A 57671-nucleotide genomic window follows, 5' to 3' on the forward strand; every position below is an offset into this window, starting at 1 on the left:
AATATATTAGATCAAATTTTCTGATTCATTTTGGTTTGCAAATAGTGCCTAATCAAGTGATAGCAAAAACAGCAGCAATTACTAAAAGAGAAGCTTTAGAGAGAAATATTAATGCTGGGATGGGTAAATTCTTTCCTAACTTAGCTAGTGAAGCACAAGATTTAGCAGGAGCAGTAGCGTGCTTGCAAAGTGGCGATAGAGTAGTAAATATCCACTTAAATGTCATTATGTGGGATAAGAAGAACAAAGCCAAAGGGGCAGCATCACAGTTTTGCTCACAGCTTCGTCGAAGTGGTTGGTATTTTGTCCCTTGTAAATATGATCATTTAGCGGTGGTACTTGCTAGTTTACCGATGCAGTTAGTTGAAGCAGCACCTAATTCTTTAGTGGGTAAATTTAATAGATTCAATAACATATTTAATAAAAAGACTCGGGGAGTTGGCATAGCATTATCAAATCTTGGTAGAGGCATAAAAACTATTGCTTCAGAAAGTAAGGTGTTACTTCCTATTATTGGTGAATGGAAAGGGGATTTAAGCTCTCCTGGAATGCTGCTTACTGGTAGAAGAGGACAGATAATGTATTGGTCTCCCTTTGGCTCAGCATTAATTGGCTCAAATTTATATAGCACAGCTGCAACTCCAAATGAAAATTTTAATCTTTGTATAGCAGGAGTGCCAGGCTCTGGTAAGTCAGTGTTTATGCAAGAACTAATGCTATCGGTCTTAGGCACTGGCGGCAAAGTGTTTGTTCTTGATTATGGTAGATCATTTAAAAGAACCTGTTTGCTACTGGGCGGTAATTATATTGAATTTGATGTAAAAAATCCTATTTCTATTAATCCATTTTCAGAAATTCCAGCAGACGGCAGCGAAGGCTCAATTGAAGCACAGGCAGATTTTTTAGCAAGTTTTCCATCGATTCTAGCTACTATGGCAGCTCCGCAATATGGAACTAATGATTTGCAACAACCAATGCTGCAAAAGGCGTTAATAGCTGTGTGGCAAGAAAAAGGCAATAAAGTTGAGATAACTGACATAGCAGATTGGTTGCTTAAAAGAGAAGAATCTTACGCACAGGAACTTGGTAATATGTTATTTCCGTTCACCAGAGATGGACAATATGGCAAGTTTTTTAGTGGTAAGGCAAAATTATCCTTAAACGCAGATATAGTAGTAATTGAAACTGATCATCTTCGTAGTAGCCCGGCACTACTTGCAGTAATTGTACAAATCATGATTGTTCATATTAACCAGAGCATGGTTAAAGGTGATAGGAAGCGTCCTTTTCTAATCATGATTGATGAAGCATGGAAATTACTATCTGGCAAAAGATCTGGAGAATTTATTGAAGAAGCAGGAAGAATTGCAAGAAAATATAACGGCTCAATTACTCTTGCTACTCAGCAATTAACTGATTACTTTAGAGAGGAAGGATCAGCAGCTGAAAAAGCTTTTGAGAACTCATCACATAAAGTTATTTTAAAGCAAAATCCTGAGAGCTTTAAAGCAATGAGAGCAAGCCCTAAGCTTGCAGGTTTTGTCGATGAGGACTGGAAGCTAAATTTACTACAATCAATTCATTCAAACCCGCCGCATTATAGTGAAGCAGCGATTTATGGACCAAGTGTTAACGGAGTTGTAGCAAGGTTAATGTTAGACCCATTTACTCTGATGCTAACATCTACTAATGCTAGGGATTACCAAGCCATAGAAGATAGAATGATCGCAGGAATGAGCGTTACAGATGCCATCAATAATATACTGGATGAGAGAGTTTTTTTTGTCAATACCGGCTGAAAAATGATACAGATTTCTAATATTACAATGGTTGAAAATTAATACAGCACACACTATGCTATGTTGAATAATTAATTGCTTAATATTGAGATATTATTACAGTTATTCCTTATCAAAATATACTTTTATAGGGGTTAAAATCATCTTGGAGCAACATAGCATAAATTTTGAATGATAATACTGTATCAATTTTTATCCGTTGTTCTGTATCATTTTACTTCCGTTGCTAACAGCTTAAAAACGTGGCAAAATATGACAGGGTATTTAGATCTAAAAATTATTATTATAAGTTCCTTTGTTTTATTTGTTATTATGTTGAAGGTAAGTTATGTAAATGCACACAATAATAATTTGGCTATAAGCATAGATAATAATTCTAAAATAGAAATTAGAGATTATGAAGTCCAAGGTCATGTATTTCCAATTATTGAAGAGTCATTACTAGAGGTCATTATGGCTAAACTTCAAATAGCAAAACAAAATGGCGTTTTAGAGAAAATGCAGGAAGAATTTAAAAATAAGGTACAGCAAAAAATATCAAGACCAACTCCGGTATTGGCTCTAGCAAAAGCAAGCATAAACCGAAATTGGCACTATGATCCGAGCTTTATACAAAAGACAGATGTAAAAGATCAAGCAGGAAACATCATAGTAAAAGTTGGCACAAATGTAAATCCTTTGGAGAAAATAAGCTGGGGAGAAGCTTTAATATTTATTGATGGTGATGATGAGCAGCAAGTTAAGTGGGCTAAATCAAAAATAGGAAAATTAGTACTCACGAGTGGCAATCCTATTAAGCTAGCACAAAAGTTAAATAAGCCAGTGTTTTTTGATCAAGGTGGCGTGCTTACTACTCGTTTTAAAATAAAAGCAGTACCGGCTATTGCCCGGCAGGAAGGTAAATTACTTAAAATTAGCGAAATCAAGATTAATTAAAATGTTATAGTATTTAAGTAAAAATTAAGGTGTGAATAAAAACTGATAAAATCCGGAGGTAATCTATGAAGAAGTGGCAATTATCAGAAGCAAAGCAAAATTTAGAAAAGATAATAGATCATGTATTACAAGGTAAGGTGCATGCAATAGTAAAATCTAGTGGAGAAGTAGTATATCTAATCGCAGGTGAGAAAAATAATATGATAGCAGAGCAAGCAAAGGTAGGTTGTCAAGCAAATACAGATTTAATAACTTCTGAAATATACAAGTAATAATGAAGTTAATAATGTTTATTATAATTATTTTGCTTGGTAATTATAGTTATGCATCGATTGGCTGCGTAGGAAGATTTGTAAATCCAATAACTGATATTTGCTGGAAATGTTTATTTCCAATTACTATCGGAGGAGTAAAAGTAGTGCCAAGCCCTATGGCTGATACTAATAACCCAAGGCAAATAATTTGTTTTTGCCCTAAAGCCGGCATTCCTATGCCAATTCCTGGTATTCCAATTTGATTCTGGGAACCGGTAAGACTTGTTGATGTAACGAAATCTCCTATGTGTATGGTAAGCCTTGGTGGTATTAACCTTGGTACTAGCATGCAAAAAGGAGTTAAGGATGATATAGAGGGAAGTAGCTTTTATCATGTACATTGGTATATATATCCGGTTATTTACTGGCTTGAGATATTACTTGATTTTGCTTGTTTAGAGATGTCACAAGTTGACGTAGCATATTTAACTGAATTTGATCTGTTATGGGGAGATGATGCTAAATCTGCAATATTAAATCCTGAGAGTTTATTATTTGGCAATATTGCAGCTCAAAGTGCATGTATAGCTGATTGCATGAGCTCTAGTTCTGGTAGTCTTTCTAATGATGGGATGTTTTGGTGTTCAGGCTGTCAAGGTTCTCTTTATCCCTTTACCGGTACAACTAGCTCTTATAATGGCGGAGTTGGAACTTCTGCATTAATAGTAGCTAAATTTATGGCTAAGTTACATAGAGAATTATTACTCTGGGGCTATATGGGAAGAGAAGGATTATGTGGTAAATATCCAATGCCAATAATCAAAAAGTGCCAATATAGACTGCAGATGACTTATCCTATAACGGAAATTCATTCTTGTAAAAAGATTGGTGAGACTGAAACTACCTGGCAGGGTGCACGCGAATTCCCAGTTAAAGGTGAGGATTTTGGTTATTTGATTTGGCGTAAACGCAGTTGCTGTCTCTTTTGATTTTATAATGATGATGTAGAAGCTAAATTTACAAATATAGAGATATGCAATTTAACTTAAAGGCAATAATTTTAACTTGTTTACTAATATTAGGTGGAACAAGTTCTTTGGCACAACCAGAAGTATTATTACATAATATACTACAACCTAAATTAGAGCCTAACACATATAATAATATCTATATTTTTGTTTCATTTTCAATGCCTGATTCAGCATTAAAGAGTTATTATATTGAAGCAGAACAAGAAGGAGCAAGACTTGTAATGCGAGGTCTAAAAAATAATTCTTTTTTAGAAACTAAAGCAAAAGCTAATGAAATTGGTATTAGCTTTGATATTGATCCAAATCTATTTGAGAAATATCAAATTACTTCTGTACCGATAGTAGTGATAGATAATAACCAAGGCAAAGTTAAAAAACTAGCAGGTCATATAGGATTAAATGATGCATTGCAGATAATGCAAGAGGAACAAATGTGAGACAAAGTATTAATATTATTATGTTAGTTACTTTAGTGATGAATGCGATCAGTTCTTACTCTGCTACTATGGAGGATAGTTATAATAGTGCCAGACAGTATGAACACAGTATTAAGCTTGGTAATCCTGATCAAATAGGCAATAAGATAATATTTGATAAAGAGGTAAATATATCAAATTTAAGTAAAATGAATGATCAAGACTTAACAAATCAAGGTAGTGTTATGTTAAATAACTCTGCACAAGGGCAATTACTGCAACAAAGTGAGCTGAAGAAAATAAATGCAATGCAAGAATATGACCTTAATCCTAACAATCCCGTAATTAGTAATTCAGCTAAGATTGAGGCAGAGCCATTAAGGCATACAGAAGGGACTGCACTTAATGTTAGTGAAAAAGTAATTAAAACCAAAATTAATAAGAGTTGCTGTGAAGGGGTAGAATTTGAAATAGATGTTATCAGGAATCTTATACTAGATGCTGAATTAATAGATAAATGGGGTGATTGGCAAGATAAAGCAATAGCATTTTCAGGTCTTGAGATAAGTAACAGTTATCGTCACTGGCTTTATCCTGTCTTTTGGAAGAAGAAAAGACGTTTAGGTAAGCGTAAAACAATATACAGCATGCATATGCATAATAATCAGATCATAATGGAAGAAGTGAGAGCAGCAATTGCCGGTAAGTTAAATATTTCTCTTGATCATATTGATACATATATCGGCATTTCTCCTCAAGGAGAAGGAGCATTAACTGAAGCCTGGGATGGTGATATAGTAAAATGGGATAGATATGTTTTTACTTATAAATATCGTGATAAGATTAAAGTATTTAGAGAAAAAGGTGAGTACTTCCAAATAGTAAATGAGCTTTCAGAAGCTTTAGTTGAGGAAAATGAATGCCATGAAATAAATCGCATATGTCTTGAAGCTGGTAATAAGTTGTTTTTTAATCAATATAATGTTAATCGTCCATGCTGGAGCGAGCAAATTAAATATCAATGTAGTAGTGAGCCAAAATATGGGTGTGATCATTTAAAGAAGCAAGGTTGTGAACTTGCAAGGAGCAATTGCATTAGGCAAGCTGCTAGTATCTGTTTGCAATGGCACAAAGATTACATATGCTCTAATGAGAAAAAAGAGCTTAGCTCCTCTATAGCAGGATCACAAATGTTTTGTTTAGGAGGGAATCGTCATACTGCAACTATTGTGCCAAATACTGATATGGGGAGTGTTGGGTATCTTGCAATGTTAAATGAAATGAAAAAAGATATGCAGACAAATCCGATTTCAGTATTTAAAGGTCATGCCAACAGTTGCCGCAAAACAAATATTGGCAATTTTCTTAATTGTTGCTCTGGATTCAAAGGTTGGGGTAAGGATTTAGGGCTGAGCCGGTGTAATGCAGAAGAAAAAGCCTTAGCCTTAAAAAGGGCAAAAGGTCAGTGTAACTATGTTGGGACATATTGTGCTAAGAAAGATAAAATATTTAAGACATGTATTACTAAAAAATCTACTTATTGTTGTTTTAATTCAAAACTTGCAAGAGTTTTTCAAGAGCAAGGAAAAAAACAATTAGCTATTAGTTTTGGCACAGGGCAGCAGGCTAATTGTCGTGGGTTTACAGTAGAAGAGCTGCAAAGAATAGATTTTTCTAAATTTGATTTAGAGGAGCTATTTAGTGATTTACTTGATCATGCTAAAAGTAAAATAAATAAGAACTTTCCGCAGCAACTAAAAAACCAGATGCCTATAATGCAACAACAAAAATTTAATAATAATCATACTGATTCAAATTTATCCTATTAAAATGATGAAGTGGCTAGTAAACACGATAACTAAATCATCACTAGCCATTACATCACTAGTAATTATTTTATTGTTACTAATCAATGATTGGTCAAATCACGCATTTGCTGGTACTATAGACTTAAATGCTAATAGTATAAATAAAATGATAGGATTAGATTTAGCAAGCAACAATGAAGTAAAAGATAGCACTCAACCAAAAGGTTTTCTTTGGTATAATGAGGATCATGCTTACAAGCCAGAAATATTAAAATTTTCTCAAGATCAAAAAAAGCAAGAGCCAGAACTTGAGCTTTATGATCAAAGGATAGAAGCTTTAAAGAAGGAATTTAATAGAGCTAAGCGTAAAGCCTTAGATGATCCTACTCTTGAAAATGTCATTATTGCTCAAAGGTTACACAAACAAATTTTAGAAAAATCATATAAATTTGCTACCATGTGGCAGCTTGCTACCTTACTTGATTATAGTCTTACAAACGAGAATATACCTGCAAATTCATTGCATAAAAAATTATACGAGATAAGACAAGATAAAGACAGCAGCCAAAAACTAAGATTTTTAGCTAAGAATTGGGGATTAATTCTGCAAGTAAATCAAGGATGTAATTACTGCCAGGCATTTATCCCTATTGTAAGAGAATTTGCAGATAAATATGGCTTTCAATTAATTTTTGTAAGTAATAGTGAAACTAGATTTCAAGGGATACCAACCATTAAAGATACTGGTTTGTTACAAACACTAAATCCTGCAAAGCTTGTACCGGTATTATATTTAATCGATAGCAGCGGCATACAAATATATCCAGTTGCAAGAGGAATTATTAGTGAAGATAAAATTGCTGAAAATATTTTATTGGTAATTCAGCACTATAATAGACTAAAGGTTAATGATTATGATCAGTAACAATAAGTTTAGAAGAATGTTCTACATAAAGCATGTGATGCATATTCTCATGATAATTTTATTGTTACAAACAACAACAACTTATGCTTGGGATTTACAGGATGTATTTCAAGGCATGAGCGTTAATGTCACTAAACCTGGTTCATATCAATCCCAAGCTGCCGGCTATTATTATGCAGCAGGAGGGTTATCTATTAGAACTAATAAAACATCTTTTAATCCGATTTCTATTACCCCTCCCTCGTTAAACATGAGCTGTAGTGGTATAGATTCTTATCTTGGTAGTTTTTCGATTATTTCAGGTGAAGAGCTAGTTCAGCTAATGAAAAATATTGGTACGCAAGCAAAAGCTTATGCATTTTCATTGGGTCTTAAAACTTTTGCTCCACAAATAGAAAATGCCTTAAAAGATTTAAGAAATCTTGCTATGGAAATGAATCAATTTGCTAAGGGCGATTGTGAAATGACTAAAGCTATTTTCGCTTCCATTTTGCCTAAAGATTCAGCCATGAGAGAATCAGTTTGCAGAGATTTACAATCCAGCTCTGGCTTTGATTATTTTGCTGCCGGCAAAAAATGTCGTAGTGATTTAGAGCAGAAACAAGCTTTAGCGAATATCCAAAATCAAGATCCAGAATTAATGCTGACAAATTATAATATTTTTATCAAGGCAGCAGAAAAAGCAGGAATCCCTGAAAATATGAGAAGTGCCATCATGTCCATGACTGGAACTATAATAGTTCGAGATAATAATGTATATTTCCTTGAGTCACTTGCTCAAGATGAAAAGAGCTGGATTGCTCATTTAAAAGGCGGAGAATCTGCCTCAATTTATACTTGTGATAATAGTAATTGTTTAAACCCAGATCTAAGACGTAATATTACTATTGTTCTAGATCAATCATATCAAGGCAAGGCTAAAACAAAACTAGATGAATTAAAGAGCAAACTTACAAGTAATAACGAGTTTAGTAATGCAGACATATCTTTCCTATCTTCAATAGGGGAAGCATTTCCAATATATGATTATATTACTTTAGAAGCAATATCAGGAGTTACTATTTTAGATAGTTCTTCAGAATTAGTTGCTAGTTACAGTTTACTGCAGCATTTAAAGGAAGTAACCTCAGAGGTAAGAAAAGCAGTTACTATGCTCAAATCAAAGCAAGTAGCAGATCATCATTTAACCGCTTACTTAAAAGCTTTAGATAGAGTGCAACTTTTTGCTCAAGAAAAATGGAGTAATATGCTAACAAGTAGTGATCAGATTGATAGAAGAGCAAGATTAATAGAACAACATTTAATCGCTAAAGAGAGGGCTTAAGTATAAATTAAAATTAGATGAGCAAGCAGATAAGCAGGTACAAAAATAAGCAAAGAAGATAAAAATATAAAAAGAACATGACAGATTACGTAATACATACATTTGGTGGAGGAGATATATTATGGCAAGTTTTTAATGGCATAGGAAGAGTCTTTGCCTCAAATAGTGAGTATTTTACACCAGTAGGTAAATTTGCTTTGACAATTGGTGGAATTTGGGCAGCAACTCGTGCTATTTTTAGAGGTAATATTGGTATTTTTGCTATGGAATGGTTTTTTCCATCCTTATTTATTTTTATCTTTTTATTTGCTCCAAAAGCAAATGTGTGGCTTAAAGATGAAATATCAATGCAGGCTCCTGTAAAAATTGATAATATCCCAGTAGGTATTGCTTTTTTTGCTTCTATATCATCAAAAATAAGTTACTCTTTATCAGAGACGCTCGAAAAGCATTTACTTCCACCTGATGAAGGGTTATCAAGCAGGAAGAATGGGATTATGTTTGGAGCAAAAGCTATTGGTAAAATCAAGGACATTCAAATAGAGGATCCGGTAACTTTGACCAATACAAAAGAATTTTTAAGACAATGTTTTATGAAACCTTATATAATTGGTAATATTTTAGGTAAAAAAGCAGAAGCACAAAGAGCAAGTGACATCATTGCTTTTATCGAACAAAATATGCCCAATAATTTTGGTATTTATTATAAGGATCCAAGTAATTCTGCTATTTCTTTTAAAACCTGCAGGCAAGTAACTCCCTTGATTAAGGCAGCTATTAATAAAGAATTAAATGATAGGTTATTAACTAAATTTGCAAATGGTATAGGCATTAGCTCTGATAGGCAAGAGATATTATCTAGCAGATTAAAAACTATGACCTCTGATACTCTAAAATATCTTAAAAAAGAACAAACAGATATTCATCAGTGGATGAGACAAGCAATGCTACTTAATGCTAATCGTGAAGCTTATGATGATTTAAGAGAAAAATTCTCACTTTCTAGAATATATCCTCAATTAGTTAGTATGAATGCGACCCGCGGGTTATTTCAGCAATCCTTTTCTTACCTGATTGCAGGAGAGATGGCAGCAAATATCATGCCTATCTTACAATCAGTATTTTTTGCTTTGGTAATTTGTCTCATTTTCGTAGTATTTCCAATGTCAATGTTGCCCGGTGGTTATACTATCTTTAAAACTTGGATAACATTAATCATTTGGGTAACCAGCTGGCCAGTATTTTTTACTGTGATTCATTGTTTAGGGATGATTAGCCTAGCTGGTAAAGGCACAAGTCACTTTACTGGTTTAAATATCTTATCGCAAGGGAGTTTTTCAGAAATTCTGTTGCATGAGTTTGCAACATTTCAGATGTTAGCAGCTTCAGTTCCGATGTTATCCTGGGCAGTATTAAAGGCTTGTGCTCATGCAACTACTACTTTGGCCAATCAATTTTCTCCAGTACCGGTTGCAAGTAATATTGGTGCTAATATTGCTGATAATAACCTTGCTATGGATAATTATAGCATCGGTAATCGAACAATTGCCCAGCAAAATCTTACCCCAACTTTACAATTGGCAGGAGGAATTATTGATGATGGAGGAATGAGAGTAACCAGTACTGATAGTGGTAGACAAGTACTGACTCAAGCAGTAGACTCACTTGTTAATAACTACCGCTCTTCTAAATTATTACAGGATAGTTATCAATCTCAGTTTATGAGCTCACAAAGTTATCTTGACTCATTAAATGATAGATATAGTAATTTAACTACTACAGGTAATTCTATGGCAACTGAGATAGGAAAAAGATTAAGCTATGAAGAAGCAAAATCTATAGGTATTACTGATAGCCAGTATCTAGCCTTGCAGCAGATGAATTCAGATAGCATCGCTGCTACTGATCATACTGGTAGCAGTAATAGAAAGGGAACTAGTACTAGTGCAAATATAGGTTTAAATGTACCTAGCATAGGAGGAGTAACAGTTCGAGCAGATAATGATCAAGGAAAAGAACGAGGAAAATCAGTAAATCAACAGCAATCATATAATGAAGCATTATCTAAGATTAAAAGTGCTACTAAAGATGGCAGATTAGGTCATACAAATAGTGATCTGCAATCACTTAGTAATAATCTTAATAGTAACTTCTCTGAGCAACAATCTGTAGGGCAAGAAATAACTAGAACTAAACAAAATATCGAGCAATTAAGCTATAACATGAACTATATAGCACAAAATTCTGCCTCTATTGATCGTAATTTAAATGAATCAGTATTAAATAGCATAATTGCCAAAAATATTCCTGGAGTAAGTAGCAAAGAGCAGGCTGCTATGTGGGCAAGTACTCACCAACAAGAAGCCGAACAAATCGCTTTAGATATAGCTAAAATCAATAATATTATACCGCAAGACTTAAGTTCTGTAAGTAGCATCAATATTCCATCTAAAGAAAACTTGCGATCAAGTTTTGATAAAAATACTAAACAGTTGAATGACCAAGCTGCTATTAGTAATATTGATGATAGAAGAAATGATGTTTATGATAAAAATGTAGAACAAATGCTAATTCAGAGTATAGATAATAATGAAATAGAAAAAGTAAAGATTCTTGAGCAGTTATCTGATAAAGTAAAAGATAAGAAGGCACAAATTGAAGATGAATTTAATAAAACTCCTGAATCAACGATTGTCAGAACTGGCCAGCAAATAGCAGATAATCTTGAAATAAGTAGCAAAGCGATCAAGAAAAGAAATATTAAATTACCAGGCCATAAAAATGAAAATAATTGAGAAAAAATTTATGCAAAACATCGAAAAATTAGCATTCATATTTATCTTATCATTAATATTTTTCAGTAGTGCTTTTGCAGAAAACTTGATCAATCCTACTAATGCAAAACAACAACAAATCGAGCAACAAAGCAAAATTCAGGATTCAAATATTTTAGCTGAAGAATATTTAAATATTGGTAAATCTTTTTATAAATTAGGAAAATATCAAGAAGCAATAAAAAATTTTGATTTAGCTATTAAATATAAACCTGACTACGAAGATGCTTATAACTATAAAGGAATGGTCTTAGCTAAGTTAGGAAAATATCAAGAAGCAATACAATATTATAATTTAGCAATCAAATATGGTTCTAGTTTTACAGAAGCCTATAATAATAAAGGTAATTCTTTAAATAAATTAGGTAGATATCAAGAAGCAATAAAAAATTTTGATCTTGCACTAAAATATAATTTGCATTTTGCGGTAGCATATAATAATAAAGGTAATTCTTTAAGTAATTTAGGAAAGCATCAAGAAGCAATAGAAAATTGTGATCTTGCCTTAAAATATAACCCAAGATATCCAGAAGCATATTATAATAAAGGAATATCCTTAATGTCTTTATGGCAACATCAAGAAGCAATAAAAAATTTTGATTTAGCTATTAAATATAAATCAGATTATGCAGATGCTTATAACAACAAGGGTGCAGCTTTAATAAACTTAGGAAAATATCAAGAAGCAATTGAAACCTGTGATATAGCTATAAAATATCAGCCCCATTGTGTAGAAGCATACTATAACAAGGCTATCTCTTTAAACATATTAAAAAAATATCATGAAGCAATAGAGAATTGTGATTTAGCAATCAAATATGATCCTACTTATACAGCATCATACTTAGAAAAAGGAATAGCTCTTAGAAAATTAGGTAAATATCAAGAAGCAATTAATAGCTATGATCTAGCTATTAAGTATAAATCTGATTATGCTGAAAGTTACTTAGAAAAAGGAATTACATTGATTAGCATGGGAAAAGAAAAAGAAGCTAAAGTAAATTTTCACTTAGCTCTTAAATATAAACCTAATCTTATGACAGAATATACAGAAATAATTAAAGCTTTAAGAAAACTAGGTAATGATCTTATGGCTGACGAGTTTGAAGAAAAATTAAAGATAATGCAAGATAATTTGTAATTTGATGCAACAAAATCAAAATAATTTTACTCGTGGTTCACAGATTTTTGCTCATCAGATGAGAATGCTTGGGCAAGGCAGTATTAATGCTTTAACTATTGGATTAATATTTACTGTAGTTTGGCTAATGTGGCGTACATATCAGAAATTGTCCTTAGTAAGCTTATATTATTTTATCATAGAGCGATACGCACAATTAAAACTTGCCATAGGAGAGTATTTTTACCCTATAAGCCAAATAGGTATTAAATTCTATTATTTAGAACAAAAAGCTTGGGTTTATCGTAATGCTGAAGAATTTGTGCATAAATTTTGGCATGTTACACCGCATTCGCATAATATCAATCAATTTGGGCAATTCTTATTGCATTCAGCTTGGCCAGAAGGTATTATTGTTTTTACTATTAGCATGTTTACTGCCATCATCTTTTTTATGTATCGAGGTAAAAAAGCTGTTATACAAGATAAGATCAGGGGAGCAGATTTGGTGGAAGCAAAAACTTTAGCGAGAATGCTTCATAAAAACAAACAAGCTGCTAATATTTGTTTTTCTGGATTGCCATTAGTTAAAAATAGCGAAAGGAGGCATATTCTTATTACCGGTACTACTGGTAGTGGTAAAACTAATATGTTAAATGAGCTATTACCTCAGATTAGAAAAGAGCAAGGTAGAGCAATTATTGTTGATTTAACAGGTAGCTTTACTGATCGATTTTTTGATCCCAAATGTGATAAGCTACTTAATCCTTTGCAAGAGAATACAGAGCATTGGTTGCCTTGGAATGATTGTCATGAAATTTGGGATTATAATGATATGGCAAGTAACTTTAGTAACTATAATCCCAAATTAGATGATTTTTTTGCTAAAAGTGCTGAGTTGGTACTCGCTGAAGGATTAAGATTATATCAGGATAGTAAAGACATCAAAAAGCTAATAAATACTATTCTTTATGCAAATAATAAAGAATTTGCAAAAAGTTTTAAAAATAGTGCAGTATCTGGTATAATTAGCAGTAGTGCCCCTGAGACTTCTTCAGGTATTCAAGCAACTGTTAGTAAAAATATTGAAGTGTTGCAACATTTAAAGCCTAAAGGTGAGTTTAGTATTAGAAAGTGGTTTACTGCGGACAAAGGTTGGTTATTTATAACTAGTACTCCTAATCAAAGAGTAATGCTTCGACCACTTATTGCTGCATGGATTAGCATAGCGATAAAAGCATTAATGAATAGGAACATCAATAATACTCATAGTAATATGTGGTTTGTGATTGATGAGCTGCCAGCTTTACAAAAGATATCTTCACTCCCTATAGCTTTGGCTGAAAGCAGGAAATATGGTGGCTGCGTTGTTGCAGGTATGCAAAACATTCATCAATTAGAGGAGATATATGGTTCTGCTGGAACAGCTTCAATGCTTGATTTATTTGGTAGCAAATTTATTTTTCGGGTAAGTGATCAACAAACAGCACATAAATCAGCTTTAATGCTTGGTGAGCAAGAAATTATTGAAACTCAAGAGAATCTCTCTTATGGTGCTAACTCCATGCGTGATGGAGTAAATATGCATAGCTTAGAGAAAAGAAAATTATTAGTAATGCCATCTGAAATTATGAATCTAGAAGATCTTACCTGTTATGTAAAACTTGCGGGTAACATCCCAATTACTAAATTACAAATGAATTTACAAACTTGATTTAAATGCAAAAATATAGAAACCATTTTAATGGTATTTTTAAAAGATTTCAATTGTTTGATAGGGGATTACCTTATAAAGAAAAATCCTACTATAATGCCCCTTTAAATCGCTAATTTAGTCCGTCCGCCAAAACTCTACAGACCTTATAGATACTAGGTTTTAAGGCAAAAAGTAATAGTAAAATCCATAAGAAAATGAAAGGTTTTATATCAAAAGCTTATGGAAATACAAAAAAATGGCAACGAGAAAATTGAGTACGTTTTGGGACATAGTGTGTTTTTTGATACAAAAATTTAAAATTAGCCCTCAAAATCATAGTAATTTGCTCTAAAATTGCCCTGTTTTTGGAAATTAGTGCCACAAGTGATATTTTTTTGAGTTTTGGCGGACGGACTAATTTAGTATACGAGTTTTAGAGGTAAGCTGTGTATAAAAAACTTTTTTGTCATTTCAGAATTTTTTATAAATTATTTTTCAAACAGCAGAGTAAATTTTACAAGAAATATGTTTACTCTAAAGAACTAATAAAAGCTTCATCAAGACCGGTTACACTAGAAATTAAAGAAACATTACAACCTTGAGTTAACATTTTCTTTGCTACCTCTACTGCTTTATTATATTCCCCTTCAGCTTTACCTTCAGCTTTACCTTCAGCTTTTCCAATTTGGATACCTTTAGCTTCACCAATTTGGATACCTTTAGCCTCACCAACTTGTAAGCCTTCAAGAATACCTATTTCTTTCCCTTCTTGTTGCCAATGCTCTGCTAAACTTCTCATAAGCCTTGTTCCTATTTCTGGATTCAACTTTGTTGATAATAAATTCTCTAGCTTTATTTTATCAGCTTGCTCTATCTTTGTCAAAGTATAATATAATATCATTTCTAGATAATCATAACCTATCGTTATTTTGGTTAATTCCGGCAATATATCTGATATTTCTTGCCATCTTTTTAATAATTCCCTCTCATGTATATGCTTGAGAAAAAATTCTAATATTCCCGACCATATTCTTTGTTTAAACTCTTCATCTGGTATTTCATGGACATTCACTAATTGGTAATCATTAATCCATAATTCTCTTGCTAATTTGTTATTGGCAAATAAATCCCACAAATTCCTTGCAACATTATATTTCTCCTGACCATTGAAAAATATCATCGGGTATACCAACGGTAAAGTCTTAGCTTTAGGATTTTGTATTAAATATCGCTCACAAATATTAATCATATATTTAAAAAGCCTAAAAGCCATAAAATGATCTGCTTTTGATTGATGTTCGACAAGCAAAAATAAGTAGCCGTCTTGTTTATCAAATTTGCATGAGAATAAAACATCAGAGATAGAATCTTTTAAAGAACTTTCTACAAATGTGGTGTTCTCCATTGCTAAACTAGGAAAATCTATTAAACTTTTAATATTTGGGGGCAAATGTGCATTAAAGAACTCATGGGCAACTAGAGGATTCTCAAGTGCCTTACGAAATATCTTATCATGCTTAGCTTTCTTCTTATCCTTATCTGGATCACCCAGCAGGTTTCCTTGTTCACTCATATATTTACATTTTTTGAATTGGTAAAATATTATTACACTACACTCTAAACTCTTATTCCTTGATTTAGCTTGATCTCAGATACTTGCTTTACCGCACTTCTTATTTCTTTACCTATTTCTGAGCTTGGACTTACATATTGCATTACTTGTTTATCTCTTCCTATGGCATTTAAGTAATCTTCAGGGACTAGATGGCTTTTGCCTTGAAAATCATATACTACTATATCAGAAAATTTCTTATCACCAAGATTATAATTAGGATTAAATTTATTCTTCATAATTTGTAAATCTTTCTGTATCTTCTGCTCTATTGCTGCTATGCAAATCTTGTTACTGTAGAGCAGACAAGAATCTATACCTTTTTCTCTGTAGATTTGTATTGCGGTATTGATATTCTCTGCTGTGCCAAACTTTGCTAAAGCTTGTATTTGCTGTTGCTGCAAATTATTTAGTCCGTTATTATCGTTATTTACCATTTTTGAAAATAGTAATTCTATAGACTGAAATTGTGATTTTCTATCATCACTTGCTTTTAAGGATGATTTAAGTTCAGCTACATTGCTAGCTACTGTTAATTTTGCTATTTCAGGCTCTAGAAGATTTCTAATAGATTCTGCTCCTTGAGATTTTAGCACATCATTAAAATCTCCTGTCTCGAGTGGTCGTATTATTGCTACTGCTGCTCCTTTGCTAATTAATTCGTCCTGAGCCTTAATTATGGTACGAACTGATACTGCGTCTTTGCCGTCATTATCGGCAGCAATTATTATTCTCTCTCCTTTGATAGGCTCATAGTTCCTGATGTTATTTACACCTAAACTACAAAGAATTTTGCCTTTAATACCAGCTTCCCCAATGCTTAAAGCCGTCTCTACCCCTTCTGCTATAATCGTTATATTACTAACTGAATTATTGCCATCTTTACTGCTTTGTACATTCCTGCTTTGTACGTTCTGCTGTTCGTTATTTTTATTAATTTCAACAAAAGAACCTCTGATTCTACCAAATGAACGTTTATTAACTTCTATACTCGCTTTTGCCCCTGTTTCTTTATTTAAATAAATAGCTTGACCTCCGGTAATATTGCCATCTTTATTTCTTACAAAAGCAATTAATGCAGGATAATATTGTTTGCTATTACTGTCCCACATCATATTGGTTCTAAGATCATTACTTAGTTGGTATCTTGTTAATACTTCTTTAATTCCACGATGTTCTGATAAATATCTTTTTGCTACATTATTTGGCATAACATATTTTATAGAATCTGATTTTTCATATAATCCTATAGCTCTCTTAATTTTTGCTATTTCAGCATATTGCTCTGTTTGAGTTTTAATTTGTTGATTTTTGTCTGCTGCTAAATTTGCTGCTAGATCTTTACCTCCGTTGGTTGACATACCAACCATATCTTGTAAATATTTCTTAGCTTCTACAAAATCACAATTTTTTTCTCTTTGTACTAAGGTAAATAGATCTCCTCCCTCGCCTTTACTAAAATCATACCATCTGCCGGCTTTACTGCCATGTATCTTCATCACTATTTTGCCATCTTTCTCCCAGCGGAGTAACTGGCTATTTGATAAATGCTTATTTGGACTACCTAGTAAATTTCTTCCTATTTCTTCTGCTTTAAATGATAATCTTTGCTTTAATTCTACAGCTTCTTGTTTATTAACAGAATTATAATCTATTTTTTTCTTGACCATAATATCCTCTTGTAACTTAACACTTATTGTTGTATCTTGTTTATTACAATTCGTAAGGTTATAAGAAGAGCTTTTTTGCTCTTCTTGGGCTTTATGGCTTGTGGCAAAATTTGAGCTAGTGCTTCTTAGGATTTCTAGTACTTTAGCCGGTGGCTCTGACTTTACTTTTGGTTGGTAATAGTTATCATTACTATGTAATCTATCCTTAATATCTTCTACTATCCCTTTAAACCAATTACCTACTTTATCTATAATATTAGGACTCTTATTTTCTTGATCTTGAATCGCTACTAATTCTTCTAAAGTTTTAAAGTTAATGCTAGATAGCCTATTATCTATTTTACTAAGTTGTGATATTAAACTTGCTATATTTCTTGTATTGTCCTTATTATAGTAGAGTTTTACCTCTTCTATATGTCTAGTCATGGCTACATAAGAATTTCTGCTATTTCCTGCTAAATTATGTAATACATAGACATTTTTAATTGAGGCTCCTTGTGCTTTATACACTGTAGAAGCATAGCCATGTTTAAAGCTTACATCTTGAGGATTAAATTCTATTTCTTTCCCGCTATCTGTTTTAGCAATAAATTTATCATTACTTACTGAAGTTATCGTTGCAAATTCACCATTTTCTATTTGTAAATCTTTATTTGTACTTTTAAACAAAATACGATCTCCTGCCATATAATCTTCATGCTTTTCAGATGATAGATAACGTCTATATTCTTTACCGGTAAGTAAGCCTCTAGCTTTTAGTAACTCCCTGATGCCTTGATTAATACTATCTACTTCAGCATTACGCATGGTAATTATTAAACGCTCATTTAGAGCAAATTTGCTGTTGCTCCAATCATTAATTAATCTTGCCATTGATTCTTCTAGCGTATGATCAATCTTTAAACCATCATGTTGTGCAAGTAAACGCAAGCCACCAGTAATATCTGATCTTGCAAAGCATGAAGCCATTTCTCTTGCCCATGCTTTACTCTGTCTTCTAATTCTACTTAACTCATATGAGCCAAATTTACTAGCCAATACTGCAAACATTCCTCCTCGCTCAACGGAAGTGAGTTGTCTCTCATCTCCAGCCAGTATTAGATTACAATTGTTACTCCTTGCTACTTTTAGTAATTCTAAATAATCACTATTACCTACCATCCCTGCTTCATCTACTACTAGCAGGCTATTTCTTGGTAGATCAGCTTTGCCATTATATAATTTAAATAAAAATCCTTTTACTGTATAACATTGCCGGTAACCTTTACTTTTAAGCTCTGATGCTGCTTTATGAGTAGGACTAAGCCCTATAATATTTTGCCCATGATTAGTGGCAATTTTATAAGCCTGCACAAGTACTTGTGACTTACCGGTACCGGCTCTACCTTGTAAAATCCTAATCCCTTGATTATTAATTAAAATATGCTGTAGACTTTCTCTTTGTGCTTCATTAACACTTGCAAGATTATCGATAGCACTTTTAAGCTTAATAATATTATTAAAATGAATCTGGTTATTTACCTTATATGCTATTCTAAGTAACCTTAATTCTTCATCCCTTATGTCTTTAGTAGTATAGTATTTAGTATCCGTGCCATCTTCATTATATAGTTTTACCAGCCTATCTGAATTTAATACCTCCCTTATTAGTTTTGACTTTTCTACTTCTTCTGGAATCTCTTTTATTGCTTTTTCTATATCCAATTTAGTAAAAATAGCTTGATGACGAATAATACGATTTAACACTCCATCACTATTTTTAATAATTTCCAGATGAGCTAATTTACATATTTTATTTTGCTCAGCTATTTCATTGATAATACTTCGCATTCTAGTAGGACCAACATGCTGCTGAGGCATAAAACTTATCGGGTCTACTTGGATTTCTAAACCTAACTTAGCAAAATATTTATTGATTACTTCTTTAACTCTCTTATGTATTATTTCCTCCTCTGGGATAATGAATGCTTTGCCCTTAACTTTGGCAAATTTAGGATTTAAATCTACTGCCTTAGCTCCTAAAGATTTACCATCTTCTGTGAATCTTCTGGTAGTAACAAGCAAATGGGCATGCCAATTCTTATCTCCATCATGTGGCTGATGAATATCAATTTGAACTCCTAGACCATTCTTTACCCACCCCATCTCTTCGATTATTTCATGAGTAATGGCTATCCTATCATTTAAATCTAGCTCTTTATCATCAGGCAGTGCTATAACTATATCTTTTAATAATTGACTATTTTTTCTTGTCTCTAGACGTTCTACTTCATTCATCAAGACCCTTGGGTCTTTAAATCTTTTATCTACATAATTAGGCAATAATACTGCATGGTAAACATTATCGCCTTTTTTGCTAAAATTATAAGTAACGTTAGTTCTCTCATCTTTAATAATCAGCCTGGCATTATAGGCAGCTTTCAGGCAAGCATTTCCTCCTGAACTCCTACTCACTATTTCTATTCTTGCAAACTGTATTGCCATGATTCTTCTTATGATTATTACAATCCTGCATTACATTAGCATGAATGTTTTTCATCATCCATTGAATCAGCACAAATAAGCAAATAATAAACCTTCAGGTTTATATATTGCGTTAACCTCGCTCTAAAGAGCTTTGTTAAACCAAAACTTACGCTATGTTTGATATAATGCCCATGAATTAAGGGATATTATGAAGTGCTTCACTATAAAACATTGCTGTGTAATAAGAGTTTTTAGCATATTTGCTATAACATAGCGTAAGTTTTGAAACCTTTGTTGCTTACGTTCCTTAACTAAATATTTGTCTTTATTGATCTTAGTTTTGCTGGTTCGGTTAGGTATGGGGATTATCTTGATCTTGAATGGCTTTTTTATTCCATCACTAATCTTAGACTATGCAATCTTAGAGTTGTATCCAACATTAGTCTGTTTTAGAAAAAAATTTGTAGAATTTCTGTAGCACTTATAATTATGAAGTTGACTTCCACAATTTATTGATGATTCATGATGATTATAACAATAAAAAATGAAAACTATCTATATGGATAATGTCATAAAACGTAGATTGAAATTAGAACAAAAAAAAACTCAAATTATTACTGAAGAAGCAAGACTTAAAATTCAAGAAAGAAAAGCTCGTACTCGTCGTTTAATTGAAATCGGCGGCTTAGTTGTTAAAGCTAAACTTGATGATTTACCCACTAACAGTTTACTAGGAGCTTTTGTTTCTTTAAAAGAAAAATTAATACAAAATCCTAATATCCAAGATCACTGGACTAAAATCGGCAAAAATATTTTTGATCAAAAATTAAATAATTAACGTCCATTATCTTAATGGGACTGTTGAAAAAGTTTTAAGTAATTTAAATACATTATAGTAAAATAAATTAAAAGTTATACTATATATGCTTATTTATCAAAACTACAGTGGTTTATACAAACAAAATGACTACAAAAATACTTTTTCAACAGTTCGCTGATATTAATACACATAACACTTTCAGGAGTTTCGCATTTAGCAAAATTGCGTATCAGCTAAAAGCCATCCGATGGATAGTCCACTTTTCGCTTTTCGCATGTTCCGTTACGGCAATCCAAATGATGACAAAGATTCTCAAGTATCTGCTCATATGCAAGGAGTTGTGACATAGTCCAATTAAATCGACTCAAAATATTATAGGCATTATTGATGTTAATATTAATATAAGCTGTATTAAACCTATAATTAGAGAGTAACTTTCTTAATCTTGTTTCCTGTGTCTTTTTATATTCATCGTGGTTTGCTGTACCAAATTCTGCTATATTATGCATCTCTCTGCTACGTATTTGTATTTCTATATTACGTTTATAGATATTAATTATGACATGTAAGGAACGGTAGCCATTATCCTTAGGATTAGTAATATAGTCTTTAAACTTCTTTACATCAACAGAATAAATATTGTAAATAATATCTAATACTTTATAACAGTCTTCTTTTTTATTAACTATAATCCTAAAAGCAATTAGGTCCTTCAATTCTTTCACAGTGGTAGCTTTTTTAAATATCTTCTTTAAAACAGAACAAGGAGATTTTAATCTGTAATGTATTTCAGCAGCTATATTAGCTTTATATAGTTTAGTGCTAATAGCAGCTATGATATTATGTAAATCATTAGTATTTATATCTTGCATAATTAACATTTATAATAAATTATAATACGTTTGTTATAAAATAATCAGCTTTTGATCCCTGTAATTAACTATTAACTCCACATTAGTACACTAAACTCCATAAAGAGATATAACTCTTGGAACTTTACTTTTAAATTTATGGAGGGAAAAAGCTGATTATTTTACAGTAACTTAAGTACAATATTTAACTCCCTGACCTTACTAATTTGGTAGAATGTATTAAAACTTAAATTAGAATTATTACAACTCTTAAAAAAACAGTAAGTATTATACATAAGTAAAAAACACGTAGATATTAATGTAAAAATTTATCTATTAAAGACCTCTGAAAATAACTGAATTAAGTAGTCAATAATAAGAAAGAGATATTAATGAAGAGATTATAATCATTAAGAATTATTAGAATGGATATATTTACAGTTGTTGGAAGAGACAGATTAAGTAAAGATAATGTACTTAAGTTAGAACAAATAATTAACTGGAATCAAGTAAGTAATTATTTAAAGAACAGTAAACTGAGATCTGACTTAGAACCTGTCTTGAAAGACTAATTATCTAATTACATAGTACTTCAACATGTTACTTTTTTAGTACTATTTTATGTCTAAAAAATTTACATGTTTTAGCAAAATTACTGTTTTTTATATAGATTTTAAACTGTTTGTTATGAATTAGTGTATTATTGTTGTTATCAATCCACTTTCAAGACAGCCTCTTAGGCAGGATTGGTTATAGCGAGTGATTGTTATTTAAATGTATCCTATTAGGACAATTATATAATTTAACGTGAATAGCGAATTAAAATAAGTCAAGAATTAAGGAAAGAGTCGATAGACGGTTTGTTAGGTAGTAACTGGTAATTGATAAGAGAAGCGATCATGTGAGAGAAGGCATTTTTGACTGATCCATATATGACGATGTCTTTTAACCTTATAGAATAATAATAGTTTAAATAAATTAGATTTTATGGAAGATAAAGACTATGTGTCCGCAAGAAATATATGAAAAACATTTACGTGTAATTAACAATATTAGATTTACATCAAGAGAAATAGATGTAATAGCATGCATTATGCATGGGAAGAACATAAAAGGAGTAGCTAATTTTTTATCAAATGAGGATAAACAGGTTGAGACAAGAACTATTGAAAGTCATATTTCTAACATCAAACGGAAAATAGGAACAAATGTTCGAGAGGGCATTATAAACTTTATGGAAAAGTCCGATAAATATAAACTAATACAAAGTTACTATTTAAGTTTATTAATTCAACAAGAATTTAAAAAAAACTTAAAGGAAATTTTAATATTAACAAAGCCTTATAATATATCTTTTTTTATTGTTTTGCAGATGCTAGGAAACAATGATTTAAACTGGATGATTTATAAGATACGTAGGGATTTACAACTTGTAGGCATAACAGTTTTTATAGAACTGCGAGAATATTCTGATAATGTTCCTATAGTTCTCATGCATAAGGGGACACATGGCGAAGATAAAAAGCAATGTACTATCTATGTTTTATCTGTAAATAAAACTAATATACCTAAACGACAATCTATTGTTATGTCTAATGATCAGGATATATCTAAAGTATTTTTCCTTACAACACAGGAAAAACAAGGTTTAGAATTTTTACCTAAGCGAACTAATTTTGAATATATTAATCTTTCTCTATCCAAACAATATCATTTTATTTTTTTAGAAATTATCACAAAAGTTTTTTCTAATACAAATGTAGAGAATATTATTGTTAAGTTCAGGGAAAGATATAATAATATTATGTCAAATCAGACTAGTTTAGTTGCCCCTCACTCCTATTTGACAGACAAAAATATTCAAGCTAAAGTTAGGAATATTTATTTACCAATAGTTGGTGTATTGGTTTTGATTATTTGTGGTACTTATCTTTTAATATTTGACCCAGCTGTTAGAACAACGGTTAAAAGTCAAAAAGCAGAAATGCCTTACCTTAAACCACAAGAATCAATAATATTTCCTAAGAATGTGACTACTTGGAATATACCTAGACAAGATAACGTTTTTGTTGGTAGAGAAAAATTATTGAATAATTTACACAATAAATTACGTCAGAATCATACACCAGAAGGAATAAGTAATGTGGCAATTAGTGCATGTGCTGGACTTGGAGGAATTGGAAAAACACAATTAACTTTGCAATATGTCACGCACACAAAACATCCGTATACATTTAAAGCTTGGTTTCCTGCAGAGAACATTGATGATTTGTATAATAAATATATTGAATTCGCTAAGCTATTAGGATATACAGAAAACATCTATACAAAAGAAAACATTATCGCTTATGTTAAACAATGGCTAGTTGATAATCCAGGATGGCTTTTAATTTATGATAACGTAAATAACTATCGTGAAATTGCACCATTTTTACCAGAAACTGGGGGACATGTAATTTTAACAACTCGTCAACGTCATTGGCCAACAAAATTTTCAATATTGCCCATTGACGTCATGACAGAAGAAGAATCTATTAAAACAATAAAGACTTTAATACAGCGAAATGTGGCATTAGAAGAAGAAAATGCTATAAGGGAATTAGTAGAAATTTTAGGATATTTACCCTTAGCACTAGTACAAGCTAGTGCTTATATTAAGCAAAAACATATTGCTATTCCAGAATATTTAGACCTTTACAAGAAGTATGAATCAGAATTATTATCAGATAATTCTTTTTTAGAAGAGACAAATAATTATAGTTACCCAGTGGCAGTAACCTGGAACATTACCTTAGATGAAATTGTTAGAGATACTAGAATTAACAATGAACCACCAATAGCTATTGAACTTTTAATAGTATGTGCTTACTTAGCACCAGACAAAATCTCTCGAAAACTATTGCTTACATGGCTGCAAACTGCTCATCCTGATTTATCATCGCCAGAATTAACATTAAATAAACATATTGCTCTATTATGGCAATATTCCATGATCAATTATGATAACGATAATAATATTTCCCTCCATCGTCTAGTACAAACAGTTTTACGTCATCAGTTCGATAAGATACTAAATAAAAACAATAATATGTATCCTACCTTAAATTTAAGGTGGTTTGAATCCCTATTACAATTTTTTATAGATAATGAGCAAGAATTTAAACTAACTAATTCTTTTCAACAAATTATTGAAACTAGTCAGCACTTTAAAACTCAATTTCAGGATAAATATAATGAAAATCTTATAAAAATGGATTTGATGGTTGCTACAATCTACTATTATCAAGAAAAGTATACAGATTTTCTAAAGATACTTGATCAGGTTAATGCATATTTGCAGAAAATTGACGGCTTAGAAATGTTAAAATGTGAAATGCTAGCCTTATATTCAGCATATTTTTATAAAATCGGTAATTATCATGAGGCTGAAGAAAAACTAAATAAAGCATTTGATGAGTACAATAATATAAAAATAAATAATTCAGAAAAAGACAATGATATGAAAATATTGAAGGCAAGATTAGTGTATCATAAAGCCAATCTTGTCTTAGAGAAAAGTAAAAAAACAGATAAAACTAATATAAATACACTAGAAATAGAGAATGCTATTAAATCAATTCAAGAATCAATGATTTTATTTAAGGCAGCTAATAGAACTAAAGGTTTTTTATTATCAATTAGATTGTATGGACAACTACTTATTTTAACTAACCAAGTGGATAAAGTAATAATAGAGTTTAATAAATACAATAACTTAATTGAGCAAACATCTGATTACATGATAAAAATGCTTTTTTATATAACTTATTCAGATGCTTATTTTAGCAAAGGCGATTTCAACAAAGCTTTGGAATATTGTGGTAAAGCTAAACAACAAGCAGAGAAATTACATCTTAACAATAAATTAAATTATCTTAACAATCAAGAGAAAACTATTAAAGCATCACTGCAATAAAATTGAATAGCATTCTATAGTTAAGTAAATTCAATTAGGTATAATAAAGAGTATTAAGTCCGTCCGCTAAAACTTAAGAAAATATCGCTTTAGGCACTAATTCCCAAAAATAGTGCGATTTTAGAGCAAATTACTATGATTTTGATGGCTGATTTCAAATTTTTGTATCAAAAAAACACCATATTTTCCAAAACGCACTCAATTTTCCCATTGCGATTTTTTCTTATTTCCATAAGCTTTTGATATAAAACCCTTCATTTTTTTATGGATTTTACTATTACTTTTTGCCTTACAACCCTATTGCCTACAAGGCTTGTAGAGTTTTGGCGGACGGACTATTAAAGATATTTATTGCATAATAACAATTTACCGTTATTGTGGAGTAAGAGGAGAGAATGGGACTGTGTTATTATATAAATTTAATTTTTTGTAATTTGTAGTTATATTTAAACAATGTGTGTGTAATTGTCTTGCAACTTTTGGTATTTTGAGATAAGTAGCAAGAGCTAAGAAGACCTGTAAAGTTTCTAAAATTGTTTTCTGTTCTTTTTTATGGGTTTTAGCTCCTATTGTTTGTACATTATGTAGCCGATCAAATAACTTAATTAATAGCAACTCTTTTTTCTTCTGCTGATATAATATTTTAACCACTTCTGCTGCACTAATTTTTTTATCCTTTTTAACTCGTGTTAAATCTTCAACTTGACCTGCGATTTTATAGCCAAACTCTTTTACTATCATTTCTTTAGTAAGTAATGTATCTTCAATACAATCGTGCAATATGCTAGTTACTATGATATCTGTTCTAAATAAATAATCAGAAACCATGTATGCTACTTCTAAAGGATGTGAGTAATAGAATTCTCCTGTTTCTCTCTTTTGCCTGCCATGATACTTTTTAGCAAAATAAATTGCTTTTTTAATTTTATTAAGATCAACCATGTTCTTAGACATCTTATTAATAAGCATGATCTTCGTTAATAGCCTTTTACTATATCGGCAATTTGATAGATCTGTAATTTTTATTTTGTCTAGCTCAAGATCTATACCTTTAGGTAAATTTAACTTTCCTGTAATAGGATCTATAGTTTTTTGATGATTTTCTTGACTTCTTGCCATATATCCTTCCTTACTATAATTTACTTAAGTGTAGCAAGTGAAGTACAATAATCAAGAAAATCATCATTATTAGTTAATACATAATCATCAAAACCTTATCAATATCAACATTATGTATCATAAATCAGATCATCAAGAAGAGGTAACTTAATTGGTATATTACAGACAATAGTAGTACTTTTACCTTTTTCACTTGTTACTTCAATCTCTCCATTTAGCTCACTAATTAGACGCTTTACAAAACTTAATCCTGATCCAAGTCCATTATATTGCATAGCAACATCAAATTTATCAATCTTTTCATGAAGATGTTGCCTGATTTCTTTAGACAAACCAACACCACTATCATGCACCATAAATTGGAATACCATTTCTCTGTTTTGTTGTTCTGATTCTGAAACGGCTGGACTAATAGCAAACATGTTCACTGTTACCACAACTTTACCTTCTTTAGTAAAGTTAATAGAATTATCTATTAACTGCTCTAATATTGCCCCTATTCGATAAGTATCACTAATTATAGCATTTGTTAAATCATACTGAAAATTACAAGATAAATTTAATCCCTTACGTTGAGCTATTGGCATCGCTTTATCAATAATCTTATTTACCAACTGTTTTGGATCAAACTTATTAAAAACTATAGGAGGTAATCCTGAATTATTCTGTAAATAACTAAGTATATTGTTATAATAATCCAGTAATTCTTCAGCACAATTTACCACACTAGCTAAATAATCCTTTTTTTCAGGATGATCCTCTATTTCATAAAGGGCTGTTACTAATGAAAAAATCCCATTACATGGAATCTTTAATCCATGTACCATATTTTGCACCACATCTCTTTTAAATAACTCAGATTCTTTCAATTTATTATTTGCTTCTTGTAACTCTAATTTATATTTAATTATATCAGTATAATTTGTGATCGTCGAGTTAATGATATTCTCTTCTTGCTGATATGGTATTAATGTGACAGATATGGGAGATAATTGAAGATTCCAATTTGTTTTAGTAATATTATGATTATCTTTTGGTTGATTTTGATTATTAATTGTCATAGCATCTCCTTGCTGTTAAAGTTCAGAAAACAGCTCAGAGGTTAAAGTGCTAAAATTTTGTAGTTTTTAATTTAACCTCTGAACTAGAACTGCACCACGGCTGCTCTTAACAAGGACAGATATCCTAACTATTCCATGAAGTACAGAGGATTTAAGAGCTTTTTTGACAGATTTCTACACAATTTAATAAAGAGCTGCATAAATGAGACACAGCTAAATTACTATTATTTGTTAGCTCAGATCTTTGTCTATTACATACAAATCAAAACTAGTATTAATGATGTTACAGAAAACATCAAGAATTCCTTGAAAATCCCTTGTAATACAGTATTTTGCTGGCATTTAAACCTATTTTATACTATAATTTAGTATAAATATTTTAATAATAATTTCATGTCAGTAAAGAACTCAGATAAATCACAACCATTCCTACAATGGGTTGGTGGTAAAAGAAAAATTGCCGATCAATTAATTAAGTTTCTTCCATCAACACTGAATAACTACTATGAACCATTCCTTGGTGGTGGGGCTTTATTTTTTCAAATTAGAGATAAATTTAAACAATGCTATTTATCTGATATTAATCTAGAGCTAGTAACTAGCTATAACGCAATAAAGAAGAATCCAGATAAGGTCAGTAAACTATTAGACTCTCATAAAGAAAAACATTCCAAAGAGCATTATTACCAAGTTAGAAGTAATAATGATAGTAATGACCCAGCAAAAATTACTGCAAGATTTATCTATCTTAATAGATATTCATTTAAAGGCATTTACCGGATTAATATTGATGGGAAGCCAGCTCAAACTTTCTCTGGTAGAAACTATAGTAAATCTGATATTGCTTCTCGATTAAAACAGTGTAGTCAGCTTTTAGCTGACACATCTATTTGTGCTATGGATTTTTCTTTCATTGAACCACAACAAGATGATTTTGTTTATTTTGATCCTCCTTATCATAAATCAGGTGAGAAGTTTTATACCAGATTACCCTTTGATGAAAATGAGCAAACGAGACTTAAAGATTTTGCTACAGAACTCAATGATAAAAATGTTAAAATAATGGTTTCTAATAGTAATACTCCCTTTATTAGAAACTTATACAAAAATTTTAATATTAGTACTATTAAGGTTAAATATTCTATGCCTGAGCACAATAAAATATCTGATGAAGTAGTTATTACAAATTATCAATTACCACAATAGCTTAGTTATATTCAAACTTGATTAATTCAAAGCAATAATCTTGAGTCTTAAAAGCTTCTTCTAGATCTTGCATATGACGATTTCTAACATAGTAATCATTAAAAGCCGTTGTTGATTTAAGGATTACCTTGTTGTTGACTATATCTTCCTCTACCACTACTAATTTACTTAATACCCCAAAATCAATATATTGGTTATAACGTTCAATAAGAAATTTCCGTGCCCTGTACCATATTGAATTAGGATTTAATTGCTTGCTAAGCTGCAATAGGTAATTTTGTTTTTCATCTTCAGTATTATTATGCTTAGCTTCAAGCTCAGCAAATGGTATGATTTGTAATTGCCCAATATTACTGCCATAGATCATTCGTACTTGCTGTAGTATTTTATCTTGGCTATGTTCTGAAAGCGTAATGTTTTTAAGCAATTTTATTTGATAGCTATTACCTACTACCCCAATAAAGTAGCAAGAACTTAGTAATTCATAAGCTGTATCAGGATCAAAACTACCAACAATTTTACGTTTTAGCTGAGCTTGCTTGCTAGTATCAAGGCTACTTTCTATCTTATCTAGATGTCGGTCTTTGGCTTTGTTTACATCGCTAGATTTAAACTGAAATGTAGTGCTGTTGGCTTTAGTAGTTTCTCTGAGCTCATGAGCTAAAGCTTTAGCCATATAGTTCAGTAGGACTTTCTTATGACCAAAATGATATTCTGGATATTGTTCTGCTAGCTTCAATAAGAGCTTATTGATGAAATTAAGATTAAATTCTCGATTTGATTTTACCTGTAATAAATCGGCCTCTTCTTGAGTTAAGGGATGGAAATCTATTAATTTTTTTCTTTTGAACCAGCCTTTATTCTTTACAGATTCTACTGCTGAATCATTATTAGCTGGTGATGCTATTTGCTTACATCTTGCCTTATCCACCTTATCAAGCACTGCTTGCAATGCCTTATTAATCTGTAATGGACCAACGATAAAATCACTTTTGGCTGTTTTGGTATTTTCACTCTCTTGCTGATTATTAGCCGATCTTGTTGTTGCGAATTTTAACTCTTGTGCAAGCTTTTGTTGTTGTGAATATTGTAGTAATTGTTGATTTTGAACAGTTTCATTTTGTTCATTTTGAAAAATTATAGATTTGCTATATCTAGATTTATTAGATATATTTTTATTATTATCTATATATATGTACTGGTCCAAACTTTTTTGGGGTTGAGGCAAAATTTCTTTGGGTTTCACCCCAAATTTATTTTGAGTTAAGCCCAAATTTTTTTCATTTTCATTGAGAATTTTTTGAGAAAATGGCTGGAAATTTCTAGCCAGCTTAATACAAGGAGTATTGCGGCATTTAATACCATATTTAATAATAGTTGCTTTATAAAACTTAATGAAACCACTCTTTTCTAATTCAATTAGGCACTGTCTGACACGTTCTTGACAAACTCCTAAGTGTTCTTCAAAGAAATGATAGGTTTCCTGAAGTTCGTCGATACTATTGTTATAGTAGATTTGCAAGCGGAAGACTATTAGAGATAGGAGTTGTCTTGAGGTTTTACTTAAAATTTTACCATTACTAGAGGATAGGTTACTCCATTCAGGAGGAATAAAATTACCAACAAAATTGTAGAAAATGATTGAATTTTGATTACCATGATCATGTGTTACACAATCATTAGTAAAATGTGATGAGCATATAGTGTGCATAAGACCTCAACTTAAACATCAGGTTTAGTCAAGGTAGTAAGAGAATTAGAGTACCATTTTTAAAAACGCGATGAGCATATAGTGAGCATATGGAGTAGGGAGGTAAAATTAGTAGATTACAAAAAGCTTGACTGTATGCTGGTGGGCGATAGAGGGGTTGAACCTCTGACCTTTACGATGTCAACGTAATGCTCTAACCAACTGAGCTAATCACCCTTATAATTTTTTTAATCTTTATGTAGTTTTGGCTTTATCGAATTATGGACATTATAATATTTACAATTAAGATAAGTGTCAATTGATTAGTTCAAGTTATATGTTAAAAAGATTATATAGAAGGCAAACTTTGGGAACTATTATTTAGCTATGGATAAAAAAATAGTTATATTGCATACATTTATTAAAAAAACAGAAAAAAACTCCTAAAACAGCTATTTCAATAGCTAAAACTTAAGATTAAAGGAAGGTTTTAATGAAAAACTTTGATGAATTTAAAAAAGAGTTATTATCAAACCCTGAAGAAAAAAACTTATGAAGAACGAAAAATGGAATTTAAGATAGCAAGCACTTTAATAAAGGCTCGTCTTGCATCTAATATGACTCAGACGGATGTTACTAAAAAATGTCTACTTTTCAAGCTCAAATAGCAAGAATGGAAAGCGGACATCATATTCCTAATTTCTTAAGCCTTCAAAAATACGCTAAAGCTGTAAATCAAAAAATTAATTTGTTGATTACCCCATAGGAGGGTGTACTACTAAATCTATATGTAGTTTTAACCCTTGTTTTTTTTAAAATTCATTAATGTACTAGATTTCAAGCCTTATTTCCATTATTTATAATATTTTATTATTTAGTCTATAATTTTATGGTGGATTTAAAAACTAAAGCCTTTAATATTTCACAAAATTTCACTATTTCTCTTGACGGTCCTGCTGCTTCAGGTAAAGGGACTATCGGTTTAATACTGGCTAAGAAATTTTCTCTTAAATATTTTCAGTCAAGTATTGTTTATAGGCAGCTTGCGTTTGACTGTATTAGTCAAAAAATAGATGTTACTGATATAGATGCGGTAATTGCTTTATCTCAAGAATTAAAACTCGACAATAATTTTGACTTAGAGAATGAGAATATAGGAAATATAGCATCGCAAATTGCCGTAATAAGTGAAATTAGAAATAATCTAAACAAATATCTGATGCATCTAGTAAAAATAACACCTAGAATGATTATGGAGGGTAGGGATATAGGCACCGTTGTTGCACCTGACGCCGATTTAAAGATTTTTATAACCGCAAATCCTCAAATTAGGGCGGAAAGACGATATAAGCAGTTGCAAGCAAAAGGGAAAACATGTATACTCGATGAGATTTTACGGCAAATAATTTTGCGAGATAAAAGAGATAAAGAGCGAAAAGCTGCACCGTTATTACCGGCTTCAGATGCTTTAATTATCGATACTTCAAAGCTTTCAGCTATGGAAGTCGTAGAAGAAGTAACAAATTATATAAAGAATAAAATAACTTGAAAAAGTGCTAGATTATTTTATTCGATTTTATGGCGTTATTGCATGGCTAGTATGTCATACCCACGTAGGCGGGGATTCAGTAACTAAAAGGTCAAAACACACTGAATTTTTAACATTAAAAGCTTAAATAGTTTCGCTTTTTCTGGATTCCCACCTACGCGGGAATAACATAGAACGCTTTTTTTAGCCATGCAAGAGCATCCAATTTTATTAACCTTACAAAAAAATTTTATTAGCCTAGGCACTTTAGCTAATATTACGAGAAGAATATGTCAATAAAACTAAAACAACGATTTGTTCCACAACTTGCAGCAATGAATCACGAATTTGAAGAAGATTTCTCTAAAATGCTTGAAACCGTTGATACAAGTCATATAAAAGAAAAAACGGTAGTTAAAGGTCAAGTAATCGAAATAAAAAACGATATAATTATTGTTGACGTTGGATTAAAAAATGAAGGTAGAATACCTAAGTCTGAATTTTTAGCTTTACCTGAAGTTGGGGACGTAGTTGAAGTTTTCATCGAGAAAATTGAAGGACGTAACGGCAGAACGATATTGAGCCGTGAAAAAGCAGTTAAAGAAGAATTATGGGGACAACTAGAAATCATGTGTTCCAAGGGCGAATTTGTCGACGGTACAATTTTCGGTCGTGTAAAAGGAGGCTTTACCGTGGATTTATCTAGTGTAGTAGCATTCTTACCAGGGAGCCAAGTTGACGTTAGACCTATTAAAGATCCTACTTCTATAATGAATATCAAGCAACCGTTTAAAATTTTAAGTATGGATAAAAAGCTTGGTAATATAGTAGTTTCAAGAAGAGCTATTTTAGAAGAATCACGTTCTGAAGCTAGAGATGAGATGCTATCTAAAATTAAAGAAGGCATGGTATTAGAAGGAACCGTAAAAAATATTACTGATTACGGTGCGTTTATCGATCTTGGAAGTGTTGACGGTTTATTACATTTAACCGATATTTCTTGGGGAAGAGTTAACCATCCTTCAGAAGTGTTAGAATTTAACCAAAAGGTTAAAGTAATGGTTATTAAGTTTGATGAAAAAACCAAAAGAATATCACTCGGTATAAAACAACTTGATTCTAACCCATGGGAAGCAATTAAAGAAGCATTCCCCGTCGGTAAACAAATGACCGGTAAAGTTACAAATTTTGCTGATTACGGCGTATTTATAGAATTAAAAGACGGGCTTGAGGGACTTGTTCATTCAAGCGAAATTAGTTGGTTAAAATCTAATCAAAATCCTAGAAAAACGTTAACTATAGGGCAAGAAGTAGAATTCGTAGTTTTAGAGGTCGATACTGAAAAGCATCGTGTTTCTTTAAGTATTAAACAATGCCAAGAAAATCCTTTAACAAAGTTCGCTGAAAATAATCCTGTCGGTACTATAATTAAAGCACCGATTAGAAATATTACGGATTTCGGTATTTTTGTTGCACTCGGTAATAATATGGACGGCATGATTCATGAAGGTGATATTAGCTGGGAAGATAAAGGAACAGATCTATTAAAATCATACAAAAAAGGTGACGAAATAGAATGCAAAGTTCTAGCCATTAATATTGAAAAAGAACAAGTTAGTTTAGGTATAAAACAATTGTCGCCGAATCCATATCAAGAAATCAGTGATGAATATAAAAAAGGCACAATAGTTAAAGCCCTTATAACAGAAGTTAAAGATGAGGGACTCAAAGTATTATTAAACAATAAAGTAACAGGTTTTATTAAAAGAACTGAACTATCGGATGAAAAAGACGAGCAGAAGCCTGAAATGTTTCAAATAGACGAAGAAATAGAAGCAAAAGTTATTTCTATCGAGAAATCCACCGGTAGAATTTTATTATCGGTAAAAGCTCATAAAATAGCAGAACGTCAAAAAGCTCTCAAAGAATATGGTTCTAGTGATAATACTACCAATATGGGAGATATACTTGCTAATGTTTTAGAAGATAAGAAGTAATAATCTATAAGTCATTGCGAGGAGAAACTGTAAATTTCAACGAAGCAATCTCAGGAGTTCTATGCTACTTCATGAGATTACCACGTCGGTTATTAAAATAACCTCCTCGTAATGACAAAAAACTACTTAATTCATCAATTTCAGGAGAAAATATTAATGTCGTATGTACCGATCGTAATTGAACCAACATCACGCGGTGAACGTGCTTATGATATATATTCAAGATTACTAAAAGAACGTATAATCTTTGTATGTAGTACTGTTGAAGATCATATGGCAAACTTAATTGTTGCACAATTATTGTTTCTTGAAGCAGAAAATCCTAAAAAAGATATATATATGTATATCAATTCCCCCGGAGGAGTTGTAACCGCAGGTCTTGCGATTTATGACACAATGCAATATATAAAACCTAAAGTGGCTACATTATGCATAGGTCAAGCTTGTTCTATGGGCTCACTTTTACTGTGCGGGGGCGAGAAGGGGATGCGTTATAGTTTACCTCACAGTCGTATTATGATCCATCAACCGTCAGGAGGTTATAAAGGACAAGCTACCGATATAGAAATCCACGCTCAAGAAACCCTAAAAATCAAAAGGTTACTTAACGAATTGTATAGTAAACATACTGGACAAGAGTTAAAACATATCGAAAAAAGTATGGAACGTGATAATTTCATGTCACCGGAAGAAGCAAAAAAATTTGGATTAGTAGATAATATAATGTCTTCTAGAGATGCTATGGCATTGTTAGCAAAATAAAGATTAAATTTTATAGATTTAGTTTTATTATTATAGTATAAAGATAGTATAAGAGAATTATAGTCAAGTCAGTGGGATTTGCACACCAGGAGCGAAGAGTTAAGCCTAACTAATAGGAGAACGATGAGTGACGATGCAGGTGAGTTCAAATCAATTGACTATATTGGGGTCATAGCTCAGTTGGTAGAGTGTTTGAATGGCATTCAAAAGGTCGGGGGTTCAACTCCCCCTGGCTCCACCATGTTTTATTGCTATTTCAATTTATAAATACTTCACACAGTAAATATATTATAAACTAAGGACTTTTTGCTTTTCAAAAAAAGTTAGATACAAGACAAAATCCTAAATAGAAAAACTCCGAAAAAAGTTTTTTCAGTTTATACAAATTATGAGACTTATGCAAAAGTTACATCCGATCCTGATCAAATGCCTAAAGTTGTTATTGATATGTGGCAAAAAATATGGCATATGGATATGGCAATGTTAGGAGGGGAAAAAGCTTACATAGCTGACTTTGAAATATATGATGAAAGAAGTAGTGATCCACATAATGCAATAGTTGATATTTATATTGGCATTAACTTAAACTAGACTATATGCTTTATCAGCAAGTTTTAAAAATAATTCATTTTTCTATTCCATCCTCAAGATTCCAACAGATAGCTAAAACAAGCTGGACAAAATACCAGCTTCTAACCTCTTGTAACTTAAAGCCAAAATAATTTGCTGCAAATTTTGTGTATTGCTCAGTATTCATGGCAAAAATCCATACTTCATTTATAGGATATCCAATTACTACTTTAGGGTCAATGACTACCCATTGCGTATCATTTTGTAATATATTCTCATGATGTAAATCACCGTGAAGTAAAATTTGAGGTTCAGGATTGTGAAGAAGTTTATCTCTCAATTTTCTTGCCTTTTGTAAGTAAGTTTTAGGCAAATCCCATTCTTGATCCAAAGCTTTCAGCTGATCCTTGATATTAGGGAATTGGTGCATTTTTGGTATAGATGCTCTGTGCAACTTGCTCATAACAGAACAAGCTATAGTAATTTGGTTATCTGATGAATATTCTTTTAAGGCAATACCAGATACCGCTCTCTCAAGTAATAAAGCATTATCTTTTTGGGCCAGAATAGTTGCAGCATCAAACCCTGAAAAAACTTTTAAAGCTTCCGCTTCGTTTGTTAGGTCTTTAGCAGCACAGCTTAGTTTCAATATAATAATAGGCTTATTATTTTGATACCCTGATAGAACATAATTGAAAGATAAATTATCCATTCTCTAGCTAATTCTGCTACAATTTCAGGTAATTTTTCACGCCAGATTTCCCCTGGCTCTTTATATATACTAATTATAATGACATTATGCCGGCAAAAAACAGCATTATTTTTACGGGACAACTAATTATTGGATTGGTTTTATAAATAATGAACCGTTTTGTTTTATATTATCGGATAGCCTTGAAAAAGACCACAATTTATCTGATATTCAATGAAAATATTTGTCTAAATCAGGTCATACGATAACTCTTGATTTCGGTATAGGTAATAAAAACTTCTTAGGCCAAGGGCTTGCTAGCTCTACTTTAGCAGCTTTTATAAAATTTTACCACAAATATATTGATCCACTAAGCGATACTTTCTTTATTGATCCTGATGAAAATAAGCCGCGGGCTATACGATTACCACGCTTAAACACCGCCCAAAAGCTTTCTATCGTGTTTGTGGACACAGACTCTCTTATATATTTACCTAATTGTAAGCTCCCCATTCATCAGATAAAATAGTTGCCCCTATTAGAATATTATTTATTGCAATTTTTTCTATGGTCTTTGAATTAACCTTTGTTATAACTTGAGCCTTAGCGTTACCGTTTCTCTCTATCATGCCGATTACAACGGTTTTTGTCTTTGTGCTGCGACCTTGTGTACCTTGAGTTTTTTTATTGTGATGTTTGTTCTTTTCTTTACCACCAATATACGTCTCATCTATTTCTACAGTGCTTTTTAAAGGAATACTAAAACTTTCTAGTTTAGTCACTTCTCTAATCCTATGAAAAGCATAAACCATGCAGTTTTTTGGGTAACATTAATATCTCTTGAAAGCTGTAATGGTGATAAACTTTTTTTTACGTAGTAACTTGCAAAACTGCTGTAAACCATTTCTTTAAAGAAATCTTACTATTTTCAAAAATTGTGCCGACTTTGATACTAAAACGCTTTTTATATGCCGAACATTTGTGATTCGTTCCATCCGCATAATGAACAATCTTTTGGTTGCCGCAATACGGACAATAAGCTCCGTTAGCCTAACGTATATCAGTAAAATAATCTATGCACTTTTGTTCAGTATCGAAACAATTGAGGTTATACAAGATATATAGTTGCCTTAATTAATTATTTCTAAAGATATTATCTTCGTATTTTTTTCTATAATATATTTTGTAATTCTCATTTCTTATATCATTAAACCATTGGTTTTGTTGTTTTTTAATATAATAATTTAGGGAATTAGATTTACTTTTACTAGTTTGAAAATTATCTTCACAAAATTTTGAAAAACCTGATATTAAAGTTTCTACTCCATTTAGTCTCAGATTTTTTCTCAAGAAATTGCATAGAAAAATTAGTAGGATTATTATGTTTTAAATAAAATTGTTTATATTTCTCATGAATTTTATTTTCTTTTTTTATTTGTTGTTCTGAAAAAGATAATTTTCCCTCTAATAATTTATGAATTTCGGTACAATCGCCCCAAATTTAATATTCATAGAATTAATTAATTTTAGCAGGAACCGGTATCATAATACTACTTCTATATCTTGTATTGCCACTAAAAAGTGATTTTTTTTGAACTTTGTTATTATTTACTGGAATTGTATCTTCTAAAGCCCCTTCATTATTATTTAGATAACTATGTAAGGATGCTTTATAAAGAGCCATATTACTTGCTATTTTAACTACATCTTGTTTATATTTAAACCCTAAAGAATGTGTAGCTGAATGATAATGAGCTATCGCCTTGTGCCAGCTCCCTAGCTGATCATATTTTGAACGCAAAAATTCTGCACCGTAACGAATGTTATTATTTGGATCAAATGCCTGTTCAAGGGAATTAAAAGCCCCTAAATGATGCCTTAAGTTAATCTGCATGCATCCGACATCAATACTCTCTCGCCCTTTTATAAGCTCTATTCTAACAAAACTTACAGCTTCTCTTTTTGTGTTAAAATAATAGCCTTTTCCTTCAACATTTACCGTCCAAGGCCATACTACTCTAATTTTACGGGTTGTATGTTTTTTTCCCGATTCTTTTAAAGCTATTGAATGTAACGTATTAGATGGGATATTAAATTTTTTTTCAAAGTAAGGAAAAAGTTTTGAACATTTAAAGGATTCAGCTATTTCAGGATCGGCAATAGCCGGCTTAGAGAAGAGAATAAAGGATAATAATAGGAGTAGTATGGTTTTAACGTTATTGCGAGGGAAATTACGGAGTAATTGACGAAGCAGTCCAGTAAAAAATTCTGATTTACAGAATTTTTTTATTGTTTTGCTGGATTGCCACGCTCCTTGTAGTCGCTCGCAATGACAATTTTGGCATAATTCCCAAACCATACCGGCAACGCTAAAATAACTTGAGTTACAATAAGATAAACTAGCATACCATAACTTATCTTATGAAGCAAGGGAAGTTATAGCATTTAAGAGGTAAAAGGATTAATCTAAATCCCAAGCAGCATCATTAGTGTTTTGAGGATTACCTAATATATCGGATACCATATCCAACAAATTATTAATATCGCCTCCTGTCGCTCGAACAAGATTACTTATTTGTGTTACAAAGTCTTCAGCAGTGCTACCTTGAGGATTAGTAGTCCCATCTAAAGCTTGCACTCCGGCATTAATTAATGTTACTAAATCCTTAGCTTGCATACCTAAAATAGTATCTTCTGTACCACTCTCTCCTCTATTAGAACTATTAGAAGATTGTGGTATTTCCTCTCTGTTAGCGTGAGCAGTTGCTTGATGAATCAAAGCTGCAAGTTGTTGATCGTTAAGATTATTTTGTTCCTTTGACATTTCCGGAGATATAGTAGAATCATCCTCAGATAGATCAAATTTTTGAACTAATTTCGGTAATTCAACAAGAAATTCATCATAATATGGTTTGTTTAAACTCCATTCTCTTCCATTTTGCTTGATTTCATTTATAGTTTCTTAAGTAAAGTTATATAATGAATATTTATTCATAATTTGATCCCTTTGTAATTATTGGTTAAATTTATATTTAAAAACCACGAAGCATGGTATTTTTAAAAATGCTTTAAATTGTTAGGTCCTGTACACTTTTGATTAATGATTATAATTTTGCAATATTTTTTAGCAAAAATTAATAAGATTTTTGCAGAAATAGTTATTCATATTGCCAAAAAAAATCTTATAACTTGCAGCTAAAAATAGCTATAATTATGATTATTCTATTACAAGAGTACAGAACCTAATTGACTGATTAAATAAAAATGTTTATTATCAATCCAAATTAAATGTAAAAGTATATTTTATGAAAGTTGTTAGCTCATTAAAATCGTTAAAAAAACGTGATAAAGATTGTCAGATCGTTAAAAGAAGAGGCAAAATTTTTGTAATAAATAAAAAGAATAAAAGATTTAAAGCAAAACAAGGTTAATTAATCGTTTTTGGAGAAACAATATATTTGATGAACTTAAAAAATTAGCTACGTCGTCTTTTTAAGTCCTCGGGTGCTGAGTATTTATTATATGCTCCGCTCCTCGGTTTGCAGACTCCTTGCTCTTTTTCAAGTTGATCTTCGTATATTATTTTTCATTTTACTTCAGAGTATATAATACTACTTTTGAAAGATAAAGAAATAAATATGGCCGGTCATTCAAAGTTCAAAAATATTCAGCATCGTAAAGGGGCTCAAGATAAAAAAAGAGCAAAAGTTTTCACTAAATTAATTCGTGAAATAGTTACTGCAGCTAAAACCGGTTCTTCTAATAACCCTGAAAATAATCCACGTCTTAGAAATGCTTTAACCGCCGCACGTAGTCAAAATCTCCCTAAAGAAAGAATAGATAAAGCTATTAATAGTGCTAATGATTCTTCTAATACCGAAAATTATACGGAAATTAGATATGAAGGTTATGCACCGAATGGTATTGCTATAATAGTTGAAGCTTTAACCGATAATAAAAACCGCACTGCTGCAGAAGTACGCTCTAGTTTTACTAAATATGGTGGGAGTTTAGGTGAAACCGGTAGTGTCAATTATTTATTCAACCATTGCGGAGTTATTCAGTATCCAATAAATATAGCATCTAATGAAGATGTTTTAGAGGCAGCCATAGAAGCTGGGGGGCATGATATTATATCCAATGATACCACCCATACCATCTATACGGATATTGAAAATTTCTCTAAAGTTCTAGAATTTTTCACTGGCAAATACGGCATACCTGAAGATTCGTATATAGGCTGGATCCCATTAAATACAATAATTATAGATGATAAGGACAAAGCTGAAAAATTACTAAAGCTTGTGGAAGTTTTAGAAGAAAGCGATGATGTGCAAAGAGTTTTTGGGAATTATGAGTTATCTGATGATGTTTACGAAATAATACAAGGAGAACCATGACTTATAACGATGCAAACTATCAAATAATTATTTTAGCAGCCGGTAAAGGTACTAGAATGGAGTCCGATTTACCGAAAGTAATGTATAAAGTCGGTGGAGTTCCAATGCTTGAAACGGTATTAAAGAATTCGCTTAACGTCACAAATGATGTAATTATAGTTTATTCAGAAGAACTTAAAAAACATTTAACGCCCTATGAAAATATGTGTCGCTTTGTACTGCAAGAAGAACCTAAAGGCACAGCTCATGCTACTTATGCAGCAATAAATTTAATTAATAAAAATAAAACAATATTAGTTTTATACGCTGATCATCCTCTTATTACTCCAAGACTTATGCATGAATTAATAGCTTATTTAAGCCTTACTAATTCTGCATTAGTGACTTTAGGCTTTGAGAGAGCAAATCCGCTTCAATATGGGAGAATAGTTACTGATAAAAATGGTGAATTTTTAGAGATAATCGAACATAAAAATGCAAGCGCAGAAGAGAAAAACATAAAGCTTTGTAATTCAGGTATTATGGCTTTCAGTAGCGAAATTTTAAATAAATACTTACCTTTATTTGCTACTAATACTAACGGTCATAAGGAAATTTATTTAACTGAAATAGTAAAAATATGTAAAAATCACGGTGAAAAAGTTTCATATTTATTATCTACTGATCATGATTTAATTGTTGGTGTTAATACTAAAAATGAGCTAGAAGAAGCCAATAATATTTTTTCTCAGAATAAGTCTTAGCTTTGTAGTATGGATACCCGAGTCATCATTGCAAGCGACTAAAGGCTTTGTGGCATAGATTGTTTTATGTCATTCCCGCGAAAGCGGGAATCCAGTAAAATCTACAAAAAAATTGTTTTTATAGGTTTATTTTTTGGGATCCTCGCTTCCGCTGGGATGATATCGAGTAGGCTTTTTACTCTATGCAACAACATCAATACCTTGTGAGAATGACATAGGAAGCCATACAGGCAATGCTAAAAATTTGGGAGAGATGGCCGAGCGGTTTAAGGCGCACGCCTGGAAAGCGTGTTCACGGCAACGTGTCGGGGGTTCGAATCCCCCTCTCTCCGCCAGCTCAGTTTATGGTATACTCGCATGATTTCAAGAATTGAATTTGTTATCAAATGGTGAGTGTGTACAGCTTATACTTAATAAGTAAGTACATGAATTCATGAAGATAACAAAAAGCAATTCTTAAAAGCAGAAGAGTATGTTATGCTTGTTTATTTTCTTTATAATACTTAGTATATTTATCTAGTAAAATCCTAATAAGGAACATGTGCAGTTGCTACTTCTGATTTTAAAAATTCTACGCTCTCTTTACTTAAAGAAATGGTTACTTTTACTGAATCATCTTTTAATAAAAGTTCTCTAAGGTGCGGCAAGAAATCTTTTACTATTTTTACTTCCCCTATTTCTCCATCAGTGTATTTTATCCTCTTGCTCATAAATTCTCTTACCTTTACGCCAGTATCTTGCTCCAAAAATTCTTATATGATTATCTCGGAACATAAAACGGACTGTTAAAATATTACCATCAACTTTACCTAAACAAAAATATCTTTTTTCTGTAATACTAGCTTACCACGCTCTAGTCTGAACAGTTAGCCAATTTTTGTAGTTTATCGAACCGGAAAGCCAAATAGTAATCAAGGTTTCCACTGTCGAGTATTTAAAAGTTTCATATGCATTTATTATTACAGTTATAAAGGCTAAAAGCTTTTTACAAAGCTTATCTCGTCTACTAATTACCTCATATTGATAGTCTTTTAATTTCTATTTTTACTTTTATAATAAAAATAGTAGTATATTTATATTATTTTTTCTATTACAGATGTACTTTTATAAGTTGCAATTATATACCTAGTAATCAATTAATTTATATTAAGTTATGGCTCATAAAGATTTATCACATTTAACAGAAGAACAAATCAAAGATTTAATAAAACGTTATTATAACTATGAGAAAATAGCTAATTTATTAGAAGAATTTAATGTTAATGTATCCCCCAATAGTTTAGTTAGTTTATTTCTGCTTGTTACGCATTATAAATTATTTTGTAAATACTACCGAGATACAAATTTAGTTATTAAGCTAAAGAGTAGAAATTATTATAGCTATGTTTATGGAGAAACGAGTTTTGCTCTATTAGGTCCTATATGTAATCATAACAATAACTCTAGTTGTTCATGTGATAATTGTAAGAAAGCTATAAAACAAAAAACAAACTGAAGCAGAAGCAAAAAGACATATTTTAATAGATACATTTTTGTATAAAAAATTAAAGCTTCGCCAATTGAAGAATTAACTCTAAAAGATACTTTATATTTATTAAGTGTAGTAGAACATTCTGCTTCTGAAGATCTTGAATTTGTAAAACCATATTTAAAAGGATATTCTGTACCGAGTTAGTACCGGACGAAGATTTAAATGATCATATTGTAGGACATCTAGGTCGTAGAGGTTTTGTATTAATTAATCCTTTAACAAGCAGTCTTGATGCCTTCAAATTCAATCAAGAAAAAGCATTAACAGACTATTATCCAAAGTTTTATGGGCTCTTTTGCCTAATATGGATATTGCAAAAAAAAGAATATTTAAATTCTGTGCGAAATATAGTTAAAGGCGAATGGTCTTCATCATGGAAAAAAGAGGTCAGTGATATATGGCATCAAATTGCTACATATGAATGTATAGAAAATTTTAAATATTTATTGAAAAAACATAAATTTTCCATAGATCAATATAAAAGTAGCTAAGCAAATTTGGCAAATACATAAAGGATTATGGGAAGTTGCGGTTATTCCTGAAAATAAACCGGCATTAATATTTTGGCAGAAAGTCATTAACAAATTTACCAAAGGTAATTATCTTGAAGCAGTTAAACTTGTTCAAATGAGTGATTACAAGGCCGAAAGAGTTATTTTTGAATTTGGTGCCAATATATTATGAATATAAATTTTACTACAACCTAATCTCTGCTTTTGCTAAATCTTTTAAAGTGCGTGATCCGGTGCATAGCATGGTAATTTTAAGCTGCTCAATTATCAATTGTATCTCTTCGAAAAGCAAGCTTTCAGAAGTATCTGCCGCTTTTAAAAATTGACTGGCAAATCCAAAAATATTAGCTCCTATACGAATTGCTTTTGCACCATCAATACCGGATTTTAACCCACCACTGGTAATAATCGGAATATCTTTTGAGACTTCCCGCACCATTTTTAGAGAATCTAAAGTCGGGATTCCCCAGTTAATAAAGCTACTAGCTATACGGTTTTGTAACGAATTTGTAGCACGATAAGCCTCCACTTGACTCCAAGATGTTCCACCGCTCCCTGCAATATCAAGAACCTTAACCCCTGCATCAATAAGACTCTCAGCAACTTTTTTAGATAAACCGTATCCTACTTCCTTAACAATTACCGGAATAGAGAGGTAATTAACCACTTCTCTTATCTTAGGTAACAGTTTTTCCCAGTTTCTATTACCTTCCGGCTGAGTCAGTTCCTGTAACACGTTTAAGTGTAAAATTAAGGCATCGGCTTTAATAGCATCCACTAAATACTGACATTCTTTAGGTGTCACTCCATAATTAAGCTGTACTGCACCGATATTGGCTAGTAAAGGGATATCGGGAGCTATATGCCTTACTGCAAATGTCTTGATTGTATCCGGTTCCGTTAACAAAACCCGCATAGAGCCAAGCCCCATAGCAATACCGGCTTTTTGAGCGACCTGTGCAAGTCTATAGTTAATATCTCTAGCTCTAGTCGTACCTCCGGTCATACTAGAAATTAGGATAGGTGCTTGTAAAGATTTTCCAAGGAAAGTAGTAGTTGTATTTACGCTATCGTAGTTAATTTCCGGCAATGCATTATGAATAAATTGAATAGATTCAAAACCGCTTTTAAGTGTAGATTCAACGTTTTTCGTAAGATTAATTTCAATATGGTCTTGCTTTCTTTCTATATCTAAATTCTGATCTTTTAGCATTTTCTCACTAATTCTTTTTACACTTAATATATATTAATATATCTAGGTTCTGTGAAGATTTCTAATTGATTTTTTATTTTGAAGTATTTTTTAGCGCAAATTAATAAGATTTTTGAAGGAGTAGTTATGCATATTTCAAAAAACTTATAATTTGCAGCGAAAAAGAGTCATAATTATGATGATTCTATTAAATGTCCACAGAACCTAAGCATTTAAGAAATAATCAAGTGCTGCAAGTTTTGAAGGTAAGTTTATTAATGGGTCTGAATGCTCAAAATCATAAGCATTGTAAATTTGGATATATCCTATAGGAGTACAGTCTGCTGCTATAATGTAAGCGTGTATATTTTTAGGCTCATTATTTTCTAGCTTATACCCTATAACATAGATTGAGTATTTTTGTGCGATTAATTCTAAACTCCATTCTATATCCTTATCCCACCATAGTTTTATATGTGGCATTTCTAGCCATTTTAAAAAAAGCAAAAAATGAGAAGTAGAAAGTGGAATAAAGCTTATGTTAATATATTTCTTATCATTAAATAACTTGTATTACCTTTAAAATGCCCCGCTTTGAGCTTTATATTCTCCGATCTGTTTAAAGCCGGCTTGACAAACATGTATATTATACTATTAGCAAAAAACACATAGAGAGATATTTAAGTTAAGGATGAAGCTCGAGCATTAATTGAGCTGTTAGCTAAGCATAAAGCTAATCACTCTCAAGATTATTACTATGCTGTTAGAAAGAACGCAAATAGCGATAACCCTATTGAGATAGCCACACGTTTCATATACCTTAACAAGACTTATTATAATGGTCTTTATAGAGTAAATAGCAAAGGAGAGTGCAATGTCCCGATGGGATCTTATATGAATCCTAATATTCTTGATAAGGATAACATACTTGCGTGTAGTAAAGCTTTACAAATTCAGATAGCGATTTTATAAAGAACTTATACAAGTCTTTTAGTATAGATATAGTAAATGCACCAAGAAGCATAAATTGTAAATCCAACAGTAGGCGAGGAGCTAATGAAGTTTTAACAAGCAATTATTAGTACAATGGTAAAACAAATTGCAATTTTACAAGCTAATAAAACTGGAAACGAACTTGAGATTTTTATACATGATCGACTAAAAAGAGAAGGATATTGTTTTGTATCTAATAAAAGATTTAGTACAGCTAAGATCCTTAAGCAGCCTATTTATACTAGACAGTTTGAAATTGGCAAAAATATTTATGATACTAAATGGAAATGCGATTTTATATTATATCATCCAGGACGTCATCCCAATTACCTAGTTATAGAATCTAAGTGGCAACGATCAGGAGGATTGGTTGATGAAAAATATCCTTATCTTGTGCTAAACATAAAAAAACAAGGAATTTATAATACTATATGATGGTGATGGATATAAAAAAGAAGCCTTGAAATGACTCAAGGATCAAGTTGGCAGTAATTTAATAGAAGTGTTTAGTATTGCTGAATTTACAGCTTGGGTAAATAAAAAGAAAATATAGGTTATACAAGTATATAATTCCCTTAATTTCAGTACTCGATGCATATATTATTTAATTTATATTAACTGTAATAATATACAGGGTTATTTATGTTAAAGAAATTGATATTAGTATTGTTGTGTATAAGTAGTTATAAATCTCTAGGAGAATCTAATAAGACCGAGAACAATGTTTCAGCAATAGAAAGAAAAAAAGTTTCTAGTAATGATAAACAACTAAAACCTATCTACTTAGAGCATTTTGATCTAACTTCGGATTTAAATTCTGCAGAAAAAAGCCTGTTGAGTTTAGAACCTTTATCACCTAATAATAACAATACGAAACCTATAATTGTAGATGTTCAGGAAAATTTTGAAGGGCTAGATAGAGTTAAAGAGGATGATATTCGCACTGCAAGACAGAGAGAACTTGTTCAAAATAGTTTGCTAGGAGATTTTTTAGGGGGTTTTATTTCTCGACCGCCACCAAAAATTTTAGGAGAGAAAATTCAAGATAGGAGAGGATTATATATTCAACAGACTAAAGCTAAAAAATCACCGAAATAATGCAGTAGAGGGGATAAGTAACAGCTTATTTATCAAGCATGCAGCTAATGATATAATAAGTCGATTAGGGATGATTGATAAGGATTTTTCGGATATTCTAGAAATATCGGCTAAATGCGGTTATCTTACGAGCTTACTAAAAAATGCTTATCGAAGTGCCGATATTACCGTAACAGATATGTCACCTTTATTGCTTGATTCTTTTGAGCATAATCATAAATTATTAATCGATGATGAAGATTTAGAATTGCCAAAAGACTCTTTTGATTTAATTATTTATTCATTAGGGTTACACTGGATAAATGATGTACAACGCTTTTTATCTAATATAAGAATATTTTTAAAGTCTGACGGTATTTTTATCGGTAATTTTGTCGGAGGAAATAGCTTAAAGAATTTACGTAAATCCTTAATAGATGCCGAAATAGCAAGTAATTTTAAACACTCTCCTCATATTGCTCCTTTTATTCATTTTGATCATGTTCCGATTTTATTTTCGCAAGCAAGATTTGCCGAAGTAATTGTTGACTATGAAAATATAGAGATAAAATTTGATAATCCTTTAGCTTTAATGAGAAAAATAAAAAATATAGGTGAGGCAAATTCACTAAATGCTAGTCATAACTATGCTATTTCTAAAAAGATGTTTTCTTTACTACAAAATTATACAAACGGCTTTGAAGATAATATTAATTTAATTAGTTTTATTGCTTCACCAAATAAGAATAGTATAAGATTAAAGTTGTTATAAAGGTGATAGTGGTGTATTTTTAGCAGTATTAAGTCATTGCAAGGAAATTATGTAAGTAATTGACGAAACAATCTCAGAATATTTGACAAGATTGTCACGCAGCTTATGGCTGCTTGCAATGACGATCCAACAATTTATTAAGGTCAAACAAATATGCAAGAATTTGATTTAGTGGTAATAGGTAGCGGTCCAGCCGGTTATACAGGCAGTATTAGGGCTGCTCAGCTTGGTATGAAAGTAGCGTGTATTGAGAAAAGCGATACTCTTGGCGGCACTTGTTTAAATATAGGATGCATACCATCGAAAGCTTTACTTAATTCTTCGGAAAAATATGAAGCAGCTCTAAAACATTTTGAGAATATAGGTATTACTGTAGATGTAAAACTAGACTTACAAAAAATGCTAGCTAATAAAGATAAAGTAGTTCTTGATCTTACAAAAGGTATAGAAAGTCTATTTGCCAAAAACAAAATTACTAGGATAAAAGGTGAAGCTAAAATTATCTCTAGTAATATCATTGAAGTAAATAAAGAGCAAATTAACGCCAAAAATATCCTAATTACTACAGGTTCCAGCGTCATAGAAATACCGGATATCAAAATAGACGAAGAATTTATTATTTCATCTACCGGTGCTTTAAAACTTTCCAAAGTACCTGAGAACTTAATAGTAGTCGGCGGAGGATATATAGGCTTAGAACTTGGTTCAGTTTGGCGTCGTTTGGGAGCTAAAGTAACGGTTATTGAGTATGCACCGAACATTGTACCGATGCTTGATAAAGAAATTGCTACACAATTTATGAAACTACAGCAAAAACAAGGTATAGAGTTTAAACTGAATACTAAAGTGCTATCTGCTGAAGTAAAGTCAGGAAAAGTAAATCTGACAATAGAGGAGGGTGGTAAGAATTCGGTAGTAACAAGCGATGTTGTATTGATGGCAGTAGGCAGAAAAGCCTATACGCAAAATCTAGGACTTGAGTCTGTCGGTATTATTACGGATAAGCAAGGTAGCATTGAGATTAATGACCGGTTCCAAACAGCAATTTCAAATATTTACGCAGTCGGTGATGTGGTAAAAGGAGCTATGCTTGCTCATAAAGCCGAGGAAGAGGCTATAGCTGCCGTGGAAATTATGGCAGGGCAGACAGGACATGTTAACTATAACTTAATTCCAAGCGTAATATATACTTATCCTGAAGTAGCAAGCGTCGGTGAAACAGAAGAACAACTAAAAGAAAAAGGCATTAATTATAAAGTCGGTAAGTTCCCGTTTTTAGCAAATAGTAGAGCAAGAGCAATCGGTAGTACGGAAGGGATGGTTAAGATCCTTGCCGATAGTAAAACCGATAGGGTTTTAGGAGCTCATATTATAGGAGCTGATGCAGGTACATTAATTGCCGAGCTTACGGCTTATATGGCATTCGGAGCGGCTTCAGAAGATATAGCAAGAACCTGCCACGCTCACCCCACTTTAAGCGAGGCTATAAAAGAGGCAGCACTTAGTGTAGATAAGAGGACTATTAATATGTGATATATTTCTACGTCATTGTGAGGAAAAACTGTAAGTTTTGACGAAGCAATCTCAGGCGTCCTGCTTTATGATTGCTACGCTCCTTGCAGTCGCGGCGTTGTTGCATGGCTTGAAAAACCAGTTTGGTGTCATACCGTGGTTTGACTACAGTATCCAGTAAAACCACTAAAAATATTAATAATATTAGTATTTTTAACTAGATCCTACGAACAAGTCACAGGATAACAGAGATGCAGCGAGCCATGCATGCCACAAGGCCTTCAATCGCTTGCAATGACGAATTTAAGGATATTTATGACCAAACAAGAGCTGCGTCTTTATTTCAAAGAATTTTTAATAAAAAATCAAGATAAGATTAATTCCGATTTAGTCAAAAACTCTCTAATCAATAAAATTAGCCGGTTATTACAGGAGTTAAAAGGAAAGACAGTAGGACTTTACTTTCCTCTAAAATACGAAATTAACTTACTTGAAATAACAAACTTACATCCTGAAATAAGATTCTTCCTACCGAAAATCATAAAAAATGAGATAAAATATTGTCCTTATCATTATAACGATCAATTGGCTTTAGGGGCTTTTAAAACCTATGAACCTATAAATAATGATTTTTTTGTTCCTGAGTTAGTTATTATCCCAGGGCTTGCGTTTAGTAAGGAGGGTTATAGACTTGGATACGGCAAAGGATATTTTGACCAATATCTTAATAATAACCGAAATATATTAACCGCCGGAGTTTGTTTAAAAGAACAATTAATAGATAATTTTCTGATTGAATCTCATGATCGTAAGCTTAAATGTATGATTTCGGTATAATAACCTTAATTTTTTTAACTTTTTTTATTGTATAAAATATTATATTTATATATTATTACAAGAATCAACTTAGGGTAAAATGGTTGATATAATAAAAAAGTACCTTTTGCTTTTTGTTTGCACAAGCAGTTGGAGATTGGCTAGAAACAGGACAAATATCCAGCGATACGCAAACTGGAGATATTTGCTTTCAATTAGCATTAGTAGGAGTAGGGACACTTATCATAGATCAGGTATTTAGTAATAGTAACTTGCCTGAATGTATACAACGAATATGTCAAAGTAGTACAAGATAGTGAGATACAAGTTACATTAGTTGGCTAATTTTTTTCTATTCATAATAGGCTACAAGTTATTTGATTTATAGCTTTTTTCTTATAAGTTATTACACAAACTTATTATTTTCTCTTTATATTTTTGTTTGTGTAAATATTTGCTTTTTAAATTTAGATTTTTAAAATCCTTGTGATTTAATGGTGGGTATTTACTAAGCTTTACTAAATCTTCATCTAAAATAAAATGCTTACGAGGAATATTAATAGTTTGTGCATTCTCTTCACGATAAGCTGCAAGCATTTGAATTTTGTGATTAAAACTCTTATCATCACTTCTATATTTTATTTTTTTCCAAGCATCTTTCGGCTCAACCTTATAATTTCTAACATCTAATAAAGAACTAAGAGTAGTTTGGTATTTATTAGTTAAATTATTTCTAATAATTATATTATTTAACTCTTTATATATCTTATACAAATACTCCACGTCTAACATTGCATAATTTAACATATCACTAGTAATAGGGCGTTTTAGCCAGTTAGATTTTTGGTGGGTTTTATCGATAGTAATACCGATTAGCTTATAGCAAAGGTCATCATAGCTTAGCTGTTTACCGAATCCGCAAATATTTGCTGCAATTTGTATATCAAAAACATTAGCAGGTAGTGTTTTAAATAAATTATAGAAAATCTCTAAATCTTCACGAGGAGCATGAAATATTTTAGTAATATTATTATCTGCAAGCAGCTTATTAAAAATATTCAGATCTAAATTGCTTAATGCATCAATTATTCCGCAATATTCTTCTGCTTTAACTTGAATTATACTAAGCTGAGCATAATAAGTATAGCGACGCTCAAATTCCGTATCTATGCTTAAGCATGCCTTATTTGCTAACCGGTTACAAAATTCTTCTAATGTTTTTTGATTATCGATAATTTGCATAGAAGCTATTTATAAAGCTCCGATAATTTTTAAGAAAAGATTAGTATGAGATAACGATAGAACAACTTCAAGACCGATTAAAATAATAATAATCCACTCAAGTTTGGTGGAATGTTTATAATTAAGATCGTTTGAAAGAATGTTTAAAAGCTCGTGAATCATATTAAGACGATGATTCATTATATTTTGCCGTATTTCTATGTCTTGAAACTCTGCCGTCATGAGATATAGAGGCTCATAACTCGGACGACGCCAAAAGAATTCCGGAGTATCGAATATATCACTATGCAAACTGATTGAATAACGCTCGTTAAATAATATACCTATTTGCTGTAATATCTCTTTTTTAGAAAGCGATACGCTACCGGTTCTAGCTAGTTCCTGTTGTATAGGGGTTGTCTGAACAATTAAGTTACTAACAGATTGCTCAAGAACGCTAAGTTTAACCGATTGTGCAAGAGCATGGGAAATAGAAAGTTTAACAAAAACTGATTTATCTGCTAAGATTATTTTATTTTTCTCTTCATCAATAAATGTTTTCTTGACTTCCATATTATATTCAAAATAAATATAATCGGATACCGGCTCTTTAAGCTTATTTACTGGTACTAAATCAGTATCGCTTAAAACTATTTTTTCTTGAATTTCATCGCCACCCCAAATAGTCACACAACCAAATGGGAAGAAAAATATCTCTATAAAATCAGAATCTTTATTTATCTCTTTCCGAATATATAAAACATCGTCAAAATGTTGAGGTTCAAGACCAATCTTTTTTAAATTAGTAACTAGATCACTCATCTTATATTCGGACGCAGTACAGTAAGATGAACATCTCATGATTATTAAGTTTAATTTATATAAATTTAGAGTATAGTAGTTAGGAACCTATAAAGTCAATAATATTATAACTATGTATGAAATATTAAGTAATAGAGAAATTATCAAAATAATAGGTTTCGATTCCGTAAAGTTCCTACAAAATCTCATTACTAACGATATTTGTAAGAGTATAGTCAATTCAGTTGAATTCGGATACAAAGAACGAGGAGCGAAGCCTATAATAATAGGCGAGACAACGAGTAACGCAGTAGGCGAGTCCAAATCAATTGACTATAATTATTGCTATACTTATTTGCTTAATAATCAAGGAAGATATTTATTTGATTTTTTCGTGTATGTTCATAACCCTGAGGAAATTTACCTTGATATTGATAAAAGTAATAAAGCTGCTTTGATAGAGTATTTAAACTTCTATAAATTTCGCTCAAAAATACAAGTAATAGATTGTAGTGACGAATATAAAGTTATCTACTCGCTTCAAAAATTAGATATAGACTCGCTAATTACGGTTCGTGATCCTCGTTATGCTAAGCTTGGTTTCCGCTCAATAAATAAGCTCGATGTCATACCGCGGCTTGACCGCGGTATCCAGAAAATAATTAAAAAAGACTGGACCCCATGGTCAAGCCACGGGGTAACAAAGGGGGGACCGCCCCCCTCAACAACATCTCCCCACGCAAGCGAGGATCCAATATACCTAGAAGATAAATATAATTTTGCAATAATAGATGGTGTGGAAGATTTAATCACAGATAAATCTATTCCAAATATGTATGGTGCTGAGGAGTTAAATGCAATTAGTTTTGATAAAGGTTGTTATGTCGGGCAGGAAGTGATTTCAAGGGCTAAATATCAAGGAGTTATAAGAAGAAAGATATATAAAATTACAGCAGATGAAGATTTATCTTCATTAGTTAAAGATGAAGAAATACTCGCAGATAACAATAAAATCGGCGTAATATGCTCAAGTTATCACAATAAAGCAATCGCCTTAATCAGAGAAGAAAAATATTTTGCCGATAAAGAAGCTGATGTTACCGTTAAAGGGATTAAAATAAACTTATCTCTCGCACCTTGGTATTGAATAATAGTTAATTTTTTAATAATTACTTGATATTTATTAAGTTTTAATATATTATAATAATAAATAGATACAAACCATATTTCATGGTATTTTTTATAAAAAGTTAATATAAATTGGAGACTTTTATTACACCTTTTCAATTATTAACTTCAGGAAACATACAATTAATACCGGCTATATTAAACGGAACTAATGTTAACAACAAACTTAATATTTTTGAAGCTCTTTGTAGTTTAATACCTCAACAATAAGATCAGAATGCTAAAAACATTTTAGACAATACTGCTGTACAGATATTAAACAAAATGATCCTCATCCCTGACACTAATTGGTGATAAGAAAGATACAAACAAACGGTAATACTATACTTGAATGGGGTATTTGGAGTAATAGCTCCAATGTTATTGATGTATTTCATCATAACCCTACACTTATGGCAAAATTTGTTTCAACTGAGAAAGCACAAATTCATAATTTTTTCCGTGTTGCTATGGAGTCGTATATTTCTGATGATTTCCGTAAGACACAAATTGAAAAATTTATACAATTAGGTTTAGATATTAATGATCTTGGTCAAGATAATTATATTGCTTTATATTTTACAATAAATATTTATTTAAATAAATAATAATTGAGAATCTAGTTAAATTTGGCGCTAATCCTTCGCTTGAAGCAAATAATATATTAAATTTATTAGCTACCGGTACTTTACAAATACAAAATACCATATCTAAAATGTCCGATAACGGTCATAAATATTTAGCTCAAGCATGTTTTAAAACTTTAATAATGAATGTAAAGGAATTAGTAGAAAAAACATTAGAAATTGTAACCTTGAAAATTCTACCGGCGGTAATAATATGATTGCTACGCTTGGTAATATAATATGGTCTATTAAACATTCTTAGAAAAATGCATAAAAAATACGCATACAAAACCTGATTTAAATTTCTATGATAAGGGTGGTAAAACACCACTATAACGCTACTAAAATCGTAGAAACTTTAATAAAAAATGGCGGTAATGTAAATCTTCAGTATACTCAAGATGCAGCTACTCCTAGCCATAGATTATTTTTAAATAATTCAAAAGTATAATGCTAGCAACCAAAAACTGCTAACTCTAAAAGCATTATTAAATAAAGAAAACAAGCCACCGTTTGATCCAAGTATCAAGATGGTGGGTAATAAAACTGCAGCAGATGTATTAGAAGAGAAAAAACAGCTATAGTTTATGACAATGGTTTAATCTTTATGAATAAAAATGAGTCTTGTATGTCATTCCTAGCTCTAAAAGCGGCCTTATTGCATGGCTCGTTTATGTCATGCCCGCAAGAAGCAGGAATTCAGCATAAAGCGAGATAAAGCAAGCTTTAAAAAATCTTTTAAAAAGTTTTGAAGTACTGGATTCCCGCTTTCGCGGGAATGACATCGAGTCTTATGACACCCATGTGTATTCGTAGAAATGATATACTTTTTTAACTCCACAAAAATATTGTTTGTTTCTTTTTTTATCTTTATTATTATTTGCATAGAAAATCCCTATAACTTAACTCTATGCCAAATATAGATCTCCTTATTTTTACTAGCTTTTTAGCGATTAATTTGCTAGTTGGACTTCTAAATATCAAAAATATACAAAATATTCACGAATATGTGATAGGAACAAGGAATTTTTCTACAGGCACAATAGTCGCAACTCTTATTGCTACTTGGATTGGTACTAGTACTTTTTTAATCGATAATTCAAGAATATATACGGACGGATTATTGTACTTATTACCTAGTATATTCGGTAGCGTCGTTAGTGGGTTATTAATTAGTAACTTTATAGCTCCTCGTTTTGAGAATTTTTTGGGTAGCTTATCGGCAGCAGAAATAATAGGGGAGGCGTACGGTAACAAAGTTCGTATTCTTACGTCGATAGTTAGTATATTAATGTCTATAGGTAGGATTGCCATGCAATTCCACGTAGCAAGTTTAATATTACAGCTATTCTTTAACATTTCAAATTTTTACATAGATTTATGTATTGCCACTGTAATAATAAGCTATTCTGCTTTTGGCGGTGTAAAATCAGTTACTTTTACCGAAGCCGTACAGTTTTTTACTTATAGTGCAATTATTCCGGTAATAGGAATTGTCGTATGGAATGTTTTTAGCGATCCACATATAGTTATAGACTCAAATGTACAAACTCGTCTTACTGATTTACAAGGATTGTTTCACTATACTAGTCCTAAATTTTGGATTTCTTTAAATATTTTTATATATTTTGCGATTCCATCACTTGGTCCTTCAATTTTTCAAAGAATATTGATGGCAAAAGACACAAGGCAAATATCACAAACATTTTCTATTTCGGCAGTTATTTGTCTTTGTTTATCCGTTTTATTCATTTGGATTGCAATATTATTATTGTCTCAAGATCCGGCAGTTAACACCAATGAATTGTTTTTACGGATCATTAAAAGTTATATAGGATTTAAGGGGTTAATAGCCGGCGTTATTATGGCAATGATAATCGCAAGTACGAACTCTTATATTAACGTTGCAGTGGTAACTTTTACTAATGACATCATTAAAAAAGCTTCATTAAATTATAATTATATAACCGCAATTACTATAGGATTAATAGGTTTTATTATATCGCTCTACACTAAAGATTTAATAAATCTATTTTTATTATTGACTAGCATCTATTTACCGCTAATCACTTTGCTGTTAATTTTGTTAATATACGGTTTTAAATCAAGTGCCAAAAGTTTTTTTATCGGTATGATTGTTGCAATATTAACTATTATATTGTGGCAAATATTTTCTTTAAGAGCAGTTCTAAGTATTTATCCGATACTACCCGCAACTATTGTACATTTACTCTTTTTCCTTGGAAGCCATTATATGTTAAAGCAACCCGGAGGGTTTAGCGCTTTAAAAGAGCCGCTAGCCGTTAAAATAATCAGACAAGAGAGAGAAAGAAAAGGTTTGACTTTATTTCATGATCTTAAGAATTTTAACATCTTTAAATATTGGGAAAGTACCCTACCAAATCAAGAAATTACTTATAGTTATGTCGGTATATTTATTTTAATATCGCTGTTCTCATCTTTATATACCACATCAGGTAGCAGAATAATGAACCATTTGGAGATATATAATATTATTTACCATACCACACTTATAACTGCTGCAATATTAATTACTTATCCTTTATGGTCTTTAAAGTTTCAAAAGAATTATATTATATCTTTATCTTGGTTTGTGGCTACTTTCGTTATATTAATATTTTTCGGTAGTTTACTTGTTATATCAAGTAGTTTTGATCAACTGCAATTAATGTGTTCGATAATTAACTTACTTATAATTGCAACGATATTCAAGTGGCAAGCTACTTTACTTACGACCGTTACAGGCGTGTTTGCTAGTATAGAGTTTTATAAATATTTTATGGATGAGAAGTTATTAATTAGCATAGATAGTTGTCAATTCAAAGTAGTATATTCCTAACCTTATTTAGTAGCCTTTTAATAGTATGCTTAAAACCAAGGCAGGAGCAAGAAAAATTAGTTAACCTAAAAAATACTCCTTTAGGTAATAGAGTTAATTATAGAGAGCAGGAATTAGAGAAGTTACTTGATTTGAAACATGAGTTCTTACGTAATATAAACCATAAAATCAATAGGCCACTAACCGATATTATTAGCCTTGGTAAAACCTTATGGGGCTAATTATGATAAATTTAATGAAGATCAGCATCGCAATGCATTAGAGATTATAGCTAAAAGCTCTATTAAATTAAATAGCTTGATAAATAATATTCTAGATTTTTCTATCCAGTCTTAATGATGAACTAAATAAAAAAGATATAAACTTAAGCGAATTGCTATATGAAAGGATTAAAATATGTAAGAAATTATATCTAAACGGCAAAATCTTAAATTTTGTATCTGATATTGAAAAGAATATAATAATTATATTCTTTTCAATTTTAACTGTGATCCTCATTATATTAAACACACATTCGATAATCTAATAATCAATGCTATCAGCTATTGTAGTGAGGAAATAATAAAAATTGATCTACACATGCAAGAAAATAATATCTTGTTAGTATAAAAGACGATGGAATAGGAGTACTGCAAGAGGGATTGCAGAGTATATTCAGTGTATTTGTCGTAAGCTCTAAAACACTTACACCGGCAGTAATAGGTAGAGGAGTAGGCCTTACATTATGTAAGAAAGTAATAGAACTGCACGTCGGAAAAATTTGGGCAGCAAACGATAAACAGGGAAAGACTACTTTTATTTTTATGATGCCTTTGTAATTGAAAATGTCATTCCGTTGATTACAGGCATCCAGTACTTTTTGCTGTCATACCTTGGCAAGGCTACGGTATGACATTATTATGAAAAAAATTATTTTTAATAAACAACGAGATTTTATATCAATAATAGCACCGGCGTCAAGCTGTCTAGATGCACAAGATAAATTAAAGGAAGCTATTAAAATACTAGCGTTGCATGGTTTTAAAACTTTAGTAGATGATAAGATTTTTTTAGGTGATGAATTGCTCTTTTTCGCCGCTTCTAAAGAGGGAAGGTTGAGAATGTTTAAAGAAGCTATGGAAAATGAATAGGTTAAAATAATGGAGGCTTTTCGCGGCGGATTATGTCTATAATAAATGTTCTTAAAGGAGAAAAGAGTGAAATACAACTTATACCTATAAAGAAAATTAGTGAGAAAAATATAACAGGTACAATAACAGGCGGGAATTTAACGGTTTTAACTAAATTGATTAGTACTGGTTTGCAAA

Annotated in this window: 45 protein-coding genes, 3 tRNA genes and 10 pseudogenes (2 of these 58 only partly in view); 40 read left to right on the top strand and 18 right to left on the bottom strand. The window is 31.4% G+C overall.

The features are described 5' to 3' along the window. The 11 genes and pseudogenes from ACPKKV_RS05050 to ACPKKV_RS05100 all read left to right on the top strand — a co-directional run. Positions 1–1799, top strand: the 3' portion of a protein-coding gene (locus tag ACPKKV_RS05050) for a TraC family protein (protein ID WP_012152046.1). 733 nt of this gene lie to the left of the window's left edge; 1799 of the gene's 2532 nt are visible here — the last part of the coding sequence; its start codon lies beyond the left edge, outside the window; its stop codon occupies positions 1797–1799. A gap of 252 nt (positions 1800–2051) precedes the next feature. Beyond that, a complete protein-coding gene (traW, locus tag ACPKKV_RS05055) occupies positions 2052–2735 on the top strand; it encodes a type-F conjugative transfer system protein TraW (RefSeq protein WP_037214304.1) in 684 nt (227 codons plus the stop codon). 65 nt (positions 2736–2800) lie between these two features. After that, a complete protein-coding gene (locus tag ACPKKV_RS05060; RefSeq protein ID WP_008579916.1) occupies positions 2801–3007 on the top strand; it encodes a type II toxin-antitoxin system prevent-host-death family antitoxin in 207 nt (68 codons plus the stop codon). Positions 3008–3009: 2 nt separating this feature from the next. Beyond that, positions 3010–3978 (top strand): annotated as a pseudogene (traU, locus tag ACPKKV_RS05065) (conjugal transfer pilus assembly protein TraU). Between the two features lie 44 nt (positions 3979–4022). Beyond that, on the top strand, positions 4023–4457 hold the full coding sequence (trbC, locus tag ACPKKV_RS05070) for a type-F conjugative transfer system pilin assembly protein TrbC (protein WP_008579918.1): 435 nt from the start codon (positions 4023–4025) through the stop codon (positions 4455–4457). A 20-nt stretch (positions 4458–4477) separates the two neighbouring features. Further along, entirely contained in the window at positions 4478–6265 is a 1788-nt protein-coding gene (gene traN / locus ACPKKV_RS05075) for a conjugal transfer protein TraN (protein WP_186788014.1), read from the top strand. Between the two features lies 1 nt (position 6266). Further along, entirely contained in the window at positions 6267–7169 is a 903-nt protein-coding gene (locus ACPKKV_RS05080) for a conjugal transfer protein TraF (RefSeq protein WP_011477109.1), read from the top strand. Then, a complete protein-coding gene (locus ACPKKV_RS05085) occupies positions 7159–8493 on the top strand; it encodes a conjugal transfer protein TraH (protein ID WP_392506555.1) in 1335 nt (444 codons plus the stop codon). The genes ACPKKV_RS05080 and ACPKKV_RS05085 overlap by 11 nt, the downstream gene beginning before the upstream one ends. Before the next feature lie 77 nt (positions 8494–8570). Further along, positions 8571–11288 (top strand): conjugal transfer protein TraG N-terminal domain-containing protein, encoded by a 2718-nt coding sequence (locus ACPKKV_RS05090; RefSeq protein WP_008579923.1) that lies wholly within the window; start codon positions 8571–8573, stop codon positions 11286–11288. Further along, entirely contained in the window at positions 11275–12468 is a 1194-nt protein-coding gene (locus tag ACPKKV_RS05095; protein WP_008579924.1) for a tetratricopeptide repeat protein, read from the top strand. The genes ACPKKV_RS05090 and ACPKKV_RS05095 overlap by 14 nt, the downstream gene beginning before the upstream one ends. Positions 12469–12472: 4 nt before the next feature. Continuing rightward, positions 12473–14161, top strand: a complete 1689-nt coding sequence (locus ACPKKV_RS05100; protein WP_008579926.1) for a type IV secretion system DNA-binding domain-containing protein — start codon at positions 12473–12475, stop codon at positions 14159–14161. Positions 14162–14672: 511 nt separating this feature from the next. On the opposite strand, the gene ACPKKV_RS05105 is transcribed toward ACPKKV_RS05100, so the two are convergent. After that, positions 14673–15716: an Rpn family recombination-promoting nuclease/putative transposase gene (locus tag ACPKKV_RS05105; protein WP_045798999.1), complete on the bottom strand. Its 1044-nt coding sequence runs from the start codon at positions 15714–15716 to the stop codon at positions 14673–14675. A 44-nt stretch (positions 15717–15760) separates the two neighbouring features. After that, positions 15761–19909 carry an AAA family ATPase gene (locus tag ACPKKV_RS05110; protein WP_392506558.1) on the bottom strand — a complete coding sequence of 1383 codons (4149 nt, stop codon included), beginning with the start codon at positions 19907–19909 and terminating at the stop codon, positions 15761–15763. 526 nt (positions 19910–20435) lie between these two features. Here ACPKKV_RS05110 and ACPKKV_RS05115 point away from each other — a divergent pair. Further along, on the top strand, positions 20436–20729 hold the full coding sequence (locus ACPKKV_RS05115) for a conjugal transfer protein TraD (RefSeq protein WP_008579929.1): 294 nt from the start codon (positions 20436–20438) through the stop codon (positions 20727–20729). A gap of 215 nt (positions 20730–20944) precedes the next feature. Here ACPKKV_RS05115 and ACPKKV_RS05120 read toward each other — a convergent pair whose 3' ends face one another. Next, complete coding sequence (locus tag ACPKKV_RS05120; protein ID WP_392506560.1) at positions 20945–21583, bottom strand: RelA/SpoT-related domain-containing protein; 639 nt, start codon at positions 21581–21583, stop codon at positions 20945–20947. A gap of 404 nt (positions 21584–21987) precedes the next feature. Here ACPKKV_RS05120 and ACPKKV_RS05125 point away from each other — a divergent pair, with 404 nt between their 5' ends. After that, positions 21988–22134: a hypothetical protein gene (locus ACPKKV_RS05125; protein ID WP_008579931.1), complete on the top strand. Its 147-nt coding sequence runs from the start codon at positions 21988–21990 to the stop codon at positions 22132–22134. A gap of 257 nt (positions 22135–22391) precedes the next feature. Here the strand turns inward: ACPKKV_RS05125 and ACPKKV_RS05130 are convergent. Beyond that, positions 22392–22487 (bottom strand): annotated as a pseudogene (locus ACPKKV_RS05130) (IS982 family transposase); the annotation flags it as partial. 78 nt (positions 22488–22565) lie between these two features. On the opposite strand from ACPKKV_RS05130, the gene ACPKKV_RS05135 reads away from it, so the two are divergent. After that, positions 22566–25517: a DUF7779 domain-containing protein gene (locus ACPKKV_RS05135; protein ID WP_008579932.1), complete on the top strand. Its 2952-nt coding sequence runs from the start codon at positions 22566–22568 to the stop codon at positions 25515–25517. A gap of 372 nt (positions 25518–25889) precedes the next feature. On the opposite strand, the gene ACPKKV_RS05140 is transcribed toward ACPKKV_RS05135, so the two are convergent. Together ACPKKV_RS05140 and ACPKKV_RS05145 are read right to left on the bottom strand one after the other, a co-directional pair. Further along, on the bottom strand, positions 25890–26636 hold the full coding sequence (locus tag ACPKKV_RS05140; protein ID WP_008579933.1) for an HD domain-containing protein: 747 nt from the start codon (positions 26634–26636) through the stop codon (positions 25890–25892). Between the two features lie 110 nt (positions 26637–26746). Continuing rightward, complete coding sequence (locus tag ACPKKV_RS05145) at positions 26747–27697, bottom strand: sensor histidine kinase (RefSeq protein ID WP_008579934.1); 951 nt, start codon at positions 27695–27697, stop codon at positions 26747–26749. Positions 27698–28090: 393 nt separating this feature from the next. Between ACPKKV_RS05145 and ACPKKV_RS05150 the strand changes: the two genes are divergently transcribed. After that, a complete protein-coding gene (locus ACPKKV_RS05150; RefSeq protein ID WP_011477104.1) occupies positions 28091–28903 on the top strand; it encodes a DNA adenine methylase in 813 nt (270 codons plus the stop codon). Position 28904: 1 nt separating this feature from the next. Here ACPKKV_RS05150 and ACPKKV_RS05155 read toward each other — a convergent pair whose 3' ends face one another. Next, positions 28905–30614: a hypothetical protein gene (locus ACPKKV_RS05155; RefSeq protein ID WP_008579937.1), complete on the bottom strand. Its 1710-nt coding sequence runs from the start codon at positions 30612–30614 to the stop codon at positions 28905–28907. 139 nt (positions 30615–30753) lie between these two features. Then, positions 30754–30830: transfer RNA gene (locus tag ACPKKV_RS05160), tRNA-Val, on the bottom strand. 256 nt (positions 30831–31086) lie between these two features. Here ACPKKV_RS05160 and ACPKKV_RS05165 point away from each other — a divergent pair. The 6 genes and pseudogenes from ACPKKV_RS05165 to ACPKKV_RS05190 all read left to right on the top strand — a co-directional run bounded on the left by ACPKKV_RS05165 (position 31087) and on the right by ACPKKV_RS05190 (position 35471). After that, positions 31087–31359 (top strand): annotated as a pseudogene (locus ACPKKV_RS05165) (helix-turn-helix domain-containing protein). Between the two features lie 123 nt (positions 31360–31482). Further along, positions 31483–32142: a (d)CMP kinase gene (cmk, locus tag ACPKKV_RS05170; protein ID WP_392506561.1), complete on the top strand. Its 660-nt coding sequence runs from the start codon at positions 31483–31485 to the stop codon at positions 32140–32142. 269 nt (positions 32143–32411) lie between these two features. Continuing rightward, positions 32412–34118 (top strand): 30S ribosomal protein S1, encoded by a 1707-nt coding sequence (locus ACPKKV_RS05175; protein ID WP_392506562.1) that lies wholly within the window; start codon positions 32412–32414, stop codon positions 34116–34118. 156 nt (positions 34119–34274) lie between these two features. After that, positions 34275–34880 (top strand): ATP-dependent Clp endopeptidase proteolytic subunit ClpP, encoded by a 606-nt coding sequence (gene clpP, locus ACPKKV_RS05180; RefSeq protein ID WP_392506846.1) that lies wholly within the window; start codon positions 34275–34277, stop codon positions 34878–34880. Positions 34881–35045: 165 nt separating this feature from the next. Beyond that, positions 35046–35121: transfer RNA gene (locus ACPKKV_RS05185), tRNA-Ala, on the top strand. A 98-nt stretch (positions 35122–35219) separates the two neighbouring features. Then, on the top strand, positions 35220–35471 hold the full coding sequence (locus ACPKKV_RS05190) for a GyrI-like domain-containing protein (RefSeq protein ID WP_392506848.1): 252 nt from the start codon (positions 35220–35222) through the stop codon (positions 35469–35471). 34 nt (positions 35472–35505) lie between these two features. Here the strand turns inward: ACPKKV_RS05190 and ACPKKV_RS05195 are convergent, their stop codons facing one another. Beyond that, the gene (locus ACPKKV_RS05195) at positions 35506–36162 is read right to left on the bottom strand and encodes an aminoglycoside phosphotransferase family protein (protein ID WP_392506563.1); all 657 of its coding nucleotides are present in this window, start codon (positions 36160–36162) and stop codon (positions 35506–35508) included. A gap of 223 nt (positions 36163–36385) precedes the next feature. On the opposite strand from ACPKKV_RS05195, the gene ACPKKV_RS05200 reads away from it, so the two are divergent. Further along, positions 36386–36670, top strand: a complete 285-nt coding sequence (locus tag ACPKKV_RS05200) for a hypothetical protein (RefSeq protein WP_424492212.1) — start codon at positions 36386–36388, stop codon at positions 36668–36670. Here the strand turns inward: ACPKKV_RS05200 and ACPKKV_RS05205 are convergent. The 4 genes and pseudogenes from ACPKKV_RS05205 to ACPKKV_RS05220 form a co-directional block, all read right to left on the bottom strand. Next, positions 36636–36923 (bottom strand): transposase, encoded by a 288-nt coding sequence (locus ACPKKV_RS05205; protein ID WP_392506564.1) that lies wholly within the window; start codon positions 36921–36923, stop codon positions 36636–36638. The genes ACPKKV_RS05200 and ACPKKV_RS05205 overlap by 35 nt on opposite strands. A 352-nt stretch (positions 36924–37275) precedes the next feature. Continuing rightward, positions 37276–37639, bottom strand: a pseudogene (locus ACPKKV_RS05210) (DUF2532 domain-containing protein); the annotation flags it as partial. A gap of 18 nt (positions 37640–37657) precedes the next feature. Further along, positions 37658–38500 carry a lytic transglycosylase domain-containing protein gene (locus ACPKKV_RS05215; RefSeq protein WP_392506566.1) on the bottom strand — a complete coding sequence of 281 codons (843 nt, stop codon included), beginning with the start codon at positions 38498–38500 and terminating at the stop codon, positions 37658–37660. A gap of 102 nt (positions 38501–38602) precedes the next feature. Next, positions 38603–39097, bottom strand: a complete 495-nt coding sequence (locus tag ACPKKV_RS05220; RefSeq protein WP_392506850.1) for a hypothetical protein — start codon at positions 39095–39097, stop codon at positions 38603–38605. 349 nt (positions 39098–39446) lie between these two features. Between ACPKKV_RS05220 and ykgO the strand changes: the two genes are divergently transcribed. From ykgO to ACPKKV_RS05240, 4 genes are all read left to right on the top strand, one after another. Further along, complete coding sequence (gene ykgO, locus ACPKKV_RS05225; RefSeq protein WP_004998227.1) at positions 39447–39572, top strand: type B 50S ribosomal protein L36; 126 nt, start codon at positions 39447–39449, stop codon at positions 39570–39572. Positions 39573–39779: 207 nt separating this feature from the next. Further along, positions 39780–40541 carry a YebC/PmpR family DNA-binding transcriptional regulator gene (locus ACPKKV_RS05230; RefSeq protein WP_392506854.1) on the top strand — a complete coding sequence of 254 codons (762 nt, stop codon included), beginning with the start codon at positions 39780–39782 and terminating at the stop codon, positions 40539–40541. Then, positions 40538–41284 carry a sugar phosphate nucleotidyltransferase gene (locus tag ACPKKV_RS05235; protein WP_392506567.1) on the top strand — a complete coding sequence of 249 codons (747 nt, stop codon included), beginning with the start codon at positions 40538–40540 and terminating at the stop codon, positions 41282–41284. Before ACPKKV_RS05230 ends, ACPKKV_RS05235 begins: the two co-directional genes overlap by 4 nt. 247 nt (positions 41285–41531) lie before the next feature. Beyond that, positions 41532–41619 (top strand) — tRNA-Ser (locus tag ACPKKV_RS05240). A gap of 140 nt (positions 41620–41759) precedes the next feature. On the opposite strand, the pseudogene ACPKKV_RS05245 reads toward ACPKKV_RS05240, so the two are convergent. Next, positions 41760–41994: pseudogene (locus ACPKKV_RS05245) on the bottom strand (CopG family transcriptional regulator). 443 nt (positions 41995–42437) lie between these two features. Here ACPKKV_RS05245 and ACPKKV_RS05250 point away from each other — a divergent pair. Together ACPKKV_RS05250 and ACPKKV_RS05255 are read left to right on the top strand one after the other, a co-directional pair. Beyond that, positions 42438–42779 carry a hypothetical protein gene (locus ACPKKV_RS05250; RefSeq protein ID WP_392506568.1) on the top strand — a complete coding sequence of 114 codons (342 nt, stop codon included), beginning with the start codon at positions 42438–42440 and terminating at the stop codon, positions 42777–42779. 507 nt (positions 42780–43286) lie between these two features. Further along, a complete protein-coding gene (locus ACPKKV_RS05255; protein WP_392506855.1) occupies positions 43287–43499 on the top strand; it encodes a hypothetical protein in 213 nt (70 codons plus the stop codon). 12 nt (positions 43500–43511) lie between these two features. On the opposite strand, the gene fni is transcribed toward ACPKKV_RS05255, so the two are convergent. Continuing rightward, positions 43512–44540 (bottom strand): type 2 isopentenyl-diphosphate Delta-isomerase, encoded by a 1029-nt coding sequence (gene fni / locus ACPKKV_RS05260; RefSeq protein WP_392506569.1) that lies wholly within the window; start codon positions 44538–44540, stop codon positions 43512–43514. Positions 44541–44744: 204 nt separating this feature from the next. After that, positions 44745–45002 (bottom strand): ribosomal L7Ae/L30e/S12e/Gadd45 family protein, encoded by a 258-nt coding sequence (locus ACPKKV_RS05265; protein ID WP_392506570.1) that lies wholly within the window; start codon positions 45000–45002, stop codon positions 44745–44747. A gap of 231 nt (positions 45003–45233) precedes the next feature. Here ACPKKV_RS05265 and ACPKKV_RS05270 point away from each other — a divergent pair, with 231 nt between their 5' ends. The 7 genes and pseudogenes from ACPKKV_RS05270 to ACPKKV_RS05300 all read left to right on the top strand — a co-directional run. After that, entirely contained in the window at positions 45234–45491 is a 258-nt protein-coding gene (locus tag ACPKKV_RS05270; RefSeq protein WP_392506856.1) for a DNA adenine methylase, read from the top strand. A gap of 114 nt (positions 45492–45605) precedes the next feature. Next, positions 45606–45947, top strand: a complete 342-nt coding sequence (locus ACPKKV_RS05275) for a PD-(D/E)XK nuclease superfamily protein (protein ID WP_392506571.1) — start codon at positions 45606–45608, stop codon at positions 45945–45947. 207 nt (positions 45948–46154) lie between these two features. After that, positions 46155–46610 carry a hypothetical protein gene (locus ACPKKV_RS05280; protein ID WP_392506572.1) on the top strand — a complete coding sequence of 152 codons (456 nt, stop codon included), beginning with the start codon at positions 46155–46157 and terminating at the stop codon, positions 46608–46610. Positions 46611–46641: 31 nt separating this feature from the next. Continuing rightward, entirely contained in the window at positions 46642–47361 is a 720-nt protein-coding gene (locus ACPKKV_RS05285) for a methyltransferase domain-containing protein (protein WP_392506857.1), read from the top strand. A gap of 153 nt (positions 47362–47514) precedes the next feature. Next, positions 47515–48894: a dihydrolipoyl dehydrogenase gene (gene lpdA / locus ACPKKV_RS05290; protein WP_392506573.1), complete on the top strand. Its 1380-nt coding sequence runs from the start codon at positions 47515–47517 to the stop codon at positions 48892–48894. A 294-nt stretch (positions 48895–49188) separates the two neighbouring features. After that, positions 49189–49710, top strand: a complete 522-nt coding sequence (locus ACPKKV_RS05295; protein WP_392506859.1) for a 5-formyltetrahydrofolate cyclo-ligase — start codon at positions 49189–49191, stop codon at positions 49708–49710. 99 nt (positions 49711–49809) lie between these two features. Further along, positions 49810–50034 (top strand): annotated as a pseudogene (locus ACPKKV_RS05300) (hypothetical protein); the annotation flags it as partial. 51 nt (positions 50035–50085) lie between these two features. Here ACPKKV_RS05300 and ACPKKV_RS05305 read toward each other — a convergent pair. Both ACPKKV_RS05305 and ACPKKV_RS05310 read right to left on the bottom strand, forming a co-directional pair. Continuing rightward, complete coding sequence (locus tag ACPKKV_RS05305; protein ID WP_392506574.1) at positions 50086–50931, bottom strand: ribonuclease D; 846 nt, start codon at positions 50929–50931, stop codon at positions 50086–50088. Positions 50932–50940: 9 nt separating this feature from the next. Further along, positions 50941–51732: an RMD1 family protein gene (locus ACPKKV_RS05310; protein WP_392506575.1), complete on the bottom strand. Its 792-nt coding sequence runs from the start codon at positions 51730–51732 to the stop codon at positions 50941–50943. A gap of 112 nt (positions 51733–51844) precedes the next feature. On the opposite strand from ACPKKV_RS05310, the gene ACPKKV_RS05315 reads away from it, so the two are divergent. The 5 genes and pseudogenes from ACPKKV_RS05315 to ACPKKV_RS05335 all read left to right on the top strand — a co-directional run. Beyond that, entirely contained in the window at positions 51845–52858 is a 1014-nt protein-coding gene (locus tag ACPKKV_RS05315) for a CAF17-like 4Fe-4S cluster assembly/insertion protein YgfZ (protein ID WP_410528171.1), read from the top strand. Positions 52859–53163: 305 nt separating this feature from the next. After that, positions 53164–53486 (top strand): annotated as a pseudogene (locus ACPKKV_RS05320) (hypothetical protein). Positions 53487–53593: 107 nt separating this feature from the next. Further along, positions 53594–53955, top strand: a pseudogene (locus ACPKKV_RS05325) (hypothetical protein). A gap of 459 nt (positions 53956–54414) precedes the next feature. Continuing rightward, a pseudogene (locus ACPKKV_RS05330) lies at positions 54415–57182 on the top strand (sodium:solute symporter family transporter). A gap of 81 nt (positions 57183–57263) precedes the next feature. Continuing rightward, positions 57264–57671: pseudogene (locus ACPKKV_RS05335) on the top strand (LD-carboxypeptidase) (it continues 407 nt past the right edge of the window).

The sequence above is a fragment of the Rickettsia finnyi genome, from assembly GCF_049668125.1.
Lineage (GTDB): Bacteria > Pseudomonadota > Alphaproteobacteria > Rickettsiales > Rickettsiaceae > Rickettsia > Rickettsia kotlanii.

Coding starts and splice junctions, on each gene's coding strand:
- traW (WP_037214304.1), top strand. CDS start 2,052: ATGACAGGGTATTTAGATCTAAAAATTATTATTATAAGTTCCTTTGTT.
- ACPKKV_RS05060 (WP_008579916.1), top strand. CDS start 2,801: ATGAAGAAGTGGCAATTATCAGAAGCAAAGCAAAATTTAGAAAAGATA.
- trbC (WP_008579918.1), top strand. CDS start 4,023: ATGCAATTTAACTTAAAGGCAATAATTTTAACTTGTTTACTAATATTA.
- traN (WP_186788014.1), top strand. CDS start 4,478: ATGTTAGTTACTTTAGTGATGAATGCGATCAGTTCTTACTCTGCTACT.
- ACPKKV_RS05080 (WP_011477109.1), top strand. CDS start 6,267: ATGATGAAGTGGCTAGTAAACACGATAACTAAATCATCACTAGCCATT.
- ACPKKV_RS05085 (WP_392506555.1), top strand. CDS start 7,159: ATGATCAGTAACAATAAGTTTAGAAGAATGTTCTACATAAAGCATGTG.
- ACPKKV_RS05090 (WP_008579923.1), top strand. CDS start 8,571: ATGACAGATTACGTAATACATACATTTGGTGGAGGAGATATATTATGG.
- ACPKKV_RS05095 (WP_008579924.1), top strand. CDS start 11,275: ATGAAAATAATTGAGAAAAAATTTATGCAAAACATCGAAAAATTAGCA.
- ACPKKV_RS05100 (WP_008579926.1), top strand. CDS start 12,473: ATGCAACAAAATCAAAATAATTTTACTCGTGGTTCACAGATTTTTGCT.
- ACPKKV_RS05105 (WP_045798999.1), bottom strand. CDS start 15,716: ATGAGTGAACAAGGAAACCTGCTGGGTGATCCAGATAAGGATAAGAAG.
- ACPKKV_RS05110 (WP_392506558.1), bottom strand. CDS start 19,909: ATGGCAATACAGTTTGCAAGAATAGAAATAGTGAGTAGGAGTTCAGGA.
- ACPKKV_RS05115 (WP_008579929.1), top strand. CDS start 20,436: ATGAAAACTATCTATATGGATAATGTCATAAAACGTAGATTGAAATTA.
- ACPKKV_RS05120 (WP_392506560.1), bottom strand. CDS start 21,583: ATGCAAGATATAAATACTAATGATTTACATAATATCATAGCTGCTATT.
- ACPKKV_RS05125 (WP_008579931.1), top strand. CDS start 21,988: ATGGATATATTTACAGTTGTTGGAAGAGACAGATTAAGTAAAGATAAT.
- ACPKKV_RS05135 (WP_008579932.1), top strand. CDS start 22,566: ATGTGTCCGCAAGAAATATATGAAAAACATTTACGTGTAATTAACAAT.
- ACPKKV_RS05140 (WP_008579933.1), bottom strand. CDS start 26,636: ATGGCAAGAAGTCAAGAAAATCATCAAAAAACTATAGATCCTATTACA.
- ACPKKV_RS05145 (WP_008579934.1), bottom strand. CDS start 27,697: ATGACAATTAATAATCAAAATCAACCAAAAGATAATCATAATATTACT.
- ACPKKV_RS05150 (WP_011477104.1), top strand. CDS start 28,091: ATGTCAGTAAAGAACTCAGATAAATCACAACCATTCCTACAATGGGTT.
- ACPKKV_RS05155 (WP_008579937.1), bottom strand. CDS start 30,614: ATGCACACTATATGCTCATCACATTTTACTAATGATTGTGTAACACAT.
- cmk (WP_392506561.1), top strand. CDS start 31,483: ATGGTGGATTTAAAAACTAAAGCCTTTAATATTTCACAAAATTTCACT.
- ACPKKV_RS05175 (WP_392506562.1), top strand. CDS start 32,412: ATGTCAATAAAACTAAAACAACGATTTGTTCCACAACTTGCAGCAATG.
- clpP (WP_392506846.1), top strand. CDS start 34,275: ATGTCGTATGTACCGATCGTAATTGAACCAACATCACGCGGTGAACGT.
- ACPKKV_RS05195 (WP_392506563.1), bottom strand. CDS start 36,162: ATGGATAATTTATCTTTCAATTATGTTCTATCAGGGTATCAAAATAAT.
- ACPKKV_RS05215 (WP_392506566.1), bottom strand. CDS start 38,500: ATGGTTTGGGAATTATGCCAAAATTGTCATTGCGAGCGACTACAAGGA.
- ykgO (WP_004998227.1), top strand. CDS start 39,447: ATGAAAGTTGTTAGCTCATTAAAATCGTTAAAAAAACGTGATAAAGAT.
- ACPKKV_RS05230 (WP_392506854.1), top strand. CDS start 39,780: ATGGCCGGTCATTCAAAGTTCAAAAATATTCAGCATCGTAAAGGGGCT.
- ACPKKV_RS05235 (WP_392506567.1), top strand. CDS start 40,538: ATGACTTATAACGATGCAAACTATCAAATAATTATTTTAGCAGCCGGT.
- ACPKKV_RS05250 (WP_392506568.1), top strand. CDS start 42,438: ATGGCTCATAAAGATTTATCACATTTAACAGAAGAACAAATCAAAGAT.
- fni (WP_392506569.1), bottom strand. CDS start 44,540: ATGCTAAAAGATCAGAATTTAGATATAGAAAGAAAGCAAGACCATATT.
- ACPKKV_RS05265 (WP_392506570.1), bottom strand. CDS start 45,002: ATGCCACATATAAAACTATGGTGGGATAAGGATATAGAATGGAGTTTA.
- ACPKKV_RS05275 (WP_392506571.1), top strand. CDS start 45,606: ATGGTAAAACAAATTGCAATTTTACAAGCTAATAAAACTGGAAACGAA.
- ACPKKV_RS05280 (WP_392506572.1), top strand. CDS start 46,155: ATGTTAAAGAAATTGATATTAGTATTGTTGTGTATAAGTAGTTATAAA.
- lpdA (WP_392506573.1), top strand. CDS start 47,515: ATGCAAGAATTTGATTTAGTGGTAATAGGTAGCGGTCCAGCCGGTTAT.
- ACPKKV_RS05295 (WP_392506859.1), top strand. CDS start 49,189: ATGACCAAACAAGAGCTGCGTCTTTATTTCAAAGAATTTTTAATAAAA.
- ACPKKV_RS05305 (WP_392506574.1), bottom strand. CDS start 50,931: ATGCAAATTATCGATAATCAAAAAACATTAGAAGAATTTTGTAACCGG.
- ACPKKV_RS05310 (WP_392506575.1), bottom strand. CDS start 51,732: ATGAGTGATCTAGTTACTAATTTAAAAAAGATTGGTCTTGAACCTCAA.
- ACPKKV_RS05315 (WP_410528171.1), top strand. CDS start 51,845: ATGTATGAAATATTAAGTAATAGAGAAATTATCAAAATAATAGGTTTC.